Source organism: Exobacillus caeni (genome assembly GCF_005747095.1).
Classification (GTDB): domain Bacteria; phylum Bacillota; class Bacilli; order Bacillales; family Guptibacillaceae; genus Exobacillus; species Exobacillus caeni.
Window position 1 is genome coordinate 173,014 of sequence record NZ_SWLG01000006.1, and the last position, 57,671, is coordinate 230,684.

Genomic DNA, 57,671 nt, shown 5'->3' on the forward strand with positions numbered 1-57,671 from the left:
ACGATGACCAGGGGGGCGCAATGGCAGCGAGGTTGTGGTGGATGCTCCGCTTTCTTGGACATAAGAGGACTGCAATTCTTGATGGCGGCTTTTCTGGATGGCAGAAGCAGGGTTTTCCGGTCACAAATGAGATTCCCTCTCCTGAAAAATTATTGTTTGAACCAGTTATCAACAGGGAAGCGATAATTCCAATGGAAGAAATAAAAAAAATGGCTGGAGGAAGCGGATTGCTGATTGATTCACGGGCACCCGAAAGGTATAAAGGTGAAGAAGAGCCAATCGATCCGAAAGCAGGCCATATCCCTGGTGCCATAAATTATTTTTGGAAAGATAACATAAAAGGGTCACAATCATGGAAAACCAGAGATGAATTGCAAAAACAGCTTTCTTTTTTGGAGGATGACCAAAATGCAGTTGTTTATTGTGGTTCAGGAGTTACTGCCTGTGCAAACTTATTCGCTTTTCATTTAGCAGGGTTCGATCATGTAAAACTATATCCGGGAAGTTGGAGCGATTGGATTTCTTATCCTGAAAATGAAGTAGAGACAAATTAAAAAAAGAGGCTGAGACAAAAGTCTTTAGCCGAAAAAAATCCGAACTATAATCAGTTCGGATTTTTCTTTTGGATCGTTTCATTATATATCGGCTACATCCGCTGCAAAGTATTCTGCAGAAGCGGTTTGCATCACTCGACTAGATAACAGTGTTACCGACTAGTGATCCTTACTATCCTCAAACCGAGTTTTAAGTTCTGCCATTTCCTGTTTCAATTTGTATGTGTTTCCTTCTAGCACTTCCATAGTGGCAAAGCGGTCTTGCAATTTCTCTTCATATTCGCTTGTTTGGGAGGCCAATTGTTTAATTTTTTCCTGTAATTGAATCAGCAATGGAGTTTCACTTTCTGAATCAATCGTTTTAAGGGAGCCGATATCTGTTATTAACCCTTTGTAAGTTTGTTTTAGTTCCTGGTTTTCTTTCTTCAAAGAGTGAACTTGTTTTTGAAGTTTCTCTACGGAAAGCAATTTTTCCTTATAACCATCTATTTCTTCATTTAATGCTATTATATCTTGTTCTTGCTTTTTGAATTGTTCATTGAAATGGTTATTTTCTTCTGATATTCTCCTGAATTTTTGATTCAGTTGTTTTTGAACAGTTTTTTCGTTTTCTAATTCCTTCATATATGATTGGTTGGCCTTTTGTATTTCGGTTACCAAGCTTTTTAATTTACCAAGTTCTTTTTCCTGGCGGGAAGTTAACGTTTGGAGTTCACTTGCTTTTTGTTTATAGTTATTATTCGTTTCTTTTTCCTCGGCAAGTTTTTCTTCCAGTTCCTCTTGTTTTTCGATGAGCGATATATTTTCACTTTTTAAATTTTCCAGTTGATTATAATGAAAGTTCTCTTGATAATCCTTCACTTTCTCTTTGTATTTGGCAAGTTCGGCTTTAAAATAGATGATTTTCTGCTGTAGTTGAATCGGATCTGTTTTGCTTGTTATACCTCTTCTTTTGTTCATTTCTTAAACCTCCTTAAACAGTTGCATAGTGTCTGGGCACGAAACTACTTTATCTATATGTAAAGACAAAGTTTTGAGTTCCTGTTACCGAAGTGAACAGTGTAAAAACAAATAGGTGTGAAATTAGGCTGTTTTGAAATTAGGAAATAAAGGGGTAGTCTATTACCTTTCTTTAAAAACTTCATATAGTAACAGTAAGAAATATGTTATAGAAAGGAATTTTGTGATGGGCAATTATTCAAAGGGAAAGTTAGTTAAGATTCCGGTTGTTCTTCTGGAAGATTCATTTTCATTTGATGTATCAGCAAACATTACCCTTCCGGAGCCGGCTCTTGAAATCAAAGCCGTAACAAATAAAGTCAAGGTCACCCAATGCCTTTTATTATTACCGAGCAATAAACTGTGGATTAAAGGGTTTGTTCGAAAGAATATCCAATTTGCGACACCGATTAAAGGTAGCGATGAGGCAATTTTATCCAGCATAAAGTCTTTTACGTTAGATGTACCTTTTGATGATACTTTTACAATAACAAATTTTAAGAACAAACCTGTTTTTCATCATGGTAAACAAAATAATGTCTTTACGTATCAAAGAGAAACAGAAATAGACCATCTTCCTGGATTTTCATCAAAAGATAAGTTGTTATCAGGAGATTTAACCCAGTTTGATCAGGAATCCTTTGAGTTTTTTAACGAATTGCCATTCTGTGAGCTAGTTTGCTCCAGAGTTGTGGAGTATGATGAAGCTTTAAACAGAAAAATGGGCATCATCGAATCCCACAAAGACTGTAAAATGGAAGGGCCATTTGAAGAGGGGACCTTTACAAAGTTCATAGAAAAGATGGATGTTGACCTTGTGATAAAGGTTTTGCAAAATCAACAGGTAGACCTTGGGAAGATGTGTCCGCAACCGCATCCTCATCCTCATCCGCATCCTCATCCAAAACCAAGGCCGCCTAAGAAGGTAAAAACTAATCATCCTTTATGGTCTCACTTTAAAGATTGCTAAAGGAATTATAGTATAAGAGGTAAAGAAGATGGCTCAGGAGCAAAGTGTCAGATCCCTCCAACACCTTTTCTAGAAGAACTTGTTCTAACGTTTTTCTAGATTATGTGCTAAAAGGAGGGAGATTGACCTTTTCGAGTCATCTTTTATTTATGTAGAACCTTATAGAGGGCCTTTATATATAATGTTATAAAGATGGGGTAAGAAAGGAGTTCAGAGAAATGGAAAGGAAGGAGTATTTGAACAAACGGAAACCAAAAGTGATTTTTAGTAAATTACACATAGATTCAGGACATAAAAAGGACATATTCAATAGTAGAAACAGTTTATCGAAAAAGTTAAACACCGTTAACAGGGAATATGTAATTCAGAATCATAAAAAAACCACAACTATTGAGCTTTTGGTGGATGCAGACTTTTTTTCGAATTTGTATCAGAAAAGATTGAGAGAGATCTCTCAGACAGAAAAGGCTAAATCAGATGTACTGGTGGGGAAAATAGAAACAAATGTGTCCTTTACACAGCGAATTGAAATTGCGGAGGCTATTGAAGATATTACCCACATATGCTGGGAAGTCAAGGATTTTAGAGGTTTTATTAATACAGTTAAAAACACCGCAATTTGCAAAGGTACGTTAGAAGCAAAAATTTCATACCTTACCAACGCTGGTATTAATCATCCGGCGCAGACGAAAGTAATTTCTTATCCAGTAGAATGGGAGAGAGCCTGTACAATAATTGATTGGGATAACAGGGTAAGAAAAACAAAAGATACCCTGGAAGCATACTCTTTTTCAGAGAAAAAGAAGCATTGGAAACAGGATATACACTTCGATGAGCCAGTTGAAATCGAACTTGTATCCGTTTCGATTGTTTCATCTGGTGATATCAAAATCTAACTTCTAGATCTTATAAATCGATAAAAACCTGTGAATATAAAATTCACAGGCCTATCCGAACTAATTACAATTTAAAAGGATATTCTTACAAACCATTGATAGGGCAATACGATATTAATAATTATAAATAAGAGCTCTTAAAAGATATCATTACTGATCAGAAAAAATGTCTATATCCATTAAATCAGCTTGTCAGCCGGCAGTTCTAAGCTGATATTTCTTATTTTTGAAAATTACAATTTAAAATTAAATATTTATTCTTTTTACCATTTAGCTATTTAGTTTGGGGAACGTAACTTTAAAATCACCTCCCACTGTGTTTTCAATATTAGTATATGTCAAAGAACTGCTAATACTTCCTACACTTACCCATAAAAAGCGCCCTTTTTGGATAAAGGGGCGCTTATCGTTGTGTGCCAATCATTTTGGTTTATGATTTTTAAAAGGATTCAATGGAATAGTGTTAACATTATTTAAATAGCTATAGTATTGCTTTACTTTATTGTAGTCGACTGGTGGTCGTGGGTTGACTTTTTCTCCTGGTGAAGGTTTTGTGGAATCAGTGTTAATATTTACTATTTTCATAATTTCCGATTTTGTTTTCTGGTCTAGTTGGCCAGCCCTTGTATTCTTGCTTTTAAAATCTCTCACTATTTGATTTAACTTTTCAATTTTTTCAAGATATACATTTTCTTTTTTTTGTTCAGTAATAGGTTTATCTATTGGGGAATGGGGAGCAGTTAATATATCAGGACCCGGTTCGTTATCAGCCTTTTGTGTATCGGGACTTTTTTCTTGAGAAAGAGATTTCGTTTGTTTCAACTCATCGATCATCACTTTATTTTCCTTGTCTTTCATTTCAAGGGAACTAACAGCATCCTTTAATTGTTGTATCATTTCTACCCATTCTTTTTCATTTGCCCCGTCTTCATTTATCGTCCTCACTAATTCGTTGTGAGAAGTTTGCAGCCTTTTTAGCTCTTGTTCCTGTTGTTTATAAAAAGTATAGTTTTCATTCATTGTATTTAATGATCCTTTTACTTCACCAAGAAATTCTGTATATTGTTGATCTTTATGTTGAAGGGACTTTATTGCTTCATTTAATGCATCTTGCATAGCTTTAAATTCTGACAAGTCATTCTGGATTAATTCAATGGTTTCTTTTAATTGGTCTATTTCGTTAGAAAACACTTCTTTGTCATCGTTGGACCATGGCCAGAACATGTTTAACCACTTCCTTAAGGGATGTTTTGGGGACCAATTGGAATTAGCACCGTATTCCTTTTCCTTCTTTTTAAGCAATGTTAAATGATTATGCAAACGTAATAATTTAGCAGTTGTTATCTTTCTCACTTCTTTAAAAAAATGAAGCTGTACTTTATTATCCTGGACTATTTTGTTAACGTATTCCTGTTTTTTTTGTAAGCTTGCCAGTTCCGTATCATGCATTGTATACATCTGTTCTATTAAACCGTTTGTCTTCTTCTTTATTTCTTCATTAACCGATACGAGACCAAGATATTGTACTTCTTTTTTCTTCTGTTGTTTTCTTTGTTGATCTTCCTTTAGTGTAAAGTCAGCCGTCAACTTTTTTAATTTCAAATAATATTCTTCCAGTTGATTTTTCTCTTGTAAAGCTGCCTGATAGGCCTTCTCTTTTTGTTGATGGCTTTCAAGTATTTCTTTAAAAGCACTTAATTTCTCCTGGCTTTTTTCTTCCTCTTTAGAAAAGGATTGGATGATCTGATTTCTTTGCTGCAACGTTTTTTGAAGCATGTTTTCCCGTTGCTTCAGTTCATTGATAATTTTATCTTTCCGTTTTAATTCGTTGTTGAGATTTACCTCATTTCTTTGATAATGACGTATAAACTTTTTGTTTTCCTTTACAGTTTTTTGATAATTTCGGATGAGGGAATTTTTTTGCCCAATAATTTTCTGCATGTAAATGGATGAGTTAGGTCGGTCGTGACTTTCATTTTGAACCATTGAGTTATTAGCTGTTTCATTTTTTTGCTTTTTGTAACTTGCTTCCATTGTTGGTGAAAGAGAAGTATTTCGCCCTTGATTTCCGTTTTTCATTGAATGTTTGGTGGTGACCTTAAAGGAAGGCTCGGGCTTTTGCAAATTTCCCAGTAGCTTTTCATTTATTTTCTTTCTGATAGTCGAGTCATTTTGCCGGTATTCGGAATATTTTTCCTTTAGCTTTGTTATTATTTCTTGATATTCATCCAATTTTCGTTCATAAAGCTGTAGATCAGACCGATCAGGCGGTCTTAGCTTGTTGAAGGAATCCTTTTTTACTTCCGCCACATCTATCACCTTCTATGATAGTCATATTTAGGTATATGTTTAAAAAGAAGTTAAGGTGATACGTTTTTTATTAATTTTTTCTTTATGATGTTCAAGTTAAAGTAGCAAAACAGTCGAATTTACATATAAATAATATACCAACTTTTTTCTTAGGCATTTATACCATTAAGGGGGCGTTAATGATGGAGAAATTAAAAAAGGAGGTCAAGAAAGATACTGAAAAATTCACCAAACTACAACTTCAACAAATGATCATACATCTCAAGGCCGAACTTCATAAATATAAGATTAAAGTGAAAGAATTTTACCGGAACGATCATTATAAAAAGTTTGATGAGCTCAAAACAGATAATAATCTTTTACTGGAGGAATTAGAAACCGTAAATAAAGAAAATGAAAAATATAAACAAAAAAAACAAGAACTGAACCTATATTGTGAAGAGTTAGAAAGTAAATTAGCAAAGTCTGAAGTGACGATTATGCAAACAACATTGGCAAGATTTAATTTGATAACTGAATGCAAAGAACTAAAACGAAGAAGTCAAAAAAAAGAAGAAGAACTTCAACTGAAAAATAATGAAATTGAAAGTTATCACCTTTTATATAACAAAGAAAAAGCGAAAACAGTTTCCCTTGAAGAGTCATTAACAGCAATCAAAATAAACAAGTCAGAGTTAGAAAAAAAAGTGTCAAAATTAATTGATGAACAAAAATCGCTTATTGCAAAAGTAAACGATACAGAGAGCAAATTGGACGGAGCAAAAAATAAAATCGCTTCCTTAAACGAACAAAACGAATTATTGCTTTTAGAAAAAAAATCATTGGAAAATGGTCTGAATACTGTAAGAGAGGAGAAAAAAGAGTTAGAAGGAGAAAAGGCGAAATTAAAGTCTGATTTAAGTAAGATAGAAAATAAACTTCAACAGCAAGTGAAAGAAGGAGAAATGCTCGCTGAAAATAATGAATCCTATAAACAAAAGATACAAGAACTTGAACATACCATAACCGGAATGGAATCCAATAACAAGAGAATGCTAACCGAAAATAATAAGATAAAAGAAGATCTAAAAGCACTCAACGATCAAATTCGATCATATAATATCAAGCTGTTAGAAGCACAAAGTAAAATAGATGATTTGAACGAACAAAATAAATCGTTGCTTTCTGCAAATAAATCATTTGAAAAAGACATAACGATTGTAGGCTCTGAGAAAAAGAAGTTAGAAGAAAAGAAAGTCGAAATACAGTCTGAGTTAATAAAAATAAAAGGTATGCTTCAACAAGATGCCGAAGCAAGAGAAGTACTTACGAAAAGCAACGAGTCCTATAAAAAAGAGATACACGATTTAGAAGCGTTTATATTTGATTTGAAAAACCAGATAAACGAATCTCAAGGCAAGAGAGATCAGTTGGATAATGAACTTCATAAGATTAAGATCTCAGAAAAAGTATTACAGGAAGAAATCGTCGAGTTGACGGAAGAAAACAATGAACTGGAAACACTTCTCAATCAGTATAAATCAGAGCTCAAGGAATCAAGAAAAAAAGAAGAGAAGTCATCAGCTGACTTAAACAGAAAGTTAGAACAGTCTGAAAAGAAAATGAAGCTTTTAGAGGAGGAACTAACCGAAAAAATCAATGAGACCAGGTTATTAAAAAATGATCTGCTCGACATGGAAGAATTGCGTGAAAAAATAAAAAGACTAAGCATAGAGAATGAAACATTAAAGCAACAACATGAACAGATGGCTCTCTTGAAGTTAGTAGCAGAGAACCTGGCAAACACTTTGAAAGAGATGGGGTCTGAAAAAAGGGGATTACAAAAGCGGATTCAGATACTGACCGAACAACAGAAAAACTTTGAAACAGAACGCCAAAAAGCTATATCAGAAATTGAAGTTATGGCGAATAAAAGTAATGATCTAGAAAAACAAAACGTAAAACTTAAAGAAGAAAAAGGACAGCTGGAGGAATTAATATCTAAATATAAAATTAAATTTTTGGAAATGGAGAATCGTTATGAGCTGTTGGAAAAGGACTATCATAAATCAACAGCAACCTATACTGAACAACAAAAAAAATTGACAGAGCTAGACGCTGATAAAAAAGCTTTAGAAATAAAATCCAACAAATTAAGCGAACAAATCCTGGCTCTAGATTCAAAATTAAAAGAATCCAAAACAAAGGAAGAACAGTTGGCTTCCGAGCATGCATATCTACAGGCCGAAATAAAGAAGCACCAGGATAGAGCTAGACGATCTGAAGAAATTCACACAGAACTGAATACCAACCTGAATGACCTTTTAGATGAATATCAAAAGCTTGAAAAAGAATATGAAAAAGGAAGCTCTATCCAGCAAGACCTGCAAAACAAACTAGAAGAACTAGCACGGGAAAACGCAAATCTGAAAGAGCTTTTCGATGTGCAGATGAACAATAACCAGCATGATTCTAATCCGGAAGTTCAACAAATAATCGAAGAGCTTGTTAATGAAATCAATGAACATGGATCAAACCTTACGCAAAGCTATTCTGTTATTGAACAATTGGAAGAAAAAATAGAAATGTTGAGACAAGAAATTTATCACTTAGGAAAATTAGAAGGATAATAAATAAAAGCTCTTTTCGCATATTTTGTGCCTTACAAGCTTCACAATAGAAATGAACTGCGACTTAGAAAGCGACTGGTCGCTACGGAAAGCGAACTGCCCGGAGCGGAAATCAATGCTGCAATTGCGTCGCAGTTTTCCGCTTTTGTGCAAAAACAACTAGATAATACTACATTTTTTGTATAGATGCAGACTGTTCTTTTTAATAGTCTGCTTTTCTTTTTATTGAACTACATTTAGAAGGAGGAATACGATGCTACCCTGGGATACCGAGTATGAAAATCGGTTCTTGGAAACCCCGGAAGTTCTAAAATTGATTGATAAAGCGATAGAACAAAAAAAGGGTATATCCCTGGCAAGGTTTGGGATCGGCGAAATCACGTATTTGAGCTATGAAACTTCTCCTATTCTTGTTGAAAACTTCCAGAGATATGAACAGTATGCAGGTGTTACCCTTTCAAAAGAAGAAGTGCGCGCAAGACTGAACGGAGCGTTAAAAGCAACAAGCCTGGCTGGATTAATCTCTCAGAAAAAATTACCTTTTTGGGCTGAAAGGACAAAGCAAGTGTTGATGGGGTTATCATTTTCACCTGAGAAAGTATGTTCTGCATGGGTCATGCATGACTTAGTACGCCGTGAAAATTTGTGGTCCTGGCTCGAAGGGAAAAAGGTTGTATTAGTCGGGCGCCGTTCTTTAGAAGCAGTCCCTGTTTTTCAGGAAAATGGAATCGAGATTATCAAGGCAATGAATTTAGAAGGGTTTCACGAAATCGATAACGTAAAAAGTAAAATGCATCATATGGAGGAAGAATGGGATGTAGTTTTGATTTCAGCAGGAATCCCAGCAACGGTTCTCGCACCAGAAGTAGCAAAATTAACAGGGAAGGTAGCGATAGATTTTGGCCATGCATTGGATATGCTTTTAGATGGGAATGATTATAAACATAGCAAACTAGTTGAACGCTGGATGGACGAGAGAAATGAAAAATAGCTCGCAAATCGTTAAGAATTGCGAGCTATTTTTCAACTTATAATCTTAATCCTTCTTTTTGTAACCTTGTGCCGTTTCATTCTAAAGCTTTTCACGACTGGTTTTGGTTTTGCTAAGGAAACGATCAAATAATCGATTTCGGGATAATTGTTATTTTGAATATCATCCTTAGAAGGATAAGGGCGTCCTGTTGGATGCGAGTGATAGATCCCTAAGAGCTCCTCGCCTTTCTTTTCTATTAACTCGAATACTCTGCGGATCTCATCAATATCCATTTCAAACGAAACTCGGCTTCGGTGAATGTTTTCCATCCTCCAAATCGTGCATACAGTTCCGTCTTTTCCAGACAACAATCCGCAGGCTTCATATGGGTGCTCTTTCTTACAATGTTCAAGCATGTCTTGCCAGATCGAATGAAGTATTTTAAACCGCCCGGAATTTCTTTTATGATCTTTTTCCGCAACATCCTCCTTTTCTTTTAGGTTTGGAAGCGGAAGGCTTGCTGGGACGGACAAGGTTGGTTTTTGGTGCCGGTTTGTTACTCGCATTCGATTTAGATTCTTTTGCTTTTTTTAGTACTTGTTTGCGAAAGTTTTCAAAGGTCATTTTATTCATCTCTCCTTAAAGTTGACATATATATTTATATGAATATAAAAACGACTCGGCAACCTTACGCAAAAGAAATGGGTATCCATTAAAGACTATATTTTATACTTACCTAGAGAAGGAGGAAACAATGGATATTAATGTATTGTTCAAAGGTTTAGAACAAGGGAAAATACGATATGAATCTCTTCCGTCCTTGCAATATGTCATGCAAGAAGCAGGATTTAAAGTAGATTATAAGATGAGAGACAAAACTTTGGATATTCAACCTGGACTGTCGGCCAAACGTGTGTCGGTCATTCCACTCGCTCAGAATGAAATGGAGCAGAATGTGGTAAAGCTAGTGAAACGGTTCCTAAAGACTAATGGAGTGGAGCTTATCAGTGATGCTCAATCAGACAAAAGAGGTTTTGTAGACCTTCGTTTACAACTTGATATCGGTGTGACCGAACATATATATGAACCAGAAATGCAATTGATCCACTCTGAAAAGGGCCCACAAATGACTCGTTTTTTACAAAATGAATGTACTAAAGAGAAATTGACAGTGAAAGTTATAGAAAATAATGACCACCAATATTCGGATTTTGCAATGATTTTAAAACTTCCTGAGGGCAAATCAGATATGGAACCGCTTTTGGAGAAGTTTTCTGTTATGTTAACGATGGGAATTCTGGATCAATTAAGAGAAACTACTAAATTACCGTTGTTATCTTTTATGCCTCTTATAAATTTTCTTCAAATAGATGCAAAAAAAACTGTGCCCATAAAAGAAAACAGTCATGCTTATAGAAAACAACTATCATCTCCCGAAAAAGCGACAGTTCAGGCAGAGGTATTCTTCGATTATCAATTGATTCTAAATAGAAAAATACCTGGAAAGATAAAACTCCTATGTGATTTGCATATACAAAATACTGGTAACCGAATGCTAACTTCCCCTGTGATTTGTTTACGTTCTTCACCAGCAGATAGTATTAATGTAACAGGGCAAATTTTGCCTCCTAAACGTGCGAGTACATTAGGAGTACAAACAAACGCTGGAACAATAGGGTGGAAATTTATATATGATAACTGGCTTGATCAATTAAAAGAAAAGGGGGAAGCCTGGATTACTTCCATCCATAAGGTCCAAATTGAACCAGGACAAACAGAAACCCTCTCTAATATCCAGATGAGTTTACTGGAGGCTGAACAGGTTGATAATTTTATAGTGGAAGGGTTTGTGTTTTTTAAAGAGCAGGGAGTTGAATTCGAAGCAAATAACAGTATTTCGGTTTCTTTGCAGGGTTAATGAAAAGATACTTCGGCAAATGAAAGGATGAACAAGAATGTTTGATATTAATTGGCTAGACCTAATCATTATCATTCTTGCTTCCTACAGATTAACCCATCTTATTGTTTTTGATGAAATAACTTCATTTATCCGTAGTCCCTTTGTTAGTATTTCGTATAATGAAGATGCTTCCGGACAAATGATCCAAAATATTGAAATCAAAGGGTCTGGTTTACGTTATTGGATAGGTTTACTGTTAAGTTGCTACTGGTGTGTTGGGATATGGAGTTCAACAGCATTGGTTTTGCTTTATCTTTTTTGCCCACTGACTTTTCCGATTTTACTTATCCTTGCTGTGGCAGGTGCGGCAGCATTTATAGAATCAAAAACGACTTTCTAAAACATTAATAAAAAAAACAACCCGGCCAGATTGCCGGGTTGTTTATTATTTACCCTTCAAAACGCTCGCATTCTTCAACATTTGTATTAGGGACGCTTATTCCATCCAGGATTGCAAGTATTCCTCCTGCGAATCCGCTGCCTAGTTCTCTTATTGTAAGTGTTACTGTGTTGGTTGTATCATCGAGTGTAAGATCGAAGGTAGCATTCTGTTCCAACTGGCCGGCAAGTTTAAATCTTCCGAACCCTGTTATAGTTAGAGTATCGTCTTCGCATGTTGGCTGGTTAAACTCAGTGGCTACAAATGTAAAGCTTTGATCTACAGCAGCTTCACCAGTTGGTTCTTCTTGAGGGAAATCAAAGAATTGAACACTTAATTCGCTCTGTGACAATGTACACTGGTCACAGATTGTCGTGTTAAGCGTCAATCTTCCTGTTACAGCACTCAATCCTGTGTTATCTCTTACTAGAATTGTTCTAGTTCCGTCATCACCAGCAGTTGGCAGGCTTGCGCTTCCCTGGCATAAACAGTTATCAGGCGGGAAGAACTCAGGACACTGCTCTGGGAACAGTGGGAATCTAGGGCAAGTAGGAGTAACTTCTTCAACCGGAATCGCTTGGCGTGGACCGCAGAATTTAGCTTCCACTTCAAGTTTTACAGGTGCAGTAACCTGTACATCCTTACATACTGATACATCGATAATTACCATGTCACCAAGCATTGGGCTTGTTATAACGGAACAAACAACATCAAAGATGTTACAGTCGATAGTAGTTCCTTCAGGGTGGCAAAGGATCACATCATCCATGAAGTGTACTGGTACTTCAAAGTCACAAATCTGCATACCGTCACAGAAGAATTGGACACGGATGTGTACATGGAAGGAAAGTGTAACAAGCTTCGCACTTTCTACACCGATATTGGCTGGAACTTCTCTAATAATATCGCAACGTGTTGTAGCTGCTCCAGAATCTACCCATTCACACGTAGCTGTTACTTCTTCTCCCATATGGCGGCAATCTTCTATAGCCGTAAAACATTCCTCAGGGATTTGAATTTTATTTTTGTCCCGGTTTGTTAGGACAACCCAGTCATATACTTTAGTAGCTTCAATACATTCAGGGCCGATTAGGTTTGGTGTTTGTTTACCGCGAATGGACTTTACTTTCTTCTTCATAAAAAACATCTATCCTTTCAAATTGTAATTTTCATTTATATACTATGGAAGTGGTTTTTTATTGGTACCCTGAATAAGCAAAAAGAGGCTCGTCCAAACAACCCATTATTTACATAAAGAAGCTCTGTTACGGGAATCGAGAGAAAAGAATGTATAAAAAACACTCCTCTAAAAATAGAGGAGCATGTAAAAAAAATTAATCTCTTTCGTTTATTATTTCTATCATTCTCTCCTTACTATTGGCTGCATGTAAATAACGCATTGCTAATTGCTTATTAAGATCAAAATTATCAGTATGTTGGTAATTTTCTCGAGGATGCCACATATGATAAACGACATTGTTCAATCGTTGGTATTTTCCGCAGACAGCTTTTATAGAAAAAGCAAACGCATCATCTTCTCCGCCCCACCCGATAAAACGCTCATCAAAGCCTTTTACCGCTTCAAAGCAGTCTCTTTTCACAATGTTTATTCCACCAAGTGTGTAAGCTTTACCTTTGAATCTCACCTTGAATCTGGGCTTGCTTATGCCAGGCCATTCTGCAGACCCGTTTATCGTTTGATATGTGGATTCTTTTGTAAGGTCTAATATATTAGAGTATGGAATCACCATTGGAGAGTGGTGAAGTTGTTTTACAGCTTCCATTATTGTCTCTGGACGGCAAACGATGTCCCCGTCTGTAATAACAAATACATTCCCACTTGCAGCTTGTGCGGCATGATTAATAGACTGAGCTCTTGAAAAGATTTTTGTGCTGCTCTCTCCAATATAAATATCTGCTTGGGAAAGATTTCTTTCATAAAACTTGCATACCCATTTAAAAACTTTCTCTCTTGGACCTTTATCTGATTTGTACGGAATGAGTATGGAAAGCCGCTCCAACTGTATACCCCCTTTAAAAAGTGCAATATAAACAGATAGTTATTCTTGCATATCCGCCCTTACAAACAAAAGATGTTTTCATACATTAATAGAGGATGGACAGCGATTCTTGTTTTAATGGAGGTATTTATCTTGAAGATTCTTGTTACAGGCGGCGCTGGTTTTATTGGATCCCACGTCGTGGATACACTAAAAGGAAAGGGTTATCGTGTGGTTGTATTAGATAATTTAAGCACCGGAAGAAAACAGAATATATCAACAGAAGTTCCTTTTTATAATACGGATATCAAACAGCCATCCCTTGAGAGCATCTTTAAAGCTGAAAAGCCAGATATTGTGATTCACCAGGCTGCACAAGTATCCGTAAAAAAATCAGTAGAGAACCCTATGCTCGACTGTGAAGAAAACGTGTTGGCTACGATCAATATATTAAAGTGCTGCCGGCGTTATCACGTAAGAAAAGTAATTTTTGCATCATCGGCTGCTGTATATGGAATACCCCAGTCTTTACCAATAGAAGAAAATCATGCTTTACGTCCTATTTCTTTTTATGGTTTGTCGAAACGTACGTCTGAAGAATATATTCAGTTATTTCACAGGCACTATGGACTCAACTATTCCATCCTGCGCTATTCAAATGTATATGGAGAAAGACAAAATTTACATGGAGAAGCAGGGGTAGTAACATTGTTTCTCAACAACATTGCTTCCCAAAAAGGGCTAACCATCTATGGTGACGGAACACAAACAAGAGATTTTATAAATGTTAAAGATGTTGCTCAAGCAAACGTGTTGGCGGTCGATAACGGAGACAATCAAATCTTTAACATCAGTTCAAACATTTCCACGACCATAAACGATCTGAAGAACGAGTTAATGAAACATAGAGGAGAAGAAACGCCTATCTTATACAAAGAGCCAAGGCCTGGAGATATTGAGCATAGTTGTTTATCAAATAAAAAAGCCATCGCCCAATTATCCTGGTTTCCCCAATATACGCTTTCAAGAGGGTTGGAGGAATTAGTGAAGATGATGTAATGGAGTGAACATTTTATGACTGAAAAACGAAAAACAATCGCTATACTAGGGTCTGGAAGGTGCGGCACTTCGATGATTGCCAACTCGATAAGATTGTTAGGAGTGAATCTTGGAAAAGAATTCATTGTTCCAGATGAAACAAATCCAAAAGGCTTCTGGGAGAACCAAAACATCGTCGACATTCACAAAAAAATCATCATGGCACTGGGTAATCAAAACACCCCATATCCGCGAGGTTGGTGGAATAAAGCAGAAATCGCCGCTGTCAAACAGGATCTAAAATGCTACCTGGAAAAAGAGTTCGGAGATTCTCCATTATGGGGATGGAAAGATCCACGAACATGTCAGTGTATCGGACTATGGAAGGAAGTTCTAAAAGAGCTGGACGTGGAACCTTACTATTTAATTGTCGTTCGCAACCCGAAAGATGTAGTGAACTCCTTTCAAAAAGCATACAAACATACAAGCGGTAAGTGGGCTCTTGAGAGGTGGATCTTTTTGACATTAATGGCATTAAAAGAAACAAAGGACGAACGAAGATATATTGTGGATTATGACCAGTTTCTTGCAAATGGTTTTCGAACAATCAAACAGCTCTCATCTGATTTTGACATTCCAATATCTCAAAAAGAAAGTACATTAAAAAAGCAAATCCAAGGAATTATTGAACCGAACCTTCAACATCAAAATTCGAGCATGGAGAGTCTGTTAACCGATAAAGAAATAAACGATACTGCCAGGAGGCTCTATTTGACCTGTTATAAAGCATGTTACTCAACTGAATACTTCCATTCAGATGAATTTAAATCTCAAATTGAGAATTACTTTTGTTCTTGGTTTAACGAAAGGAGATAAGACAGGGTGAAAACAGAACTGGGTATTATCATTGCTACAACAGAAAGCAGAAAAGAATCTTTACTCCATACTGTTACACATCTTATTAAACATATTCACGATTCATTCACGCTATATATCTATAATGATGCTGGCCCCCCTTTGCTTCCGAGCTTATCAAAATTGTTAACCTCGCAAAAAAGATCAAAAATCCATCTTGTCTTGTTGAACGACCAGAAAGAAATTAGCACCACTAAAGTTGGATGTGGAGGGTCAAGGTACCACCTTTTTGAGAAAGCAAAAATGAATAATACGTATGTTCTTTCTCTAGATGATGATATGCAAATTACTCCAAATTGGTTTGAAACGATGAAGGAAGCGTTTCAACAATTCCCCGATCATTCCGTTTTTACAGGAGTATTAAAACATCCCGATAATTCCATTCAGGCAGCGGGAGCCAATTTTACTGCCCAGGAGGGTAAGCTCCGCCGTATACCGAACAAAACATGGGAAGATAAGCACCACCTCGCTGATTGGGGACCTTTAGGTTATTTGGTCTTATGCAGACAGGCACTGCAGCCGCCCATTAAAATACCACCTTTATATGTACACGAAGATGCTGCCTTTTTATTAGAACTAAGACAAAAAGGCATCGTAGGGAAAGAACAAACTGTAGTGGTGACAGATGCAGTTGCCATCCACCGGGCGCTTCCGGTGAGAAGTTCGAATTTAAGGCAGCCACAAAAAATGGCAGAAGCTAAACAATATATAAAAAGAACATATGGTCTTAGCATTTTATAGCGGAGGTGACAATATGGATCTAATTTTATCTGCTTCGATGCAGCGATCTGGTTCCACTTTGCTGCAGCGGATATTTAACGCAAGAAAAGAGACATTAATCTGGGGAGAACATAACGGGATAATGGCCGATTTTTATGCTATTTATAAAAAAACAATCTTATTCTCAGAAAATCATAAAAAAACAAGGGAAATTTATTTCGAAGGGGAAGAAAATCCTGATGTCTGGATAGCCTGTTTGATGCCTGAAAAAGCCTTTCTGCAAAGATCAATCGAGGAATCAATAAGACTTTACTTTGAAACATTATATCAAGAGAAAAAAGAAAAATTTGATATGATTGGATTTAAGGAAGTTCGATATGGCGAAAATGAGATCAAGTTATTCAGAAGATGTTATCCTGAAACTGTCATTGTATTCTTAGTAAGGAATCCAATCGATGTTTGGAGCAGCCTGAACGGGACAAGATGGGGCAGAAAGGCGCATTCGTTTGACCAATTTATTGAAAAGTGGAATCGGAATTCAAGGTTTTATTATGATTTTAACCAATCAGACCCTCATTCGTATTTACTAAAATATGAGGACATTGTTAACCGGGATCCGCTAACGATAAATCTGATTTCGAAATTGGCAAAACTATCACCCCAGGAAATCGAAAAAGTACTTTCTAAGAAAATATATAGTACACCTTCCCGAGTTAGGGAACAACAACTCCATGCTATTAAGAAACGATGTAAAGAAGTAATGGATTTGTATGGCTATAAGTAATCCGGATGAGCCTTTTTCTTTTTTAAAGGGAATAAAAAGGCTCTCTAGCTAAAATTAAGACAAGCTTTTATTCTCAAAAATCAATTTGAAACTTTGTAAAATACCAGTTATCATCATGTTTTCTTTTCAAAAAGTAAACGTTTCTTTGCTCAAGTACTCCTTCACTTAACACTAAACGTTCGACCGTATCTGGATTTTTAATCAGCATTTTACACTTTGCGATCCTTTTTTCATTAAAATGGGAATAGGCGGTTCGAAGAAGGTTATAGTAGTAGTCTGCAGAAGGGACATGATACGGCTGCGTGGCTCGGAATAGATGGACAACTGTAACAGCGGGTTGTACACAGCATCTATAACCGAAAAGCCATAATTTTATTGATAATTCTACATCTTCAAAACCCCACGTCCTAAAACCGCTTTCAAATCCTCCGATGTTTTCAAAGACGGCTTTTGAAATGATAAAACATCCCCCGGGAAGTACAGCAGTTTCAAAGACATGTTCTTTTTTTTTATTCCATTTTGTTTTTAAATTAGAAAGCAATGTTTGTCCATATCCGACAAAGGTAGACCTTCTGGAAGATGCTATCGCGGGAGTAACAGCGTCTGCTTCAGAAGTAAGGATGGGAGCTAGCAACCTTTCAATCCAGAAATCTTCAAATGTTAGATGTGCATCACTAAAAACAAGATAGTCATGAGAGGCTTGTTCGGCACCTAGATTTCGGGCTTTTGCAGCACCTATTCCAGTGGTTTCGATTAACCTCACCTTTTGGGAATGGGTATATGTTTGGAGAAACTTACAACAGCCATCGTCCGAGCCATCGTTCACGACAATTACTTCTAGATTTACAGTTGTTTTCACAGAGAATAAAGAGTTTAACGTATTTTTTATATTTATCCCTTCATTTTTTACTGGAAAAATTATAGAAACGGATTTATCATCAGCCAAAACAGATTCCTCCTTTAAGATCTACCATTATACGTAAAATGGCATTCTCGGGTTACTAAGCTCAAAGAGTAATTGGAATATAATGCTTCGAAGGGGTAAATGGTTGTTCTCTTTTTACTAATTCGTTAATATCATATGCGGGTTTAAGCCCCCATTTACTGCAAAACCTTTTCTTGTTTTCTATGAAAACATATTTGTAATGCTCTTTGTTGACTTTAAAGGTTGTATTTCCATAGTGATGAATATATACGTCATTCGCAACCCAGAGTTTTTGGCCAGCAATAAGTGTTCTGATGCAATAGTCGGTATCCTCGAAGTTCCCTGGAAAAAACCTCTCATCTAGCCCTCCGATTTTCATAACTAGTTCTCTTTTGAATGCCATGCAAAGACCGCTCAGATTGTTAACCTGGAATCCTTTTTTAAAATTTGCTGAGGTCCATTTTTTAGCGAACATCGGCATCTCGTCGACAGAGTGATACGGAACTGGAGAAACAAGCTGTTTATACCGGGTGCTGTTTGAACGGGGGCCTACAATACCAATCTCTTTGTCGTTGTCTAACCACCAAACGAGGCGGGTCAGCCAGTCCTCTGTCACAATCGTATCATTGTTTAAGAGGACAAAATAGTCTCCACTGGCGATAGACAATCCCTGATTACAGCCACCTGAAAATCCTTTGTTTTGATCATTGAAAACAGTACGAACAGGAAATGCTAGTTCACTAAGATACTCCTTTGTTCCATCCGAAGAACCATTGTCGATTATTATGAGTTCATAATTAATGTTTGTGTTTGCCATAATGCTTGTGACGCATTCTTTTGTAAAGCCAAGGCCATTCCTTGTCAGAATAATAATGGAAATAATAGGGAAGTTGTTCTCCTTAAGATCTTTAAACATCGGTTCCCTCCTTTTAAAAGTTACGAACCCTTCTTCACATAATTAAAGCGGGAACATATTTTTATAATAGTTTGAGTAAAGTTCCTAAGAAGGCGGTGCTTTTAACATGATGGGAGTTATTTTAGCGGGTGGAACAGGATCACGTCTAAAACCATTAACCGAATATATAAATAAACACCTATTGCCAGTTGGGCCGAATCCAATGATCGTCTGGTCCATTTTAAAGCTAAGAGAGGCCGGGATTAAAGAGTTACTGATTATCACAAATAAGAACGACCTCCCTCCATTCATTAATCTACTTGGACTTGGTGAAGGGCTTAATGTAAAGATCCATTACGCTGTTCAGAAAAAAGAAGGAGCGGGGATAGCTGACGCTTTAATGGGGGCTAGAAGCTTTATAAAAAAGAATAAATTCATTGTGTTACTCGGTGATAATATTTTTGAAGATTCTCTAGTTCCTTATATTTCAAATTTCAAGAAGCAAATATCCGGAGCAAGAGTATTATTAAAAGAAGTTAAAAATCCAACTCGTTATGGTGTACCTTGTCTTGATAAGGATAACAAAACGATAACGTCTATTACAGAAAAGCCGAACAATCCCTTATCATCTTATTGTGTTACCGGTATTTATATGTATGACGATGAGGTATTTGAGAATATTGAAAAAATCCAGCCTTCTAAAAGAAATGAATTAGAAATCACGGATGTAAATAATTTATATATTAAGAACTCACAGCTGCAATATGATATTTTAAAGGGATGGTGGATAGATGCTGGAACACACGAGTCACTCTATCAAGCAACTAAATTTATTTATGGCAACCGAGTAGAGGGGGAGAAAGATGACTAAGCACCTTCTTATAACAGGCGGAGCAGGATTTATTGGCTCTAATTTCATTTCATATTTGTTGAATAATACAGATTATTATATTACGAACGTAGATTCTTTAACATATGCAGGGAACAAAAGTAACGTTGCAGATTTTGATAAATCGAGCCGGTACCGAATGTTAACTTTTGATATAAGCAAACAATCAGATATAGAAAAGGTATGTGACCAACACTATGATGCTATCATAAATTTTGCCGCAGAAACCCATGTGGACAGAAGTATTAGAAATGCATCCCCCTTTATTGATACAAATATAACCGGAACCTTTCATCTGCTACAAATGATTTTGTCTGGTAAGGCGTCAAAGATGATCCAGATTTCAACAGACGAAGTATATGGATCACTAAGGCCTGAAGAAACGCCTTTCACTGAAAATACTTCGATCGCTCCTAATAATCCTTATTCTGCAAGCAAAGCAAGCGCTGACCTGCTCGTCAGATCCTACTATAAAACACACCAATTACCCCTTATCATTACTCGATGCAGCAATAACTATGGCCCCCGGCAGCATATTGAAAAATTCATTCCAAAGATCATAACTAATGCCTTTGCGAATAAAAGCATCCCCTTATACGGTGACGGTCTGAACATTAGGGACTGGTTATATGTTAAAGACCATTGCAGGGCGATACACCTTGTGCTTGAGAAAGGCAACAGGGGAGAAATCTATAATATTGGCGGAAATGAAGAGAAAACGAACCGTGAAATTGTAGACTTGTTATTAAAAAAATTAGGTAGAAGCGAAAAGCTGATTAATTATATTGAAGACCGGAAAGGGCATGATCGCAGATATGCGATAGATTCCTCAAAAATTTCGAGGGAACTTGGCTGGAAACCTTCCTTTTCCTTTGAGCAAGGAATTGAAAAAACGATCGCCTGGTATTCCAAGGAGGAAACAAAAAGGTGAAAATTTTAGTGACGGGGGTGAACGGCCAACTTGGAAAAGAGTTATTCAGAAAGTTAAGTCTTCAATATTCTGTTGTTGGCAAAGCGAAAAAGGAATTGGATATAACGAATTACCAGGAAGTAAAGAATATAATGGAGGAAATAACCCCGGATATCGTATTTAATGCTGCCGCTTATACTAATGTCGACCAGTGTGAGATCAATCGAAAAAAAGCATTAGAGGTCAATTCACTTGGTTCATTTTATGTTGCGAAAGCGGCAAACAGCATAGGGGCAAAAGTGTTTCACTATAGCACTGATTATGTTTTTGATGGAACGGCAAAAGTACCTTATGAAGAAAAAGATATGACTAATCCCCAGTCTATGTACGGGCTAAGTAAGTGGCTCGGGGAAGAGCTAGTATTAAATTCTGGAGAAAACACGATAATCAGAACCTCCTGGCTTTACGGGCATGGAGGGAAAAACTTTGTAAACACTATGATAAATCTTGCGGAAAAAAATGAAAAAATTAAAGTGGTTAACGACCAAATAGGTTCTCCCACCTATATAAATGATCTTGCAGAAGTTACTGAAAGTTTAATGCATAAAAAATCCGGACTATATCATATAACAAATTCGGGAGCATGTTCCTGGTACATTTTTGCAAAAGCGATTCTCGAGGAAGCAGGTTTGGATTCCGGAATAATAATTCCTACCACTACCAGGGAATACGGGGCAATTGCTCCAAGACCGTCCTTTTCCATTCTCGACAATTTAGCAATGAGACAGGAAAATATCAATTCACTACGGCCATGGCAGGAAGCTTTGAGAGATTATATCCGGAAGGAGCTCACTCGATGATCAATGGGGTGAAAGTGAAGAAATTAGTGAAACACTGTGATGATCGTGGATTTTTTGCAGAACTTTTAAGAGATGATGAGGATATTCTTGAAAGATTCGGGCAAGCATCGATGTCGATGAGTTATCCTGAGGTGATTAAAGCGTTCCACTACCATGAAGAACAGGATGATGTATGGTTCTTTCCATCAGGGAATGCTCAAGTTGTTCTGCATGATATAAGAGAAGAGTCAGAAACGGCAGGAGCGACAGATGTTTATTACATGGGAGAAGACAACCCTATTTTGTTACTTATACCAAAAGGAGTAGCACACGGATACAGGGTGTTAGGCACTAGACCTGCTACGATCATTTATTTTACTACAAAGTCTTATAATCCCGCTGATCCTGATGAAAAACGGATTCCCTGGGATGACCCCGGCATAGGATTCGATTGGAACACGCAGAATAGATAAGAATGAAACGAAATGGATATCCATTTCGTTTCATTCTTATCTAAAAGAACAATTTTACATTAAGAATTTATAGGTTCAACTTAACTTGTTCTAGAAAAATCTAAAAGTAGAACAATCCTCAATCAGTACTTGGATGGCTTACCTTTTATAACAAGGAAGTTTTTCCGTGCAAAAAAAGGAACATTTACCTATAAAGCTTTCTTAAATCATCTATTTCTTTTTGTAATCCTATTTTAAGAGGGATGATTGGTTGATAGTTAAGGAGTTTTTCAGCTTTGGTGATATCAGCCCACGTATGTTTTGGTTCCCCGCGTGTAGTTCCTGTTATTTGTATGTCAGCTTTTTTTCGGAAAAGCTCTTCAAGTAACGAAATTGTTTCCAAAACCGAAGCTCGTTCTTTCCCGCCAATGTTGATTGTTTCTCCAATAATGAAATTTTTCGTATATAGAGCTGCAGCAGTTCCTTGTACACAATCGGAGATAAATGTAAAGTCTCGAGTTTGTTTCCCATCCCCGTATACTTCAATAGGTTTGTTTAACAGTATACTTTTAATAAAACGATGGATGGCCATATCAGGTCTTTGCCGTGTGCCGTAAACGGTAAAATATCTAAGTATGACGATCGGGATTCCATCATTTTCTTGGTAGACTTTACACAAGTACTCTCCTGTTAATTTTGATACACCATAGGGGGATAGAGGCGAACAGCTTGAATTTTCTGATAGCTTACCTGTTTTATCCCCGTAGACAGAGGAAGTAGAAGCATAAATGAATTTTTTGATAGGTAGTGTACGACATGCTTCTAACAACCGTTGAGTCGCATTGATATTATAATCAACATAGAGCTTAAAGTTTTCACCCCAGCTCGATCTTACTCCAGGAATGCCAGCTAAATGAAAAATAACATCAACGTCGTTTAAATAATGACTCCAATTGATAAAGAGTAAATCTTCTTTTACCAATTGAAAACGCGGGTGGCTAATGAGATTGGTTAGATTACGTTGTTTTATAGAATGGTTTGTAAATCCTAAAAAACCATCAACTCCAATCACTTTATGATTTTTATCTAATAATAAATGTTCACATAGATGAGAACCGATAAAACCAGCTGCACCTGTAACTAAAATTTTCAATGCTGACCCACCCCTAAATAATGAAATCCCGCCTGTTGTACTGTTTTAGGGTCAATAATGTTACGGCCATCGAGAAGGATATTTCCTTCCATTTCATTCTTGACCTTTTTCCAATTAACCTGATTAAATTCAGCCCATTCTGTAGCAATGATAAGAATATATGATTGTTTTACCGATTCATAGATATTTTGATAACATTTAATTTCTGGTTTTTTTAGTTGAACGACAGGGTCATAAGTGTTAATGCTTACTCCTTCCTCAAGTAACCTTTCTATCAATCGAATGGAGGCCGAGTGTCGTATATCATCGGTACCCGGCTTGAATGAAAGTCCCCAAACCGTAATTTTTTTGCCTTCCAGGGATGGAACTGCTGTTTTGAGTTTGTTAACGTATACATCAATTTGCGTTTCATTCACTTTTTGTACAGAGGATATGAGTTCCGGATTCAGGTTCTTTTTTTTAGCCGCATACGTCAGACCTTGTAAATCTTTAGGAAAACAAGATCCACCGTATCCCATTCCTGCCTGTAGAAACAATGGACCAATCCGAGGATCCAAGCCAATCCCAAAAGCTACGTCTTTTACATTAACGTTATAGGCATCACAAACTCTTGCTATTTCATTAATAAAAGAAATTTTAGTAGCCAAAAAGGCATTGGCCGCATATTTAATCATTTCTGCCCCTGTCAGGTTTGTCACGATATAAGGTGCGTTTATCTCTTTATATATTTTTTGTATTAATTGAATAAGCTCAGGTTTTTTTACACCAATAACGATTTTGTCTGGTTCAAGCATATCTTTAACGGCTGAACCCTCTCGAAGAAATTCGGGGTTAGAGACGATATCAAATAATGTTGGATCAACCCCTTTTTCGATGAGCATGTTAACAATTTCTTCATTGGTACCAGGTGGCACTGTACTTTTTACAATGATTATTTTATAGGAAGTTATGGAAGTGGCTATATCATCAATAACGGAATGTACAAAGGAAAGATTAGGAATTCCATCTCCTGATGAGGGGGTGCCAACCGTAATAAATATAAAGGGATTTTCAGCAATGCTTACTTTTACATCAGTTGAAAAAGTTAAGTGGTTGTTACTCGTATTTTTAATAATCATTTCTTTTAAACCAGGTTCAAAGATAGGCACGACACCGTTTTTTAACATATCAATTCTATTATGATTTATATCTACACAGGTTACATGATGACCAAGGTCTGATAAAACGGCTGCTGTCGTTAATCCGACATAACCTGCTCCTATTACACAAATATTCATCTGAAATCTCCTTCCAACAGCAAAAACGATGTGAAAAGTAAAAGCTTATATATCGTATTAATGGGCAGGGGAACTTCGTCACAATATAACAGAAAAATCTATGAAAAATAGGTGAAGTCCTAATTTTATAATTTTCTTCAATTATGTAACCTTTTTAACTCTATTTCGTTGGATAACTTAATGGTCCGATGCCTTTACAGCAGGAATTTGATCTATGTTGGACAAGCGCCTTTTTTCCTTTGGACAAGTTCCTTTCTCTTTCATGGGTGAATAAAGTACTAGCAAGGAAATAGAGAAAAAAAGAGGAGGGTGAAGGTGAGTACAATAAAAAAAGCAATAATTCCAGCGGCAGGATACGGAACACGCAACCTCCCGATTACGAAAGTTATTCCGAAAGAAATGTTTCCGATTATGGGAAAACCCGCCATACATTATATTGTAGAGGAAGCAGTAGAATCAGGTATAGAGGAGATTTTAATTATTGTATCCCGCAATAAAAATATGATAATTGATTATTTTGACCGTTCTCTTGAATTAGAAGCATTTTTAACTCAAGTGAACAAAGGGCATCTCATAGAAAAAACAGCCAGCCCAGATGTTCACATTCAATTTATTCGTCAACCCTATGCCAAAGGGCTTGGTGATGCAATTAAATTAGGAAAAAGATTTATCGGTGATGAGCCTTTTGCTATTCTTTTACCTGATGATCTTTTTTTTGATTCAAAAAAACCTGCTTTATCCCAACTAATAGATGTATATAATAGACATCATTCAAACGTACTGGCATTACAAAAAGTGAAGAATGAGCACTTGAAAAACTATGGTGTTATAAAAGAAGAGTTTATCTCTGATAGTCTTTATAAGGTCTCAGACATTGTAGAAAAACCGAAAACGAATCCACCATCTAATTTAGCGGTCAACGGGCGCTATATTTTAAAACCAGAAATCTTTACTTGTTTAGAAAAACTAAGACCTGGCAGTGGTGGTGAACTTCAACTAACAGACGCTATTAAACAATTATTACTAGACCAAACATTCTATGGCAGTATATTAACAGGAGCACACTTTGACATTGGAAAAGAGGAAGAATATATAGAACTTATTCTTAAGATGAACAATCTTAAGTAAAAAGGGGTGCGACAAACTAATCGATCCATTTAAAGCAAATACATTAGTATATAAGAGGTGAATGTGAATTCTGTACTATTCACAATAAAGTGAAAACGTTTTCCATCGACAGTCACAAGGAAAGGAGCAAGTATTTTGGAAGTGGGGGAGATCCCAACCATTGGATACCAAGAATGACACCAGATGAGGGTATAGTAGAAAAATCTAAAATTTAGGAAAAATTAATGAGAACGATGTAAACCTGGTATTGGGGAACAAAATAGGTGGCTCTAATAAAGGAAATTTATTACAAAAAAGATATAACGATGATTCAAAATAAGTGTAGTCAAAACATGAAGAAGCTAGGCTATCTTTAATAAATAGGCAATGATTTCTGTTTTTTTATTAGTTCGTTCTTTTATTGCTTACTTTGAACAAAATGAAAGGAGACCACAGAACTTGGATCCTATCCAACTGGTAACAGCAACTGATGATAAATATGCTAAACCTTTAGGGGTTATGCTGAAGTCTTTATTGGAGAATAAGAAATCAGATTTAAAGATAAATATCTATATTATAACTAGTAATCTATCTACTCACAATGAGTTTAACATTAGGGGGATTTTGAAAGATTATGATATCGATCCCACTTTTATAAAGATTGATAAAGGCAAATATAGTAACTATAAAGAAAGAGATTATATCAGTAAAGAGACGTATTACCGGTTATCGATTCCTGAACTATTAGATACAAACATAGTTAAGGTGCTCTATCTTGATTGTGACATTATTGTAAAAGAAGATATCACGTTATTATGGAAAGAAGATTTGGAGGGCTTTTTTGTAGCTGGTGTTAAAGAATTACCTAGAATTAGCAGATATAAAAAAAAGAAATTATCCATTCCTAAACGTTTTGGTTATTTTAATAGTGGTGTGTTATTAATAAATTTAAAAAAGTGGAGAGAACAAAATATAACTAATCAAATCATCGATTATATGAAAAATAATTCAGATAAAATTAGTTTCCCGAGCCAGGATCCGATGAATGCAATATTGTATGATAAATGGAAAAAACTGAATCCAAAATGGAATTATCGGCATAATCTAAGGCTTTCTATAGAACCAGCTATCATTCATTATACAGGGAAAAATAAACCCTGGAATGCTAGTCACCCCTTCAAGGATGAATACGAGAAGTATAATAGAATGGTGACATGGAAAACAACATAGGGGATAAAGTAGACAAGTTGCGATTGAATTAAAAAAGAATCGATGTCTAATTAAGCTATTGACTAAGAGGACACCCTTTTCCTGGTCGGAGGGTGGCTCTATGCTTATTTAAAATTAAAAAATATTGTGATGTTATTTGGGAGGAATAAACATGTTAAAAGGGGTATCTGTTTTAATCCCCTATAAGCCTGACTACGGTATTAGAGATAAATCGTTTCAATGGGTAAAATCCTTTTATGAAATCGAAATGCCGGAAGTAGAATTAATAATAGGCTATTCTGATAGTCAACCTTTTAACCGTTCGGAAGCTATAAACAATGCCGCAAAAAAAGCGACAAGAGATATATTTGTTATTGCAGATGCTGATGTTATCTACAACCCTCGAATATTAATACAATCTCTAGAATTATTAAAAACTCATCCCTGGGTCATACCATTTAGTCAATGGTTAGACATTTCAAAGCTAAGTACTGAGAAACTTCTAACAGAATCTCCACAGTGGCCATTACCTATGAATATAGAATATAGAAAACGCCATAATAGTATGAACTATAAACCTGTAAGTGGAGTCATAGTTCTACCACGTGAAAAATTCTACACTGTGGAAGGGTTTGACGAAAGATTTAAAGGGTGGGGAAGAGAAGATAACGCATTTAGTGATGCAATGAATACTTTATGTGGACCGTATAAGAGAATTGAGGAAAATTATATTTTTCACTTATGGCACCCTAAAGTAGGACCTAAAAGGAATCCAAATATGAAGAATAATAACAAATTGTATAAGCGTTATGCACAAAGAAAAGGAAAGGTAGAAGCAATGAAAGAATTGATCAAGGAATGTAAAGAAAAAGAGAATGATGAAAATTAAAATGAGTCCTATCTAATATAGGACCCCATTTTTTAAACCATTTTATAAATTAATTCTTCTATCCTGTTCATCCCATCTTCCAGTACATCCATCCGGTAAGCATAAGATATCCTCACATAACCTTCCCCCAGCCCAGAAAACGCACTTCCAGGAACGACTGCGACGCCAGCCTCTTCAACTAGCTTCATTGCAAAATCAAATGAGGACATATTGAACTGTTTTATAGACGGAAAGATGTAGAATGCTCCTTCTGGCTTTTCCACTTCGAACCCCATCCTAACTAACCTTCCAAAAACATACTCCATTCGTTTTTCATATTCTTTGCGCATTTCAAGAGCATCGTTTTTTCCATTTGTCAGTGCTTCTAGTGCAGCGTACTGAGAGATTGATGAAGCGCAGGAAACATTATATTGATGGACCTTCAACATATGTTTAGCGATGTATTCGGGCGCGAAGGCAAAACCGATCCGCCATCCAGTCATCGAATGGGATTTTGATAATCCGTTGATGACGATTGTTTTTTCCTTCATCCCTGGAAAAGCGGCTATCGACTTATGGTTGCCATCAAATGCTAATTCAGAATAGATTTCATCGGATACTACGAATATATTTTTATCTAGAAGGAACTCAGCGATTTCCGCCAACTCTTCTTCACTCAATCTGCAGCCTGTCGGATTAGAAGGGTAGGGGATGATAATGCATTTTGTGTTCGCCGTTATATGCGGCTCGATCAAGTCTTTTGTCATGCGAAAACCATTTCGCGTTGTATCAACATGGACTGCTTTTGCTCCACACATTTTGATAATCGGTTCATATCCAGGGTAGACTGGCCCGGGAAGAATCACTTCATCGCCTTCAGAAAGAATCGTTCTCATCGTGATGTCGATCGCCTGGCTAGCACCGACGGTAGTGATCACTTCTGATTCGGGATTGAACGACAGCCCGTATTTCGTTGATACAAAACTGCTGACAGCTTTTCTTAGTTCCAAAAGGCCGGCATTATGAGTATACATAGTATGATTATGGTTAACTGCGTCAATAGCAGCTTCTTTTACATGCTCTGGAGTTTGAAAATCCGGTTGGCCAATCGTTAAGGAAATTACATCCTTGTAGTTGGCAACCATGTTAAAGAACTGGCGTATGCCAGAGATCTCGATTGATTTTACCTGATTATTAAGTAGTGATTCCATGTGCAACGTCCTTTCCTGCATCTTAAGTAGGTGGATGAAAAATAGTTTACTGTCATTTTATCACAAAAAGTGGGTGGAGTAGGGGAGGGGAGTGCAGTGTTTTTTTGGAATGTTATTGCCGGAAAGTAAAGGGATAAACCGTTATCCATTTTTAGCTGATAGTGAACAAACATATTTTCGGTAATCATTGAATTTGAAGAGGGAAGTTATGTGCAAGAACTAAAGTTGTAGAATACCTTCTGAAAAAAAATTAAAAAATAGTGTAAGAAAAAATTTCGATCTTATTTCTTCATGTAGTGCTGAAATGACGCCATTAGGTTTGGAACGAATCCTATCTAATTGCAAGCATAAAAAAAATCTACTTAAATCGGGAAGTGCAAGCTTTATTAGATGTAGCCGTTCCCTCAGCAAATGCTCAGTCTGTATTAAGGGAACGAAGCAGGTTGACGGGAAAGGCGTAACTGTCGCCATAATCGATACAGAAATATGTTTCATGAAGTTCTGGAAGGAAGAATAGTAGACTTCAAGGATTTTATTGACCAGAGGACATTGCCTTATAACGATATTTCCCTTGGCACACTTTGTTCTGGTGATGCAGTTGGAAACGGAGCAGCTTCAGCAGGGAAATACCAGGGGCCAGCATCTGAAGCAAATGTTATTAGGGGAAAGGTTCTCTGTGTGGCAGCGGGGAATGAGGTGCAGGAACCTGGGTTGGATATATGAATGCTGATAATTCAATACCAGAATAGAATGGAAAAGCACTGGCAAAAAAGCCGGTGCTTGTTTGTTTTTAAAAGAGGGGAGGGTAGTGGAGTTCTCGGTATAGAGAGCATATGGTGAATTGATCCTGTATCGCCTGTTCCTTAATATCCACTAACTAAGCGATGAGAATAAGAATACTTAAGACAGCCCATTGAATAAGAAGGACTGTCTTATTTTTATATAAAATAGCCACTATAACAGAGAAGGGAATTTTAATACAACAGTTTTGTTTGGTTAGTATAACAGATTTGAACAACCGGTGGCGGGTTTTGCGCATTGTACAACTGTTGTACAAGTTCGTGTGTTGAAGGTTGTTGAAAACTTATTATTCTAATACTGAGGACAGTTGCTAAAACCTTGTCATTAATGCGTTTATCAAACTTATCCACAGGCGTTTTCGTATACCCCATAATGGTATGTCTATTTAATGTAGGGGGTATCGTGGTGGGGATAAGTAACCCACAATTATCTGTGGATAATAAATATTAGGAACATTGTGATAAAATGGGATCTGGCAGTAATACAGAGCTGGAGGGACGTAAATGTTAAAAAAAACAGAGAAGATAGTTATGCACAGTTATCCTGGAATGGTTGCTATCGTTACAGCAAAGTTAGGAAGTGAGAGAAATGTAATGGCTGCAGGGTGGCATTCTTATATTTCTTATGAGCCGGCCATTTATGGTGTTGCCATTGCAGAAGAGAGGTTTACACATCGATTGGTGAAGGGATCAGGAGAGTTTGTCATTAATTTTTTGCCGGCAGAGATGGCAGAGGTGATCCAGTTTTCAGGAACGGAGAGTGGAAGTGCTGTGGATAAGTTCCAGGAGTTGAACCTGAAGACGTTGGAAGCAGAAACCGTCGGGGCGCCTGTTTTAAAAGATGCTTATGTCGCTTACGAGTGTAAGGTGATGGATTTTAACCGTTATGGCGATCACGATTGGATTGTAGGGAAGATCAGCATGTTTCATAAGGATATGGATCGTTTCCAGGGTAACGGTCTACCTGACTGGGATAAGTTGCATATTCCGTTATACCTGGGTAGAAGCCAGTATCTTATAGCCGATAATAACTCCAGGATTGTTACTCATAGAATCGAAAACCAGTAAATCTTATATATATAAAAATCAAATAAGAGGCTGACTCAAAAGTAAAGTCTGAGACACCCAACACGTGATCTAGAAAAACTTGTATCTAGAATTTGCTAAATGGTGGGAGTCAGATACTAACGAGTCAGCCGTTGTTTTAAGAAGGAATTATTTAAGTGCTAAGTATTTGGTCGGTCTGATATGCCATCAATGCGAATTGCAAATGAATCCGTTCCTCGTGGTGGTGAATGTTCACTCCTGTCTTATTGATGATTTGCTTTAAGCGATAATTAAGGGTATGGCGGTGGATGAACAGCTTTTCAGCAGTACGGTTTACGATAAGGTTGTTTTCAACGAATGCTTCAAATGTCTTTAGCAGCTGTGATTTATGTGTCCGGTCATACTCAATAAGCGGTTCTAACAGCGGTAAGTAATAGGACTCCAGGTTTTCGCCTTTCTCTTTCAACTGGATAAATAACTTATATGCCCCAAGATCCTTATATAAGAGAGAGCGTATCCCTCTGTATATTGCAAAGAGCAGCGAATGATGGGCTTCCTGAAGGCTGTTTGTCAAAGATGAAATTCCTTTCACCTCATCCCCGCATCCGATGTGTAGCCCTTTAACCTTTTCATTTTCAGAAAGCGTTTTGATTATTTCTTCTATCTTTTTATCTTTCTCGTTTTCATTAACTGTAAGCATTATAATATGGTCTAGCTTTCGTTTGATGATTGATGTTACGTTGTTACCCAATAGTTCTCTTAATATCTTCTCCAGATAGTCGAGGTCATCTGCTAAGAGGACTGTGACCCGATTATAAGAGGAAAGGTTATAGCCGAGTTCTTTTCCCCTGTTTAATATCACTTCTTCGCTTTCATAATTGTTGCTGAGCAAATCATCCAGGAAGTCTGCATGGACATATGTCCTTGTTTCTTCAACGATCCTTAGTTTTAAAAATTCTAGCGAATAAACCGTCGCTGCCTGTTTAATCGCCAGGTAATCCAGTGGTGTAAAATCTGAATCTTTTCGTACGATAATGGTCCCATACTTTTGTTCCCCAGCAATGATCGGATTGAGGAATTCATGTTCGGTCTTGGATTTTGTTTGGTAGGAATCAATCAATTCATCCTTTACATCCCGAACTTCCACATTTCCTCCAAGGAGCTTTGCGAGGGTAACCGTTATGGATGGCATCCCTTCATTCTTCAAGACTAATTCTGTTAACGCTTCCTGGATCTGCTGGGAATAAGAAAGAAGCTTCATTTGTCTGTTGACGATTTGTTCCAGAATGCCTCTTGTGATGGTAGAGAAGTTTAGCATCCTGGGAATCTCAATGAGCGGAAGATGTTTTTCGTTAGCTGCTTCGATAATCCGCTGCGGTACTACATCCAGGTAAAAGCCTGTATGTATCGCTACGCCGGAAAGTTTTTGATTTGCCAGTTTTTCTATAAAATGGTCGATATGATTTTGGTCATCTTTTAAGCCGAATGCTGTGGTGATCAAGAATTCTCCTTCATGCAGCCTGGTGGCATCCTCCATTATTTCTACGATTGTGATCCAGCGAATTTCATTATGTATTCCTTCTTTTCCCGCGATTAATCGAGTGTCCTTTAATTCTGGAAGCTGCATCGCTTCTTTTACGGTTATACCCACGTAACCTCTCCCTCCGGAAATCTCTTTTATCCAAATAGTACAATATTTCTAAAAATTTTTGTAGATTTTGTTGAATGGTTCCTTACATACTATTCCCATAAGATGAAGGTAAAACATCTTATGAGAAAGAGGTGAGTAAATTGGACAAGAGAAAAACTCATCTGATTAAACCATTACTCGGAATGGAATATCCCGAAATAAGCTGGGGAAAAGGAGTCTATCTCTACGATAAAGAAGGTAACCGTTATATTGATGGAGCATCTGGAGCGATAACTGCAAACATTGGACACGGTGTCGATGAGATCGCTGAGGCTATGTATGAACAGGCAAAAAAAGTCTCCTTTGTGTACCGCTCCCAGTTTACTAGTGAACCTGCAGAAAAGCTGGCTGAAAGACTTGCTGAGCATGCCCCTGGAGACCTTGATTGGATATTCTTTGTAAATAGCGGTTCTGAGGCCACAGAGACAGCATTGAAAGTAGCAATCCAATACTGGCAGGAAAAGGGAAGGCCATCCAAAAAAAGGGTCATCTCAAGGTGGATGAGTTATCATGGAATCACAATGGGTGCACTTTCTATGTCGGGTCATTCGATCAGGCGAAGCAGATTTTCTTCCCTTTTGGAGCAGTATCCGGAACTGTCACCTCCATATTGTTATCGGTGTGCATTTACGCAAAATTGTCCGAATTGTGCGGACGACTATGCAAGGGAATTTGAAACAGCTATCCAGCGTTTAGGGCCGGAAACCATTGCTGCCTTCGTGTTCGAACCAGTCATCGGTGCTGCCGGGGGAGCGGTCGTACCGCCGGATGGTTACTTTGAAAAGATGAAAAAGGTCTGTGATAAGTACGATATATTGATGATTGCAGATGAGGTAATGACCGGCATAGGAAGAACCGGAAAAATGTTTGCGATGGAGCACTGGAATGTCCAACCCGATATTGTAGCGCTTGGGAAAGGAATGAGTGCTGGATATGCTCCTATGGCTGCAACCATTGTTTCTGATCGGATTATCCAAACGATTGAAAGCGGTTCCAGAGTCATCTTAAGCGGCCATACCTTTAGTGCAAATCCCCAGTCTGCAGCAACATGTCTTGCCGTAATGGACTATATCGAGAATAACCATGTGGTCCAGAACGCTAAACTTCAGGGATCTATTTTGATGAAAGGCTTAAAATACCTTGAGCAGACCTATCCATTAGTGGGAGAAGCAAGAGGATTGGGAATGTTATGCGGATTAGAACTTGTCGCAGACCAGCATACAAAGGAGCCTTTTCCGTTAAATCTTGAAGTGACCAACCGATTGATCCAAAAATGCTATGAAAAAGGATTAATCGTTTATACTGCTGCAGGAGGTATAAACGGCCACAGCGGCGATGCAATTATTGTAGCCCCTCCGTTAACAGTGAAAACAGAAGAACTCCAGGAGCTGTTAACCATCCTGGAAGAAGCCATCGCCGAATTATCACATGAACTATCAAACGAAGGATTTCTTCAAACTCGATCGATTAGTTAGAGGTGGTGGAACAATGACAGTAGATAAAAAAGTTTCAAAGGTTACTAGTTTAAAAGATGTAAAAAAATATTTTTCTGATGGAATGACCTTAATGTGCGGGGGGTTCGGTGGGGTAGGTTCTCCTCCTTCTATTATTAACAGCATCCTTGAACAAGGGGCAGCTAACATAACGTTGATTTGCAATGATGCGGGCTTTCCATGGATCGGCCCCGGGAAGCTTGTGACCGAAAAAAGGATCAAGAAGCTGCTCGCTTCCCATATCGGTTCAAACCCGGAAGCCGGAAAACAAATGCATGAAAAAGAACTGGAAGTTGTTTTCTACCCGCAGGGCACGCTTGCTGAGAAAATCAGGGCCGGCGGCATGGGACTTGGCGGTATCCTGGTCGATGTGGGGTTAGGAACAATAGTAGAAGAAGGGAAAGAGAAAACAACTGTTAACGGAAGCGAGTTTATGATCGAACCGGCTTTGACGGCAGACGTGTCTATTGTGTATGCCAAAAAGGCAGATCCATATGGAAACCTTGTTTATGACCAGACAGCAAGGAATACGAATCCGCTCGTTGCGATGGCCGGTGATATCACAATTGTTGAAGCAGAAGAGATCGTTGGAATAGGGGAACTGGATCCAGAAGAAATCGTAACACCGGGTGTCTATGTAGACCATATCGTCCAGAGCGAGGGGGTGGATTGGAAATGGGTATGGGAAAAGAGGAAAGACAACTAATTGCAAAAAGAGCGGCAAAAGAAATCTCCTCCGGGATGATGGTGAACCTGGGCATCGGGATACCTACCCTGGTGGCTGATTTTATTCATGACTCTTCAGGCGTCATGTTCCATACGGAGAACGGCATTCTCGGAATGGGACCATCACCAGAACAGGGAAAAGAAGATGGCAATTTATCAAATGCCGGTGGATATCCTTGCTCCATCGTTCCGGGAGCTTCCTTTTTCGATAGTGCGACAGCATTTGGAATGATTCGAAGAGGGTATCTGGATATTACAATTCTAGGAGCGCTAGAGGTAAGTGAGAAAGGTGACATCGCCAATTGGATCGTACCCGGAAAAAGAGTGCCTGGCATGGGTGGGGCGATTGATCTTGCCCAAAAGGCAAAAAAAGTGATCGTTCTGATGAGCCATACCACAAAAGGCGGCTCGCCAAAGATTGTAAAAGAGTGTTCCCTTCCTTTGACCGTAAAGGAAGGTGCTCACCTTATCATTACGGAAATGGCAGTAATAGAAGTAAAACAAGATGGTCTGGAACTGATAGAAGTCATGCATCCATATAAAGTAGAAGATGTAATCAAGAACACGGGGGCCACTTTAAAAGTATCAGACCGCGTTCTTGTCAATAAGTAAGATGCAAGGAGTGATGATGGTGAAACAATCGATACAAAAATGGATGGAGGAGAACAAAGAGGAAGGGGTTGCTTTCCTTCAAAAACTCGTCCAGTACGGAAGTGTCCAGGGGAAAGAAAAAGGAGCGCAGGAATTTGTCGCTGAAAAACTTAAGAAAATCGGAATGGAAGTAGACAAATGGATTCCCGGAGAAGACCTGGTAAATCATCCTTACTTTTGTTCGCCCAGAACAGATTTTAGCGAAAGTCCAAATGTAGTAGGAATCTGGAAAGGAAAAGGAGGCGGCAGATCAATCGTTTTAAATGGGCATATCGATGTAGTTCCACCGGGTAATCCGAACGATTGGAAGGAAGACCCTTTCAGCGGCCTTGTTCAGGACGGGAAAGTATATGGAAGAGGGGTCACGGACATGAAGGGGGGAAACACTTCCCTGTTGCTCGCGATCCAGTGCTTAAAAGACCTGGGCATTGAATTAAAAGGCGATGTCCTTTTTCATAGCGTCATTGAGGAAGAGAGCGGGGGAGCTGGTACGCTGGCTGCAGTGCTTCGTGGATATACTGCTGATGCGGCGATCATCCCCGAGCCGACAAACATGAAGATATTCCCTAAGCAGCAAGGTTCAATGTGGTTCCGGGTAACTGTTAACGGCCAGTCTGCCCATGGTGGAACGAGATATGAAGGCGTAAGCGCAATCGAAAAAAGCATGATTGTTTTGCAGGCTATTCAAGAGCTTGAAAAAGATCGAAATGAAAAAATTGATGATCCCCTATATTCCTCTATCCCGATCCCCGTGCCGATCAATGTGGGGAAGATTTCTGGCGGAGATTGGCCTTCTTCTGTATGTGATACTGTGACAATCGAAGGAAGAATGGGAGTTTCACCAGAAGAAAAAATGGAAGAGGCACAGATGGAACTTCAACAAAAGCTTGAAAACCTGCAAGATGAATGGCTCCAAAAACATCCTGTCAGCCTTGAATGGTTCGGCGCAAGATGGCATCCTGGAAACATTGACCCTGACCACGAATTGATGCACATGCTTCAACAAAATTTTGAATCTGTTACAGGCGAAAAGCCTGTTGTTGAAGCATCTCCATGGGGAACAGACGGTGGCTTACTGACACAGGCTGGCGATACCCCGTCGATTGTGTTCGGTCCTGGGGTAACCGGAATGGCACACTACTCGAATGAATACATTGAAATCGATAAAGTTTTTGAGGCAGCACAAATCCTTGCGTTAACGATATTAGACTGGTGTGAAGGAGGAGAACTATGAAAAACTTGCAATCAAAAGCTGAGGAATTGTTAGAGCACAAGGGAAAGAACGTTCCCAGAGGTCCATTTAATACGGTCCTGTCATTTGTGGACGAAGCAAAAGGCGCCATCATGAAAGATCTCGATGGTGTTGAATACATTGATTTTGTAGGCGCGATCGGAACGCAAAATGTGGGCCACTGCCCCCGAAAGTGGTCGAAGCTCTTAAAAATCAGCTTGACAAGTACATCCATCCCTGTTTCAAGAAGGGTTGAACCGAATGGAACGCGCTTTTGAGCAGGTACTAAAGTAAATATAACTGCGGTCTCTATAATAGGGGCCGCTTTTTCATGCAGGATCGATTGTTTCAAAAGGAAATTTTGGCAGTTAGAAGAATAGTAAGTTATAGAGGGCTGAAAATATAACCGTTTCAGGAGGGTGTAGACATGGATACGAGGAAAAACCAGGCAGTTACAACAGAGAAAGACGGCAAAGATCATTGGACGAACATAGCGATCGATCCATTTAATGAAAGAGTAAGGCTAGATGATTATAGAGGAAACATTGGTTCAGTAATTGATAGGCTGGAAGAAATATCAAATGACCCTTCCTTTTCAAAGATTATTATCAAAGCCAGAGCGGAAGATTGTGATTTTTTCATTTCAAAAGGCTATCAAAACGAAGGGAAACTGGCAAATTACTTTTCTGGCAGCGATGCTTATATGATGACAAAATATAAAAAAGACTGGAGAAGAGCAAGCGATTACTGGGTGAAAGAGGATGATATCTTTCATGACATCATCGGAAAAGAAAGAAACGAAGGAGATAGTTTACTGCCTGAAGGATATCAAATCAGAAAAGGATTAGAATCGGATGCTGAAGCGCTCGCCTCGATGTACCGATCTGTTTTTAAAATATATCCGACTCCTTTAAATGATCCTGAATACATTAGAAGAGCGATGAAAGATGATACGCTCTTTTATGTATGTATCTTCGATGATAAGTTAGTGAGTGCTGCATCTGCAGAAATAAACCCTGTTTATTACAACGCCGAAATTACAGATTGCGCCACTTTAAAGGAGCATCGAAAGGCTGGGTTGATGAGAGTCATAATTAAAAGGTTAGAAGAAGAGCTAAAAGGGATACAAATTTATACTGCTTATTCAATTGCAAGGGCTTTATCGTACGGAATGAATAACGTCCTGTACAACCTTGGGTATCGTTATGGCGGCAGGATGGCTAATAATGTGAAAATTTATGACAAGTGGGAAGACATGAATCTTTGGAATAAAAAGCTTTAAACTGCTGCTGGTTTTTCGGCGGTTTGTGACGAAATATTGGCATAAGAAGGAAGGGATCACAATTGGCCATGCCGTTTCCTGATACAAAGCAAATGCTTGAGGCCATATTAAGCAGCATCGATGAAGCGATCCATGCTGTAGATGCAAAAGGAATGACGATCTATTACAATCACATCGCCGCGCAGCACGATGGATTGAAGGTAGAGGAAGTATTGGGAAGGCATTTTCTTGATGTTTTTCCGTCTTTATCAAAGGAAACAAGCACGCTCTCAAATGTGCTGCGAACAAAACAGCCTATTTATAACAAGCACCAGACTTATATGAATATCAAGGGGAAATATATAGAAACGGTAAACACAACACTTCCTATTCTTGTCCAGGGCAAGGTAGCGGGAGCTGTTGAAATTGCAAAAGATTTGACCAAAGTGAAACAATTGTCTGAAAAGCTGATCGACTTACAGGCTAGAGTGAATAAGAAGATGAAAAAGGAAAACGGAAATACAAGCGGGGCCTTCTTCACATTGAACGATATCATTACAAAAAACAGGGAGATCCAACAGGTGAAGGATACGATCTCAAAAGTTGCTAACACAAGCTCTCCTGTCCTTGTTTACGGTGAAACAGGAACCGGGAAAGAATTGGTCGTCCAGGCAATTCATAATGCTTCCATCAGAGCAAATCAGCCGTTTGTTGCCCAAAACTGTGCGGCACTGCCCCCTTCCATTTTGGAGAGTATCTTATTTGGCACTGTGAAAGGGAGTTTTACTGGTTCTGTAGACCGTGAAGGGTTATTCGAACTTGCCGACGGTGGAACTTTGTTCCTGGATGAGATCAACTCAATGCCGCTGGAAATCCAGGCCAAATTACTTCGCGTGCTGCAAGATGGAATTATCCGACGGATCGGTGCCTTACAAACAAAGAAGGTCAACGTTCGGGTGATCGGAGCATTGAATGAGCCGCCTGATCGCAGTATCGCAGAAAATAAACTGAGAGCAGACTTATACTATCGATTGAAAGTTGTTTATTTTCATATACCACCGTTACGGGGGAGAACAGAAGATATCGAACCGCTTGTGAAGCATTTTATCAATAAATTTAACAATCGGTTTGGCAAAGATGTTATAGGTGTAGATGAGAATGTGTTTAAACAGTTTATGGCATACAGTTGGCCGGGAAACGTAAGAGAGTTGGAGCATGTTATTGAATCAGCGATGAACCTATCGGATGCTGGCCTGTTGACTACTGCAAATATACATCTTCCTGTATCTGACCTCGAAAGCATTTCAAATAAGAAAATCATCAGGCCATTAAGGGAAACGATGGAAAGTACGGAAAAAAACCTGATCGAAGCTGCATTAGAAGAAACGAACGGGAATATTCAACAGGCGGCAAAGCTTCTCGGAATTCCTCGTCAAACACTTCAGTATAAGTTGGTAAAAAAAAGTAATAACTCTCGATAAACTGCCGATTTTTCGGCGGTTTTTTTCGTTTGAAACCTTCTTATTCTTTCCTGGAAATGGTTAAACGCTCTAATATCAACGTATTTAAGAATTGTAAGAGAATTGGCACGATTTTTGCATATATATAAGTAACACGACCACCAAGGAGGATTTATAATGCTGAATAATTTATACAAACCTTCTCGCCATTGGAAGGATATTGAATTATGGAAAGATGTTACGGATGAACAATGGAACGATTGGCTCTGGCAGCTGACAAACACCATCAGAACTCTGGATGATTTAAAAAAAGTAGTGAACCTAACTCCAGAAGAAGAAGAAGGAGTGAAAATTTCAACAAAGACAATCCCATTAAATATTACGCCTTATTACGCTTCACTAATGAATCCAGACGACCCAAGGTGTCCGATCCGGATGCAGTCTGTTCCTATCTCAAAAGAAATTAATAAAACAAAATACGACCTTGAAGATCCTTTGCATGAAGATGAAGACTCCCCGGTAGCAGGATTAACACACCGATATCCTGACAGGGTTTTATTCCTGGTAACAAACCAGTGCTCGATGTATTGCCGCTATTGTACGAGAAGAAGGTTTTCCGGGCAAATCGGCATGGGGGTTCCGAAAAAACAGCTCGATGACGCGATCGAATATATTCAGAATACACCTGAAGTCCGGGATGTTCTGTTATCTGGCGGAGACGGATTATTAATTAATGACCGGATTCTCGAATACGTCTTGAAAAACTTAAGAGCGATTCCGCATGTAGAGATCATTCGTATCGGCACAAGGGCTCCTGTTGTGTTCCCGCAAAGAATCACTGAAAATTTGTGTAGTATATTAAAGAAATATCACCCGGTCTGGCTAAACACTCACTTTAATACGTCGATAGAAATTACAGAAGAAGCTAAAAAGGCTTGTGAAATGCTGGCGAATGCCGGAGTACCTCTTGGTAACCAATCTGTAATCCTTGCAGGGATAAATGATAGCGCTCACATTATGAAGAAGCTCATGCATGATCTTGTTAAAATCCGTGTGCGTCCATATTACATTTACCAGTGCGACCTTTCAGAAGGAATCGGCCATTTCCGAGCACCTGTAGCTAAAGGGCTGGAAATAATGGAAAGTTTGCGAGGACACACTTCAGGATATGCGGTTCCAACCTTTGTTGTCGATGCTCCGGGAGGCGGAGGGAAGATTTCACTTCAGCCAAACTATATGATTTCCCAGAGTGCTGACAAAGTGATCTTAAGAAACTATGAAGGTGTCATCACTTCATACCCTGAACCACAAAGCTATGTTCCCGGGACAGCGGATGAATACTTTAATAACATATACCAGCTCGAAGAAAAACCTGCTATCGGCGTGGCGGCGATCATGAAGGACGAAAAATTCAACCTTGTGCCTAAAGACTTGAAAAGATTGGATAGAAGAAAATCGTACTCAGAAAACCCGGAACACTCCTCATTAAAAGATAAAAGGGATAAACGGGATACGTTAAAAGAAAAGAAATTCCAGGCAGAACAAAAGAAATATAACAATAACAATGAAATATCAGAAGCAAAGCAGGAAAAACCTGTAGCTGAATCATAAAATGGGGGTTGAAATATGATTTGCAAATGGTGTGAAGAAGAAGGAGCGATCGAAGCGCCAAAAACAGGCTATTGGGAGCTCCCAGATGGAAACCGAGCGATCGAAATAAAAGAAATACCATCAATTGAGTGCCAGAATTGCGGAATGGAATATCAGACAGATGAAACGGTAGAAGATATAGAAGAACAACTCCTGCTGATCGACACCAGGAAGCTGGATGATAGTATCACCTATAAACAGTTGATGGACCAACCGCGCTTTTTAAAGAAAAATTATTTTAACTTTGATAAATATCCACTCTAATAAAGATCCGGCCAACACGGCCGGTTTTTTTATGGGATAATCCTGGTTTACGTTCCTTATACCTTGTACAGGGTAGTTATACTTGTTTGTAAAATGGATGGGACTTGTTTTATGCTGTATTCTCAGCATTGTGTTCCAGGATAACTGTTTAATATTTCAGGATAAAAATCGCTTGGTCCTCTTGAAAAAGATTCTTTTCACATAAAAATGATAAACATAACAGGAGTTTTCCCGAGAGGATTAATATATGATTGAAAAAAAGTGATAAGTCCTTTAAACTTTATTCGTTATTATGAATGAAGTTTTAATATGGAAAGGAAGACTGCGATTGACCTGGGATGTTTTAAATATTGTCGGTACGATTGCTTTTGCCGCCAGTGGTGCGCTTGTTGCGATGGAAGAGGAGTTCGATTTCCTTGGTGTGCTAGTACTGGGGCTTGCAACTGCATTTGGAGGAGGAATAATCCGTAACCTATTAATAGGAATCCCTGTTTCGACAGTGTGGGAGCAGGATATTCTATTAACAATTGCGGTAGTGACGATGTGCTTTGTTTTTATCTTGCCTGCTAAGTGGATTAATCTTTATTGGATGCGTTTTGGCAACCTGTTTGATGCAATCGGTTTATCCGCTTTTGCAATACAGGGTGCGATGTTTGCCCAACAAATGGGGCATCCAGTAATTGCAGCTATGGTTGCTGCTGCCATGACAGGTACAGGCGGAGGAATTATTCGTGATATTCTTGCGAGAAGAAAACCATTGGTGTTAAGAAAAGATATATACGCTGTATGGGCGATGGGAGCAGGCTTCGCTATCGGGATAGGCTATCCGCAGAAACCATTTCCTTTATATGCATTATTTGCATCAGTAGTCATAATCAGGATGGTTTCCACCCGATATAAATGGAGACTTCCTTATCGTTCTCTGTAAAGGCGCGTCTATGAGTTTTAGTTATCAAAGAAGAATATTAAAAAACAATTAAAAAAATATCTAATCGGAATATTCTGAAAAGTTATTGTAATATTGTTGCATCCTCAGTATAATAGGAAAAAGAGCTTTAAAGGGGGGAGAGCAACATGAAAAACAATAACAATTCTTACAAAGATAATATGAAGGAACGCGCAATGTTGAAAAAGAAGAAAAGAGAAGCGTTTACCCTTGAGTTGACCGCCCAATTAGTTCTTGATGAAGCATTATTCTTATTCCAAAAGAAACGTTACGAGCAAATGGTCGATGAGGCGTTGTTGGAGAGAAATAAAAATAAATTTATGGAAGTTACAAAAGAGTACAATAAGTTCATGAAGCAATATAAGCAGCATTTATAAGTTGCCGTATAAAAAGTCCGCTGTCAGGCATACTCTAGATGAAACTTGATCAAAATCTAAAGGAGTGTGTCGGGAATGGATCATAAAAAAGCTAAAGAAGAAAAAAGAAAAACGAGCAAAAAAAACGCTGCCTACGATACTGAGTTTGCATCTTATGCGGAATACGAGGCGGAAAAGTTAAAAAGCAATAAAAAGCGATAATGAGAAGTCCCTTTCTGAATGAAGGGGACTTTTACTGTTTTATCATATCGGTAAGCATAACTTTTTAGCAAAGGATAAACCATCATCTCGTAGAATAGTTTAAGAATAATCAGCCAACAACGCCTCCGTCTTTTCTAAACGGCTTATCCAGCTATTAATTTCTCGCCGAAAGCATTTTGTGTTAGGATTATTTAAGAAGGACTTGAAAAGAGGTATACTATTATGTTACAGAAATACGATGATGAAAGCCTTGTACTCATAGACGGCTTTAATTTATTAAGCAGATGTTACTTTGCTACCGCGTATGGTAAAACAGAGGATAAAATAAGTAGAACAGCCGAAGGCATTTATAATAACGCACTGAGGGTCAAGGTCCAAAAGCTTTTGAATTTGATGAAAGCATTCAGGGCGACCCATTTTGCTGTTGTTTGGGATGTTAAACGCAATGAAACGAAACGAAAAGAAATATATGATGATTATAAAGGGACAAGAGGCGAACTGCCTCTACCGCTTATCCAACAATACCAGACGGCGACAGAGATTTTCCAATTAACAGGGATTCCCCAAATGACAGTGGAAGGTTATGAAGCAGATGATGTGATCGGGGCTCTGTCAAAAAGGTGGAGTGAGGAAAAAAACAAGCCATGCATTATATATAGCAATGATAGAGACCTATTTCAATTACTGGATGAGAATGTTTCACAGGTAATCGCAAAAAAGAAACAGGGAGACATCCTATATACGGTGGACCATTTTCGTGAAGAATTTCAAATCGAGCCTTTTCAATGGATTGATGTGAAGGCGCTATTAGGAGATAAAAGCGATAACATTCCTGGAGTTCCCGGTGTTGGGGAAAAAGCGGCACTTCCGTTAATACAGGACTATCACTCTATCAACAACCTTTATGACGGCCTAGATGAATTAGACCAAAAGTTTAAAAGATATAAAAATAAGTTAGCAGAGGGTAAGGAATTCGCCTATTTGAGCAAAAAACTGGTTGAGATAGAGAGGGATATCCAAGAAGTAAACGAGCTGGATTTTAAACAGATTTCCCTGGCTTTAAATAGGCAGGTGTTCATCAAAGAAATGGACAGGCTAGAGATCACCATCAAAGTCGGTTGATGGCGAAAAAGAAACCTGATCAGGCTCTGACATAAGTAAGACGCTCAGGTCTAAAAAAAATGATTCAGGATAAACACGTATATAATGTTACTTTTCCAGCGATTCTTCTTCCTTTGTAGCTGGCATAAAACCCCATACCCGGGGATGTGGAAGGCGGAGGCGAACGCCCGGGGACGTATGGATTGGACTGAGCCGTATGAAAAAAGAAAACAAGGGTCGATGTTGCCTTATCGCAAGGGGGTAAAGGAAATCTACTAGTCTCTGTGTGGCGGAACCAGACAGGCGTTCTTTGCGAGTGGAGGAGGTTCAGCGCGAGTCCTGTGAAAGCGTAGTGTATTTTCGTAGCTGGTTTAGGTACCCATTGTTGTTTTAAAGGTTATGAGAAGTCGATATATAATGAACAATAAGGATTTGGAAACAGTCTAAAAGAAAAATCCGAACCGATTCAAATTCTGGTAAAAGAATGTTGAATCATCGTTCGGATTTTCCTTTGGCTAATGGACCTTTTGTCTCAGCCTCATGAATTATGTTATCTTTTTTATCTTCAATTGTTAGAAGACTGATGCATTGCCTTGGCCCAATACATAAACGGTGTATCCATCAATGCGACGATCCACTTTATTAAGTAAGTAGTGAGAAAAATCTCAATCCAGACTTCCCATGGATAGACTCCTAAAAACGCGATCGAAGTAAAAATCATGGTATCTACAAATTGGCTGATCATGGTACTTCCGTTATTACGTAGCCACAGCTGGGAATCACTCGGGAATATCCGCTTTAAAAAGCTGTAAATAAAAACATCGATATACTGGCTTACAATATATGCCAGCAAACTTCCGAGTGCTAGTCTTGGGAGGAACCCGAAGATAAGGGAAAGCGCATCCTGGGAAATATCTTCGTCGTGCGGAGTGAATTGTAAAGCGGCCTGCATTATGATGGTCATTGCAAGCAAGGAAAAAAATCCCATCCACACCGCTTTTTTCGCTTCCTCTTTTCCATATTTTTCATTTATGATGTCTGTTGCTAAAAAGGCTGTTCCATAGATAATGTTGCCAAGGGTAACGATAAAGCCAAATAGCTCTATTGTTTTTATGACTTGTAAGTTTGCGATTATCGTGGCAAAAGCGATCCACATAAATAGGCCTTGTTTTCCAAACAGCCTGTAAGCCAAAATTAACAACAAGAAATTAATTAATGCAAAGGCGATCCATAAGATTTCATTGAACATTCCCTTTCTCCTTTCTAGCAATCAAAGGAACTAAGAAGGCGGATTCCTTTTAATCGCCTTTCTGGCTAGTTCATCTGCAGTTTTGTTCGCTTTTCCTGGTATCCACTTAATAAAAAACAGTGGAAGCTGATCGCTTAATTCAAGCGCTTTTTCGTGCAGCTCTCGATAGGCGTTTTTCTTAACATAGCGCTTTTCAATCCCATCACAAACTAGCTGTGAATCAGTCCGAACAGAAACAATCTCAAAATGGTTATCGAGGCATATTTCAAGTGCTTTTATCAATGTTGCATATTCAGCTTCATGATTCGACATTACACCGAGCGGTACTGAATAGCGTTGTACTTCACCGTTTCCCATCTTGATAAAGATTCCGCCGCCGGAAGGCCCGGGATCCCCTGCGCTGGCGCCATCAATATATACTTCAACCAAAAGTAACCCTCCTTACTGTCGAAATACCATTATGTATTTTACCATAGATGTTTTCTGCATCATATTATTAATAGACACAGAGCTTTTTGAGTATGCTGATTGTATAGGACCGTTTAGCAGGAGTAAATAAGGGAATGAAGAACATGTTATGTATAGCAAGTAGGAGTGATGAGTGATGAACAAAAAAGAAACCATTGCAGAAGTAGGGTTTATTTTAGATACATACTGTGAAGGATGTTTGGTCAAAAAGTTTTTGCGCCAGGATTATGGAAAATGTGCTGCGCAAAAATTTTGCATTAGGGAATGTACAGTTGGCGAACAGTTAAAAAAACTGGGGAAAAATCTTACGTAGAATAAAAGGCGGGAAGAAAAATGGAAGTTTTTATTGAATGGAACTACCATATGCCAAAGGGGCCCTCTGTTACTTTTACATCAGATTATATGCTGATAAAACAAGCCATATTGCTTGCGAAAGATATAGAAAAAACAGGCCGGGTAAAAGAACTATGGTTTATAGACAGGGATGGCTACCGATGGACAAAAAAGAACCTCGAAAAAATGAACAAGAAGAAAGCTGAAGAGCCGGATGAATTTTTTGTTTATTTTGACGGCGGTTTTGAGAAACATACATTGCAAGCGGGTCTTGGGGTCGTGATCTATTATAAAATGGGTGAAACCGAAAAGAGAATTAGAATGAACGAAAAGATAGGACAAATCGACAACAACAATGAAGCAGAATATGCCGCACTCTGGCTGGCTATTCGCGAGCTTGAAACACTAAACGTTAAAAACAAACGAATTTCTTTCGCAGGGGATTCCCAGGTTGTCATAAACCAGTTAAATGGAGAGTGGGCGGTTTATGAAGAAGCATTTAACAGATGGATTGACAGAATCGAGGACAAGCTCTCCTATCATAATATAAAAGCAGAATATCATTTAATCGGCAGGGAAGAAAATAAAGAAGCACACCGACTCGCTGAGCAGGCGTTACATGATGTTACAATTAAAAGCGAACTGGCGTTGAATGAGGAGGAAGCATATCCGGGAGATGAATAAACAGCCGCTGATTGAGAACGGCTGTTTATTCATGGTTAAAAGAAGAAAGGAATTTTTCGTCTATTCCAGACTGAAAGTAAAGAGCCTTATTGAAATCCTGGCGGGCTTTTGTTATTGCCTCAACAGCCAGGACTGCTTCATTTGTTCCATGTAGCGCCATTTCGGCCGCTAAAATAGAATTCTCTATTCGAGAAAGATAATCAAAAGAACGATCCACTAAAATCACCCCAAACCAATGAAAATAGACCCCTAATAGTTTGCCCTTTCTTAAGCTTCTTATCCATTTATTTTGCAAATGAAAGATATAAAAAGGCCTGATGCTTAGCATCAGGCCTTTTAGAGCTGTTATTTATATTACCTTATAGTTTAGTTACGTTTGCAGCTTGAGGTCCACGGTTTCCTTCAACGATTTCAAAAGAAACTTCCTGGCCTTCTTCTAGAGTTTTGAAGCCTTCGCCTTCAATTGCAGAGTAGTGTACAAATACATCTTCTCCGCCTTCAACTTCGATAAATCCAAAACCTTTTTCTGCGTTAAACCATTTTACTTTACCGTTTTGCATGTTTGTTCCTCCTAAAACTTTGCACTTTATGTGCATCTTGATTGATTAAACCTTAAATCCAAAACAATCCGGAAAATAAAAAAAGTCGAGCTTCACAAAATGTGTAGGATCAAAAAACATTTCTACACTTCTTTCAGAAGGCGCGACCAGATTTTTAATCCTGAATATGTAATGAAGTAAAAAGGTTAGTGTTAATATACATGAAACAAAACTAGAAGTCAAGAAACAGGATTCCAAAAAATAAAAAAGTAATTTTACACTTAACTGTTTTTCTATTATTAGGTAATATTAATATGGGAGACGATAAAAATAAGTACAGGGGGCTATTTATGAATAAATCAGATATCGAAATTGCTCAAGAAGCAAAGATGAAACCGATTTCAGAGATTGCTGAACAACTGGATTTACATGTTGATGAATGGGAGCCGCATGGCCACTATAAAGCTAAACTTTCACTTGATGTGTTAAAGCGCCTTGATTCAAAGCCATCTGGAAAAGTTGTACTTGTTACTGCGATCAGTCCAACTCCTGCTGGAGAAGGAAAGTCAACCGTATCAGTTGGACTTGGACAGGCATTAAACAGAATAGGAAAGAAAACGATTATTGCTTTAAGAGAACCGTCACTTGGCCCGAGCATGGGGATTAAAGGAGGAGCGGCCGGAGGCGGATATAGCCAGGTTATTCCGATGGAAGACATAAATCTCCATTTTACTGGCGACCTTCATGCCATTACTTCTGCCCATAATGCGCTATCTGCCTTGCTGGATAATCATATCCACCAGGGAAATGAGCTGCAAATCGACACGCGCCGAGTAGTGTGGAAACGGGTTCTAGACTTGAATGACCGTGCTTTAAGAAACGTTGTTGTCGGTCTTGGGGGACCTGTTCAGGGAGTACCCCGTGAAGACGGGTTCGATATAACGGTAGCATCTGAAATCATGGCGATTCTTTGTTTATCGAAAGACATAAACGATTTGAAACACCGCCTGTCAAAAATGGTGGTTGCATATAATTATAGTAAAGAACCTGTAACGGTAGCTGATCTCGGAGTCCAGGGTGCGCTTGCTTTATTACTAAAAGACGCGATTAAGCCTAACCTTGTGCAAACACTGGAAAATACTCCAGCATTAATACATGGGGGACCTTTTGCGAACATTGCCCATGGCTGTAACAGTGTGATGGCTACCAGGATGGCCAGCAAACTCGGAGATTATGTAGTAACAGAAGCTGGATTTGGGGCCGATCTTGGTGCAGAGAAGTTTTTTGATATTAAAACCCGTGCAGGTGATATCGAACCTGCTGCGACAGTTATCGTTGCGACGGCAAGAGCTTTAAAAATGCACGGAGGTGTAGCGAAAAATCAATTGACAGAGGAAAATGTGGGAGCGCTTGAAAGAGGAATGGCGAACCTTGAAAAGCATGTAGAGACGATTCGTACTTTTGGCGTTCCTTTTGTTGTCGGTATCAACCGGTTTAATTCAGATTCGGAACAAGAAATTCAATTCATTCTCGATTGGTGTGCAGAAAGAAATATTGAAGTGGCGCTTTCGGAAGTCTGGGCTAAAGGAGGCGCTGGCGGTGAGGAACTTGCTAATAAAGTCGTTGAGTTAGTTGAAAATGGTACCAACACATTTGAGCCAATTTATGATGTTTCCCTCCCAATAATTGAAAAAATTGAAACGATCGCGCGAAAAGTTTATGGAGCAAGCGGAATTGAGCTATCTCCAAAAGCAAAACGGCAGATATCAGAGTTTGATAAAGCAGGATGGAACAACCTGCCGATATGTATGGCTAAAACACAATACTCTTTATCGGACGATCCTTCCAAGCTAGGTCGACCTGAAGGGTTTATCATATCGATCCGGGAGTTTCGGCCATCGATCGGAGCCGGGTTTATCGTTGCGCTGACTGGTACTGTTATGACGATGCCTGGCCTTCCTAAAAAACCGGCAGCATTAAACATGGATGTTACAGAAGACGGAAAGGCAATCGGTTTATTTTAATATCTGTTTATTTTAGAGGAGCCAATTTAAAAAATTGACTCTTCTTTTTTTTTATATGACAATAGAACCTAACAAAAACGCTTAGAAAGTTGAAGGGATAGTATGGAAGAAAAGAAAAAGTTACCTGCAAAATTAATGAGAGATTCACGCGCTGTAAAATCAAGTTTTGTGCTTCCATCCGACACAAATACGCACCGTACCTTGTTTGGAGGAAAACTTATGTCCTATATAGATGACATTGCGGCTATATCCGCAACAAAGCATGCAAGAACCTATACCGTAACAGCCTCAACAGATTCTGTTGACTTTCTCCATCCAATAAAAGAAGGGTATACGGTTAACCTTGAGTCTATAGTGACATGGACGCACAAAACATCAATGGAAGTATTTGTTAAAATTTTTGCCGAAAATCTGCTCGAAGGGACAAAAGTAATTTGTGCAACGTCTTTTCTTACATTTGTTGCATTGGATAAAGAGGGGAAACCAACGATTGTACCTGAAGTTATACCAGAAACAAGAGAAGAGCTCTTCCTGCATAACACCGCTCCAACAAGAGCTGAAACAAGACAAAATAGAAGGAAAGAAAGCGAGCGCTTTGCAAAGGAATTTGGAGTGGTAAAACCTTCATAAAATAACTTTTCGATAAAACAGGATGAAAGTAACCGTTCTTGTGATGAAAAAAGAGGCTGATTAAACAGCCTCTTTACATTCTAACTCCCAATACAAATTCATTTTGTGAATCCTGGATCATTTGTTGCGCTTTATGGAGATTGTAACGTTGTTCGTGATTTGCAAATTTAATCATTTTTTCCAGTTCAAGGTTCATTTCTTCAAGAAGTTGTTGGGTGTTAGTATAATCCACTTCGGACAGCTGTGCTTCTTGCCGGTTTGCTTTGGCCAGTTGTTCATTTGCGAACTCTGCCAGCTCATGAGCATGTTTTAAAACTTCTTCCATTTTACGATATGTGGACATGCCGATAATCTCCTTTCTTCACAGAGATGGTATTAGTATAGGTTACATGCGGACATTTATGTTGAATTTGAATTGCTTGAATAAGGAAGTTTGTGGTAACACTTTTATTGGCTGCAGATTGTATAGATATAGAAAAGACTTGTCATGATATAATGTAATGAGTTATAAAGTAAGGGAGTTATGATAGTGGAACAACAATATACTGCTGGCAATGTATATGAACTTAATGTTGAAAGAGAAACGTCTTTTGGATATTTTTTAAAAGCAGGAACAGAAGATATTCTTTTACATAAACGGGAAGCAGAAGGAGAAGTAAATGAAGGAGACGATGTGACTGTTTTCTTGTATCACGACCATCAAGGAAGATTAGCGGCTACCATGTCCATGCCTTTTCTTACGCTTGATACGTTTGCACGCGTCAATGTAGTTGAGGTTAAACCTCGTCTGGGAGTCTTTGTCAATATCGGGATCCAAAAGGATGTTTTGCTTTCTAAGGATGATCTGCCTGCTATAAAAAAACGCTGGCCAGAAGAAGGCGACCAATTATTTTGTGGTTTAAAATTGGACAAGAAATATCGGTTGTTTGCTGATTTAGTATCTGAAGAAGAAATGGCTTCACTTGCTGAACCCGCCGCAAATGATTCGATCAATCAAGAAGTGAAGGGGACGGTATATCGAATTATTGATCAGGGCGCTTTCGTGCTTACTGATGATCAATTGCTCGGATTTATACATAACGATGAAATGAAAACGGCTGTTCGGCTTGGAGAGCGGGTGACAGGCCGCGTTACTTTTGTCCGGGAAGACGGACGAGTTAACCTGTCACTCAAGCCTATTTTGAAAGAAGCCTATAACCAGGATTCCGAAATGCTGCTTCATTACCTGACTGAAAGAGGAGGGGCCATTCCTTTCTCAGACAAATCGGAACCCGATAAGATAAAGAACGAGTTTCATATCAGCAAGGCAGCGTTTAAACGGGCGATGGGCAAGCTCCTAAAAGAAAATAAAGTATACCAGGAAGGCGGCTGGACGTATTTAACTGTAAAGCCTGGACCGAAATAAAATAAGATGCTTTTACTGCTTTATTGTTAAGCTTTTACATGGGTATTTCGGTCTGTTTGTCAAATACTATAATCAACCTCCTTTGAAAGAGGGTTGGTTAAGTGAATATAACGGATTATGATAAAGCACTTTACTATACGCATCATTGCTCATGTATGGAATTAAGCGTACTGATGGCGCAAACAGATGACGATATTTTATCCAAACGGATTGAAAAGTTCATTTCAGCTTTTATAGGTGAGAATAATTACAGGATCGTTGCCTGTGAGAGGGATTCGCTTTTAAAATATATTGATCATGTCTATGAAGCGAATCCAGTTGATCTTGAAGACATTGAGAAGTATAATATTGTCTTTTTAAACTGATCCTCCAATGGGTCAGTTTTTTTGTGTAAACTTATGTAAAAGCGGGTATAACTGGTAGTAAAAAAAGGTGATGAGGATGCTGGATAAGAAACTGTTAAACGTGCTGGAGGAAATGAGGCTTTCCAACGGAACTTATACTGCTAGTACATCAGAAGACTACAGCTATGTATGGATTAGAGATGTCTGTTATACTGTTTTACCTTTCTTAACATCTACATGCTCCCGGTATGAAAAGGCTTATCATGCGCTTTTTGATCTGATGAAAAAATACGAGTGGAAGATCGATATACACACGAAAAAGAAACCGTTGTATACCTTCGAACATATCCATGCCCGCTATTCGACTGAACTGACTGAAATACCGGTTGAATGGGGACATGCCCAGCATGATGCGATTGGCCTCTTTTTGTGGGGGATCGGAGAAGGAATAAGGGTTGGCAAGCGGATGATAAGGAATGAGAAGGACCGCGAAATTGTTCAGAAGCTGGTTTATTATTTGCAATGCGTCCAATATTGGCAGGATAAAGATAACGGCATGTGGGAAGAAAATAGAGAGATGCATGCATCTAGCATCGGCGCCTGTGTTGCTGGATTAAAGTCAATAAAAATGCTGGTGAATGTTCCTGAAAACCTTATTCAAAAAGGGGAAGAGGCACTCAGGTTTATGCTGCCTGCAGAGAGTGCTACAAAAAGTACTGATCTAGCGCTTCTTTCTTTGATTTTTCCATACCAGGTTGTATCCAGAAACATGGCATTCGCCATATTATCTGATGTAACAACCAAACTTGAGCGGGAGTATGGGGTGATCCGTTATGAAAATGATCAGTATTACAACGAAGGCAGCGAAGCAGAATGGTGTTTTGGTTTTCCGTGGTTAGGTCTTTGTTACGGACAGCTTGGGAATAAAGAGAAAATGTTAGAGTACTGGGAAAAGACAAAAAGGATAATCCCGGAAGACGGAAAAATCCCAGAGCTTTATATAGGTGGAACGGATACACCGAATGGTAATACACCCCTCGCATGGGCCGTGTCGATGACTTACTTGTTACACGAAAGAGTTTCCGAATTAAAGCAAAGCGTTTCATAAAAGAATAAACAATCGGAAAATGACCCTGTCTTACAGGGTCATTTTTTTAGTTCTCTTTCGAATCCTAAAATTTTTCATTCTTCTTAATGTGTCAAAATATCGCAGAAATACAAGAATCATGTAGAAAAATCAAGCAATCGTTCGACAATTTCCTCAATGAGAGGAATAACAGAAAGGGTCGTCGAAACCTTATGCAACAAGGAGTGAATTTGTAATACAGGAGTGTGAGAGGCTGTTATGCATGTAACCGTTCCAACAGACCATGATATTTATTTGTTTCATGAAGGAAGCCTGTTTCAAAGCTACCGAATGCTTGGTGCCCATCTGGAATCGGTCGGGAAAGAGACAGGGGTCCGTTTTTCAGTTTGGGCTCCGCAAGCCAAACAAGTTGCAGTAGCTGGTAATTTCAACAATTGGGACGCGTCTGGCCATCTGATGAACAAAATAGATAACTCAGATATCTGGACGTTGTTCATCCCAAATGTAAAAGAAGGAGAGTTATATAAATATGAAATAACTACCCTTCATGGACAAACGATCCTAAAGTCTGATCCCTACGCTTTTTACTCTGAGGTAAGGCCAAAGACAGCTTCGATCGTTTATAATTTGTGGAACTACGAATGGGCGGATCAAAAATGGAGGAATAAGAAGAAGCGAAGCAACGTGTATGCAGAACCGATGCTGATTTACGAAGTACATCTGGGAACCTGGAAAACCAGAGAAGACGGGAAGCTTTATACATACCGCGAACTCGCAGATGAGTTGATCGACTATGTGATAGAGATGGGATATACCCATATAGAACTTATGCCGTTGATGGAACATCCATTCGATCGCTCGTGGGGTTACCAGATAACCGGATACTTTTCCGTGACCAGCAGATTCGGCACACCCGGGGATCTTATGCATTTTATTGACCGATGCCACCAGAAAGGGATAGGTGTCATCATGGACTGGGTTCCTGCCCATTTCTGCAAGGATGCCCATGGCCTTGGTAAATTTGACGGTACTCCTGTATTTGAACCTACCGACCCTTTTAAAGCAGAAAGGATAAACTGGGGAACTTATAATTTTGATTACAGCAAGCCGGAAGTAGTGAGCTTTTTAATCTCTAACGCCATGTTCTGGTTTGATGTCTTTCACATCGACGGCTTAAGGGTCGATGCCGTTTCGCAGATGATTTTCCATCATCATGATAACCATTCGCATACCGGCCATTCCGAATATGAAAATAAGGATGCTGTTTTGTTTATCAAAAAAATGAACAAAGCTATTTTTGAAACGTTTCCAGATGCTTTGATGATCGCTGAAGAATCGACCGATTATCCGCTTGTTAGTGCTCCTGTTCATGACGGCGGGCTCGGTTTCAATTTTAAATGGAATATGGGCTGGATGAATGACATGCTCCGCTATATGGAACTGCCGACAGAAAATCGCAAACATCATCACAACCTTTTAACTTTTTCGTTTTTTTACGCTTTTTCAGAAAACTATATTCTTCCTTTTTCCCATGATGAAGTCGTGCATGGTAAAAAGTCACTATTGAATAAAATGCCGGGAGATTACTGGCAGAAGTTTGCGAACCTCAGATTGCTCTACGGATATTTTATGAGCCATCCCGGTAAGAAGTTGTTATTTATGGGAGGGGAGTTCGGCCAGTTTGATGAATGGAAAGATCTAACAGAACTAGACTGGCTCTTGCTTGATTTTGAAATGCATAAAACCATGCATAAGTACGTTCAAGCATTAAACACTTTTTATAAAGATACCAGAAGTCTCTGGAGACTGGACCATGACCCTGCAGGATTTGAATGGATAGATCCTCATAATCACAACCAGAGTGTGATCACCTTTATGAGAAAAGGGAAGCGAAAAGGCGATTATGAAATCATCGTTTGCAATTTTTCTACTGAGGTTTATTATGATTACCGAATCGGGGTACCTTCTTATGGGAAGTATATCGAACTTTTCAACAGCGACAGAAAAGATTTCGGAGGCTCGGGTCAACTAAATGAAGGAGATCTCCATGCCATGCCGAGGGAGTATCATAACATGCCTTACAGTTTGATGATCAAAATTCCACCGCTTGCAGTATCCGTAATTAGCAAAAAAACAAAAAGCACAGTCGAAAGGAGAGCAAAGTATGCATAAGAAAAAGTGTGTTGCAATGCTTTTAGCAGGAGGACAGGGGACAAGGCTCGGCTTGTTAACGAAAAAGCTCGCAAAACCCGCTGTTCCATTTGGGGGAAAATACAGGATCATAGATTTCACATTAAGCAATTGCAGCAATTCGGGGATCGATACTGTTGGTGTGCTGACACAATACCAGCCATACATCCTGAATTCTTATATCGGCATTGGAAGCTCCTGGGAACTGGATCGTAAAAATGGAGGAGTATCGGTTTTGCCGCCATACCTGGGGCAAGAAGGCGGTGAATGGTATAAAGGAACGGCGAATGCGATTTACCAGAATATGTATTATATCGAACAATATGACCCTGAATATGTTCTTGTCATTTCCGGTGACCACATTTATAAGATGGATTACTCAAATTTGATCCGTTTTCACGAGGATAACGATGCTGAAGCTACAATCGGAGTATTGCAAGTGCCCTGGGAAGAAGCAAGCAGGTTTGGGATTATGAATACGGAACAGGATAATCGGATAATCGAGTTTGATGAGAAGCCAGCCCACCCAAAAACGAACCTGGCATCCATGGGAATTTATATTTTTAATTGGAAAGTTTTAAAAGAGTACCTGATCGACGATGATCGAAACCCGATCTCTTCCAATGATTTTGGAAAGGATATTATTCCTGCTATGCTGCATGATAACCGTAGTTTATATGCTTACTCCTTTGAAGGCTACTGGAAGGATGTCGGAACAATCCAGAGTCTGTGGGAAGCAAATATGGATTTGCTGGAAGATAAGCCGGAGCTTGATTTGTATGACCCATCCTGGAAAATCTATTCTGTTAATCCGAACAAACCTGCTCAGTTTATTGCTCCGCAGGCAACAGTAAAGCGTTCGCTTGTTAACGAGGGCTGTGTGGTGCACGGTGATATATTCCACTCAGTATTATTTTATGGAGTCCATGTCGGCATCGGTTCCCTTATAAAGGATTCCATTATTATGCCGGATGTGAAGATTGGTGCAAATGTAACGATCAACCGTTCTATTATAGCAAGCGGTTCAGTAATAAAAGACGGCGCGGTAATAGGAAGCGAAGACCCGTCAGAGGAAATAACGCTGGTCGGAGAAAACGAAATCGTTACAGCGAAATCATAGAACCCATTTGTTAACATGTGTTTCCATCCGTAAAGTTTTGCTGAGGAATCTTATAAATGGTAGAGGGTCACCGGTCAGGAAATAACGCTTCAAGCATATATGTAAGGCACTTATTAAAGTGTTTGTGTTTTGAAAAATATACAGAGTAATTTTCGGAGGGGATACAATGGCAAAAGTAATCGGTGTAATTAATCTGGGGAATGAACGGGAACAGTTACAGGAGCTAACAAATCATCGCAGCATGGCGTCAGTTCCATTTGCTGGCAGATACCGATTGATTGATTTCACCCTTTCCAATATGATCAATGCTGGAGTACATAACGTTGCGGTTTTCACAAGAAAGAAATACAGGTCATTGCTTGACCATCTTGGTTCAGGGAAAGAATGGGATCTTGATCGCCAGCAGGGGGGCTTATTTATTCTTCCTCCCCCAGACTATGCCATGGATTTAGAAGGCGATATCCAGCATTTTAAACAAAATATGGCCTTTTTTAACCGAAGCCGGGCAGATTATGTCCTTGTATCGAATGGAAACCTGGTGTGGAATATAGATTTCACTCATGTTTTCAATTTTCATGAAGAGATGGAAGCGGATATAACGGTTATTTTCAAAGAGTTTAACGATGAGAAGGTAGACACCGAAAAATTTGATACACTAGAAGAAAACGAACAGGGGTGGATATCCTCTATCAACCGGGATGTTTCCCCTAAACCCGGTGACCGTGTATACCTTGATACGTTCTTTATAAAAAAAGAACTGCTTTTAGACATGATCCAGAAGTGTGATGAACAGGGAGATAATTTAACACTTGTCGATGCTGTTAAAGATAAAATCGACCGCTTTAAAATTGCCGGTTATCATTTTAAAGGGTATTTTCCGTTTATCCAGTCACTTGAGAGTTTTTACCGCCACAGTATGGCTCTGCTGGACCCGAACGTTTCGCAAGAGCTGTTCTTCAACCGAGGATTAATCTATACAAAGGTCAAACATGAACCGCCTGCAAAATACATGGAATTATCAGATGTGCAAAATTCTCTCATTGCAAACGGCTGTGTGATCGAAGGGACAGTGGAAAATAGCATCTTGTTCCGTGGGGTTAAAGTTCATAAAGATGCAGTAGTGAAAAACAGTATTGTGATGCAAAAAAGTGAAATCGGAGAAGGAGCATATCTAGAAAACGTCATCCTTGATAAAGATGTGAAGGTTTCTCCAGGCAAAGAGATCGCCGGAGATAACGTTCCAACAGTTATTGCCAAATCAACGGTATTATAGTCAGGAGGAGATCATGAACATACTGCATGTTGCTTCAGAAGGATATCCATTTATTAAAACAGGCGGGCTTGGCGATGTGATCGGTGCACTTCCAAAAGCACTGCAGGAACAGGGGGTGAATGTACAGGTTATCTTACCCAAATACCAGGATATAGCCGAGCATTTTAAAGAGGAAATGGAGTTGATAGAAGCCATTACTGTCCCTGTAGGTTGGCGAAATCAATATGCTGGCATCGAGAGATTGGTCTGGAACGGAATCGTTTATTATTTTATAGATAACGAATATTATTTTAAGAGAAGTGGAAGCTACGGTTATTTTGATGACGGAGAAAGGTTTTCCTATTTTTGCCGGGCTGTATTAGAGGCTCTTCCGTATTTAGATGAAAGGCCAGACATTCTCCATTGCCATGATTGGCAAACGGGGATGGTAAGTTTATTAAAAAAAGCACACTTCTATAACCATCCTTTTTATAAAGATATGAAAACTGTTTTTACTATTCATAACTTACGCTACCAGGGCGTATATCCGAAGGTAGTCCTTCATGACTTGCTCGATTTAAGCGAACTGTATTTTACAGTCGACGG

60 protein-coding genes (2 of these 60 only partly in view) are annotated in these 57,671 nt (G+C 38.7%); 44 read left to right on the forward strand and 16 right to left on the reverse strand.

Features of this window, described 5'->3' with window-relative positions:
• Positions 1 to 554, forward strand: partial view of a sulfurtransferase gene (locus tag FCL54_RS09960; RefSeq protein ID WP_138125908.1) — the 3' portion only. It extends 277 nt beyond the left edge of the window; only the last 554 of its 831 coding nucleotides appear in the window; its start codon lies off the left edge, out of view; it ends in the stop codon at positions 552 to 554.
• Between the two features lie 159 nt (positions 555 to 713).
• Here FCL54_RS09960 and FCL54_RS09965 read toward each other — a convergent pair whose 3' ends face one another.
• Complete coding sequence (locus FCL54_RS09965) at positions 714 to 1,514, reverse strand: hypothetical protein (RefSeq protein ID WP_138125910.1); 801 nt, start codon at positions 1,512 to 1,514, stop codon at positions 714 to 716.
• A gap of 226 nt (positions 1,515 to 1,740) precedes the next feature.
• Between FCL54_RS09965 and FCL54_RS09970 the strand changes: the two genes are divergently transcribed.
• A complete protein-coding gene (locus tag FCL54_RS09970; protein WP_138125912.1) occupies positions 1,741 to 2,523 on the forward strand; it encodes a CsxC family protein in 783 nt (260 codons plus the stop codon).
• Between the two features lie 218 nt (positions 2,524 to 2,741).
• Positions 2,742 to 3,419, forward strand: a complete 678-nt coding sequence (locus FCL54_RS09975) for a hypothetical protein (protein WP_138125914.1) — start codon at positions 2,742 to 2,744, stop codon at positions 3,417 to 3,419.
• Between the two features lie 420 nt (positions 3,420 to 3,839).
• Here FCL54_RS09975 and FCL54_RS09980 read toward each other — a convergent pair whose 3' ends face one another.
• Complete coding sequence (locus tag FCL54_RS09980; RefSeq protein ID WP_138125916.1) at positions 3,840 to 5,729, reverse strand: hypothetical protein; 1,890 nt, start codon at positions 5,727 to 5,729, stop codon at positions 3,840 to 3,842.
• Between the two features lie 182 nt (positions 5,730 to 5,911).
• Here FCL54_RS09980 and FCL54_RS09985 point away from each other — a divergent pair, with 182 nt between their 5' ends.
• Together FCL54_RS09985 and FCL54_RS09990 are read left to right on the forward strand one after the other, a co-directional pair.
• On the forward strand, positions 5,912 to 8,338 hold the full coding sequence (locus FCL54_RS09985) for a coiled-coil domain-containing protein (protein ID WP_138125918.1): 2,427 nt from the start codon (positions 5,912 to 5,914) through the stop codon (positions 8,336 to 8,338).
• A gap of 253 nt (positions 8,339 to 8,591) precedes the next feature.
• Positions 8,592 to 9,329, forward strand: a complete 738-nt coding sequence (locus FCL54_RS09990) for a GT-D fold domain-containing protein (protein WP_138125920.1) — start codon at positions 8,592 to 8,594, stop codon at positions 9,327 to 9,329.
• A 32-nt stretch (positions 9,330 to 9,361) separates the two neighbouring features.
• On the opposite strand, the gene FCL54_RS09995 is transcribed toward FCL54_RS09990, so the two are convergent.
• The gene (locus FCL54_RS09995) at positions 9,362 to 9,877 is read right to left on the reverse strand and encodes a M67 family metallopeptidase (RefSeq protein ID WP_138125922.1); all 516 of its coding nucleotides are present in this window, start codon (positions 9,875 to 9,877) and stop codon (positions 9,362 to 9,364) included.
• Positions 9,878 to 10,065: 188 nt separating this feature from the next.
• Between FCL54_RS09995 and FCL54_RS10000 the strand changes: the two genes are divergently transcribed.
• The gene (locus tag FCL54_RS10000) at positions 10,066 to 11,229 is read left to right on the forward strand and encodes a hypothetical protein (RefSeq protein ID WP_138125924.1); all 1,164 of its coding nucleotides are present in this window, start codon (positions 10,066 to 10,068) and stop codon (positions 11,227 to 11,229) included.
• A 37-nt stretch (positions 11,230 to 11,266) separates the two neighbouring features.
• Positions 11,267 to 11,611, forward strand: coding sequence for a DUF1360 domain-containing protein (locus FCL54_RS10005; RefSeq protein WP_138125926.1), 345 nt, complete (start codon positions 11,267 to 11,269; stop codon positions 11,609 to 11,611).
• A 49-nt stretch (positions 11,612 to 11,660) separates the two neighbouring features.
• On the opposite strand, the gene FCL54_RS10010 is transcribed toward FCL54_RS10005, so the two are convergent.
• Together FCL54_RS10010 and FCL54_RS10015 are read right to left on the reverse strand one after the other, a co-directional pair.
• Positions 11,661 to 12,788, reverse strand: coding sequence for a BMQ_0737 family morphogenetic spore coat protein (locus FCL54_RS10010; protein ID WP_138125928.1), 1,128 nt, complete (start codon positions 12,786 to 12,788; stop codon positions 11,661 to 11,663).
• A 196-nt stretch (positions 12,789 to 12,984) separates the two neighbouring features.
• Positions 12,985 to 13,671, reverse strand: coding sequence for a glycosyltransferase family 2 protein (locus FCL54_RS10015; protein ID WP_138125930.1), 687 nt, complete (start codon positions 13,669 to 13,671; stop codon positions 12,985 to 12,987).
• Between the two features lie 132 nt (positions 13,672 to 13,803).
• Here FCL54_RS10015 and FCL54_RS10020 point away from each other — a divergent pair, with 132 nt between their 5' ends.
• The 4 genes from FCL54_RS10020 to FCL54_RS10035 are packed head-to-tail and all read left to right on the forward strand — an operon-like array spanning position 13,804 to position 17,107.
• Positions 13,804 to 14,709: an NAD-dependent epimerase/dehydratase family protein gene (locus tag FCL54_RS10020; RefSeq protein WP_138126243.1), complete on the forward strand. Its 906-nt coding sequence runs from the start codon at positions 13,804 to 13,806 to the stop codon at positions 14,707 to 14,709.
• A gap of 15 nt (positions 14,710 to 14,724) precedes the next feature.
• Positions 14,725 to 15,564 carry a sulfotransferase family protein gene (locus tag FCL54_RS10025; protein ID WP_138125932.1) on the forward strand — a complete coding sequence of 280 codons (840 nt, stop codon included), beginning with the start codon at positions 14,725 to 14,727 and terminating at the stop codon, positions 15,562 to 15,564.
• A gap of 6 nt (positions 15,565 to 15,570) precedes the next feature.
• Complete coding sequence (locus FCL54_RS10030; protein WP_138125934.1) at positions 15,571 to 16,344, forward strand: glycosyltransferase; 774 nt, start codon at positions 15,571 to 15,573, stop codon at positions 16,342 to 16,344.
• 13 nt (positions 16,345 to 16,357) lie between these two features.
• Positions 16,358 to 17,107: a sulfotransferase gene (locus FCL54_RS10035; protein WP_171016770.1), complete on the forward strand. Its 750-nt coding sequence runs from the start codon at positions 16,358 to 16,360 to the stop codon at positions 17,105 to 17,107.
• Positions 17,108 to 17,180: 73 nt separating this feature from the next.
• Here FCL54_RS10035 and FCL54_RS10040 read toward each other — a convergent pair whose 3' ends face one another.
• Together FCL54_RS10040 and FCL54_RS10045 are read right to left on the reverse strand one after the other, a co-directional pair.
• Complete coding sequence (locus FCL54_RS10040; protein WP_138125938.1) at positions 17,181 to 18,053, reverse strand: glycosyltransferase family 2 protein; 873 nt, start codon at positions 18,051 to 18,053, stop codon at positions 17,181 to 17,183.
• 61 nt (positions 18,054 to 18,114) lie between these two features.
• Positions 18,115 to 18,948, reverse strand: a complete 834-nt coding sequence (locus tag FCL54_RS10045) for a glycosyltransferase family 2 protein (RefSeq protein ID WP_138125940.1) — start codon at positions 18,946 to 18,948, stop codon at positions 18,115 to 18,117.
• A gap of 106 nt (positions 18,949 to 19,054) precedes the next feature.
• Here FCL54_RS10045 and FCL54_RS10050 point away from each other — a divergent pair, with 106 nt between their 5' ends.
• Genes FCL54_RS10050 through FCL54_RS10065 form a run of 4 tightly spaced genes read left to right on the forward strand, consistent with a single transcriptional unit; the run spans position 19,055 to position 22,038 of the window.
• On the forward strand, positions 19,055 to 19,798 hold the full coding sequence (locus tag FCL54_RS10050; RefSeq protein WP_138125942.1) for a sugar phosphate nucleotidyltransferase: 744 nt from the start codon (positions 19,055 to 19,057) through the stop codon (positions 19,796 to 19,798).
• Positions 19,791 to 20,747 (forward strand): dTDP-glucose 4,6-dehydratase, encoded by a 957-nt coding sequence (rfbB, locus tag FCL54_RS10055; protein WP_138125944.1) that lies wholly within the window; start codon positions 19,791 to 19,793, stop codon positions 20,745 to 20,747. Before FCL54_RS10050 ends, rfbB begins: the two co-directional genes overlap by 8 nt.
• A complete protein-coding gene (gene rfbD, locus FCL54_RS10060; protein WP_138125946.1) occupies positions 20,744 to 21,586 on the forward strand; it encodes a dTDP-4-dehydrorhamnose reductase in 843 nt (280 codons plus the stop codon). Before rfbB ends, rfbD begins: the two co-directional genes overlap by 4 nt.
• Complete coding sequence (locus FCL54_RS10065; protein ID WP_138125948.1) at positions 21,583 to 22,038, forward strand: dTDP-4-dehydrorhamnose 3,5-epimerase family protein; 456 nt, start codon at positions 21,583 to 21,585, stop codon at positions 22,036 to 22,038. Before rfbD ends, FCL54_RS10065 begins: the two co-directional genes overlap by 4 nt.
• Positions 22,039 to 22,222: 184 nt before the next feature.
• Here FCL54_RS10065 and FCL54_RS10070 read toward each other — a convergent pair whose 3' ends face one another.
• Positions 22,223 to 23,170: an NAD-dependent epimerase/dehydratase family protein gene (locus FCL54_RS10070; RefSeq protein WP_138125950.1), complete on the reverse strand. Its 948-nt coding sequence runs from the start codon at positions 23,168 to 23,170 to the stop codon at positions 22,223 to 22,225.
• Positions 23,167 to 24,447: a UDP-glucose dehydrogenase family protein gene (locus FCL54_RS10075; protein ID WP_138125952.1), complete on the reverse strand. Its 1,281-nt coding sequence runs from the start codon at positions 24,445 to 24,447 to the stop codon at positions 23,167 to 23,169. The genes FCL54_RS10070 and FCL54_RS10075 overlap by 4 nt, the downstream gene beginning before the upstream one ends.
• Positions 24,448 to 24,762: 315 nt before the next feature.
• Here FCL54_RS10075 and FCL54_RS10080 point away from each other — a divergent pair, with 315 nt between their 5' ends.
• The 3 genes from FCL54_RS10080 (at position 24,763) to FCL54_RS10090 (ending at position 27,652) form a co-directional block, all read left to right on the forward strand.
• Positions 24,763 to 25,575, forward strand: a complete 813-nt coding sequence (locus tag FCL54_RS10080; RefSeq protein ID WP_246055198.1) for a UTP--glucose-1-phosphate uridylyltransferase — start codon at positions 24,763 to 24,765, stop codon at positions 25,573 to 25,575.
• Between the two features lie 438 nt (positions 25,576 to 26,013).
• Entirely contained in the window at positions 26,014 to 26,784 is a 771-nt protein-coding gene (locus FCL54_RS10085) for a glycosyltransferase family 8 protein (protein ID WP_171016771.1), read from the forward strand.
• A gap of 151 nt (positions 26,785 to 26,935) precedes the next feature.
• The gene (locus FCL54_RS10090; RefSeq protein WP_138125956.1) at positions 26,936 to 27,652 is read left to right on the forward strand and encodes a galactosyltransferase-related protein; all 717 of its coding nucleotides are present in this window, start codon (positions 26,936 to 26,938) and stop codon (positions 27,650 to 27,652) included.
• Between the two features lie 32 nt (positions 27,653 to 27,684).
• On the opposite strand, the gene FCL54_RS10095 is transcribed toward FCL54_RS10090, so the two are convergent.
• The gene (locus tag FCL54_RS10095) at positions 27,685 to 28,842 is read right to left on the reverse strand and encodes an aminotransferase A (protein ID WP_138125958.1); all 1,158 of its coding nucleotides are present in this window, start codon (positions 28,840 to 28,842) and stop codon (positions 27,685 to 27,687) included.
• A 486-nt stretch (positions 28,843 to 29,328) separates the two neighbouring features.
• Here FCL54_RS10095 and FCL54_RS10100 point away from each other — a divergent pair, with 486 nt between their 5' ends.
• Entirely contained in the window at positions 29,329 to 29,565 is a 237-nt protein-coding gene (locus FCL54_RS10100; RefSeq protein WP_138125960.1) for a S8/S53 family peptidase, read from the forward strand.
• A gap of 581 nt (positions 29,566 to 30,146) precedes the next feature.
• The gene (locus tag FCL54_RS10105) at positions 30,147 to 30,710 is read left to right on the forward strand and encodes a flavin reductase family protein (RefSeq protein ID WP_138125962.1); all 564 of its coding nucleotides are present in this window, start codon (positions 30,147 to 30,149) and stop codon (positions 30,708 to 30,710) included.
• Positions 30,711 to 30,861: 151 nt separating this feature from the next.
• Here the strand turns inward: FCL54_RS10105 and FCL54_RS10110 are convergent, their stop codons facing one another.
• Positions 30,862 to 32,340: a PucR family transcriptional regulator gene (locus FCL54_RS10110; RefSeq protein WP_138125964.1), complete on the reverse strand. Its 1,479-nt coding sequence runs from the start codon at positions 32,338 to 32,340 to the stop codon at positions 30,862 to 30,864.
• Between the two features lie 140 nt (positions 32,341 to 32,480).
• Between FCL54_RS10110 and FCL54_RS10115 the strand changes: the two genes are divergently transcribed.
• The 13 genes from FCL54_RS10115 to FCL54_RS10170 all read left to right on the forward strand — a co-directional run bounded on the left by FCL54_RS10115 (position 32,481) and on the right by FCL54_RS10170 (position 43,761).
• Positions 32,481 to 33,854: an aspartate aminotransferase family protein gene (locus tag FCL54_RS10115; protein ID WP_281281363.1), complete on the forward strand. Its 1,374-nt coding sequence runs from the start codon at positions 32,481 to 32,483 to the stop codon at positions 33,852 to 33,854.
• Positions 33,855 to 33,867: 13 nt separating this feature from the next.
• Positions 33,868 to 34,578 (forward strand): CoA transferase subunit A, encoded by a 711-nt coding sequence (locus FCL54_RS10120; protein WP_138125966.1) that lies wholly within the window; start codon positions 33,868 to 33,870, stop codon positions 34,576 to 34,578.
• Entirely contained in the window at positions 34,548 to 35,210 is a 663-nt protein-coding gene (locus FCL54_RS10125; protein WP_138125968.1) for a 3-oxoacid CoA-transferase subunit B, read from the forward strand. Before FCL54_RS10120 ends, FCL54_RS10125 begins: the two co-directional genes overlap by 31 nt.
• A gap of 13 nt (positions 35,211 to 35,223) precedes the next feature.
• Positions 35,224 to 36,483: a peptidase gene (locus tag FCL54_RS10130; protein WP_138126249.1), complete on the forward strand. Its 1,260-nt coding sequence runs from the start codon at positions 35,224 to 35,226 to the stop codon at positions 36,481 to 36,483.
• Positions 36,480 to 36,758, forward strand: coding sequence for an aminotransferase class III-fold pyridoxal phosphate-dependent enzyme (locus FCL54_RS10135; RefSeq protein WP_246055200.1), 279 nt, complete (start codon positions 36,480 to 36,482; stop codon positions 36,756 to 36,758). The genes FCL54_RS10130 and FCL54_RS10135 overlap by 4 nt, the downstream gene beginning before the upstream one ends.
• Before the next feature lie 149 nt (positions 36,759 to 36,907).
• Positions 36,908 to 37,762, forward strand: a complete 855-nt coding sequence (ablB, locus tag FCL54_RS10140; protein ID WP_138125970.1) for a putative beta-lysine N-acetyltransferase — start codon at positions 36,908 to 36,910, stop codon at positions 37,760 to 37,762.
• A gap of 68 nt (positions 37,763 to 37,830) precedes the next feature.
• On the forward strand, positions 37,831 to 39,222 hold the full coding sequence (locus tag FCL54_RS10145) for a sigma-54 interaction domain-containing protein (RefSeq protein ID WP_138126251.1): 1,392 nt from the start codon (positions 37,831 to 37,833) through the stop codon (positions 39,220 to 39,222).
• Between the two features lie 156 nt (positions 39,223 to 39,378).
• The gene (gene kamA / locus FCL54_RS10150; RefSeq protein WP_138125972.1) at positions 39,379 to 40,812 is read left to right on the forward strand and encodes a lysine 2,3-aminomutase; all 1,434 of its coding nucleotides are present in this window, start codon (positions 39,379 to 39,381) and stop codon (positions 40,810 to 40,812) included.
• A gap of 15 nt (positions 40,813 to 40,827) precedes the next feature.
• On the forward strand, positions 40,828 to 41,115 hold the full coding sequence (locus FCL54_RS10155) for a YokU family protein (RefSeq protein WP_138125974.1): 288 nt from the start codon (positions 40,828 to 40,830) through the stop codon (positions 41,113 to 41,115).
• A gap of 328 nt (positions 41,116 to 41,443) precedes the next feature.
• A complete protein-coding gene (locus FCL54_RS10160; protein WP_138126253.1) occupies positions 41,444 to 42,043 on the forward strand; it encodes a trimeric intracellular cation channel family protein in 600 nt (199 codons plus the stop codon).
• 146 nt (positions 42,044 to 42,189) lie between these two features.
• Positions 42,190 to 42,438 carry an IDEAL domain-containing protein gene (locus FCL54_RS10165; protein ID WP_138125976.1) on the forward strand — a complete coding sequence of 83 codons (249 nt, stop codon included), beginning with the start codon at positions 42,190 to 42,192 and terminating at the stop codon, positions 42,436 to 42,438.
• A 75-nt stretch (positions 42,439 to 42,513) separates the two neighbouring features.
• Complete coding sequence (locus FCL54_RS24605; protein WP_281281364.1) at positions 42,514 to 42,639, forward strand: hypothetical protein; 126 nt, start codon at positions 42,514 to 42,516, stop codon at positions 42,637 to 42,639.
• Positions 42,640 to 42,861: 222 nt separating this feature from the next.
• Positions 42,862 to 43,761, forward strand: a complete 900-nt coding sequence (locus tag FCL54_RS10170) for a 5'-3' exonuclease (protein WP_138125978.1) — start codon at positions 42,862 to 42,864, stop codon at positions 43,759 to 43,761.
• Positions 43,762 to 44,305: 544 nt separating this feature from the next.
• On the opposite strand, the gene FCL54_RS10175 is transcribed toward FCL54_RS10170, so the two are convergent.
• On the reverse strand, positions 44,306 to 44,989 hold the full coding sequence (locus FCL54_RS10175) for a queuosine precursor transporter (RefSeq protein ID WP_138125980.1): 684 nt from the start codon (positions 44,987 to 44,989) through the stop codon (positions 44,306 to 44,308).
• Positions 44,990 to 45,019: 30 nt separating this feature from the next.
• Positions 45,020 to 45,418, reverse strand: a complete 399-nt coding sequence (locus FCL54_RS10180; protein ID WP_138125982.1) for a reverse transcriptase-like protein — start codon at positions 45,416 to 45,418, stop codon at positions 45,020 to 45,022.
• A gap of 175 nt (positions 45,419 to 45,593) precedes the next feature.
• Here FCL54_RS10180 and FCL54_RS10185 point away from each other — a divergent pair, with 175 nt between their 5' ends.
• A complete protein-coding gene (locus FCL54_RS10185; protein WP_138125984.1) occupies positions 45,594 to 45,770 on the forward strand; it encodes a zinc-finger domain-containing protein in 177 nt (58 codons plus the stop codon).
• A 20-nt stretch (positions 45,771 to 45,790) separates the two neighbouring features.
• The gene (locus FCL54_RS10190) at positions 45,791 to 46,474 is read left to right on the forward strand and encodes a reverse transcriptase-like protein (protein WP_138125985.1); all 684 of its coding nucleotides are present in this window, start codon (positions 45,791 to 45,793) and stop codon (positions 46,472 to 46,474) included.
• A gap of 25 nt (positions 46,475 to 46,499) precedes the next feature.
• On the opposite strand, the gene FCL54_RS10195 is transcribed toward FCL54_RS10190, so the two are convergent.
• Both FCL54_RS10195 and cspD read right to left on the reverse strand, forming a co-directional pair.
• Complete coding sequence (locus tag FCL54_RS10195) at positions 46,500 to 46,691, reverse strand: hypothetical protein (RefSeq protein WP_138125987.1); 192 nt, start codon at positions 46,689 to 46,691, stop codon at positions 46,500 to 46,502.
• A gap of 142 nt (positions 46,692 to 46,833) precedes the next feature.
• Positions 46,834 to 47,034: a cold-shock protein CspD gene (cspD, locus tag FCL54_RS10200; RefSeq protein WP_138125989.1), complete on the reverse strand. Its 201-nt coding sequence runs from the start codon at positions 47,032 to 47,034 to the stop codon at positions 46,834 to 46,836.
• A gap of 329 nt (positions 47,035 to 47,363) precedes the next feature.
• Here cspD and FCL54_RS10205 point away from each other — a divergent pair, with 329 nt between their 5' ends.
• Both FCL54_RS10205 and FCL54_RS10210 read left to right on the forward strand, forming a co-directional pair.
• Entirely contained in the window at positions 47,364 to 49,037 is a 1,674-nt protein-coding gene (locus FCL54_RS10205) for a formate--tetrahydrofolate ligase (RefSeq protein ID WP_138125991.1), read from the forward strand.
• Between the two features lie 102 nt (positions 49,038 to 49,139).
• Positions 49,140 to 49,667: an acyl-CoA thioesterase gene (locus tag FCL54_RS10210; RefSeq protein ID WP_138125992.1), complete on the forward strand. Its 528-nt coding sequence runs from the start codon at positions 49,140 to 49,142 to the stop codon at positions 49,665 to 49,667.
• A 73-nt stretch (positions 49,668 to 49,740) separates the two neighbouring features.
• On the opposite strand, the gene FCL54_RS10215 is transcribed toward FCL54_RS10210, so the two are convergent.
• Positions 49,741 to 50,010 carry a DUF2524 family protein gene (locus FCL54_RS10215; protein ID WP_138125994.1) on the reverse strand — a complete coding sequence of 90 codons (270 nt, stop codon included), beginning with the start codon at positions 50,008 to 50,010 and terminating at the stop codon, positions 49,741 to 49,743.
• Between the two features lie 186 nt (positions 50,011 to 50,196).
• Between FCL54_RS10215 and FCL54_RS10220 the strand changes: the two genes are divergently transcribed.
• From FCL54_RS10220 to glgA, 7 genes are all read left to right on the forward strand, one after another.
• Positions 50,197 to 51,072, forward strand: coding sequence for a CvfB family protein (locus tag FCL54_RS10220; protein WP_246055201.1), 876 nt, complete (start codon positions 50,197 to 50,199; stop codon positions 51,070 to 51,072).
• 101 nt (positions 51,073 to 51,173) lie between these two features.
• Positions 51,174 to 51,437, forward strand: a complete 264-nt coding sequence (locus FCL54_RS10225) for a YhdB family protein (protein WP_138125998.1) — start codon at positions 51,174 to 51,176, stop codon at positions 51,435 to 51,437.
• A 76-nt stretch (positions 51,438 to 51,513) separates the two neighbouring features.
• Positions 51,514 to 52,524, forward strand: a complete 1,011-nt coding sequence (locus FCL54_RS10230) for a glycoside hydrolase family 15 protein (RefSeq protein ID WP_138126000.1) — start codon at positions 51,514 to 51,516, stop codon at positions 52,522 to 52,524.
• A gap of 237 nt (positions 52,525 to 52,761) precedes the next feature.
• The gene (gene glgB / locus FCL54_RS10235) at positions 52,762 to 54,675 is read left to right on the forward strand and encodes a 1,4-alpha-glucan branching protein GlgB (RefSeq protein ID WP_138126002.1); all 1,914 of its coding nucleotides are present in this window, start codon (positions 52,762 to 52,764) and stop codon (positions 54,673 to 54,675) included.
• Entirely contained in the window at positions 54,668 to 55,813 is a 1,146-nt protein-coding gene (locus FCL54_RS10240; RefSeq protein ID WP_138126004.1) for a glucose-1-phosphate adenylyltransferase, read from the forward strand. Before glgB ends, FCL54_RS10240 begins: the two co-directional genes overlap by 8 nt.
• A 166-nt stretch (positions 55,814 to 55,979) precedes the next feature.
• Positions 55,980 to 57,086 carry a glucose-1-phosphate adenylyltransferase subunit GlgD gene (gene glgD / locus FCL54_RS10245; RefSeq protein ID WP_138126006.1) on the forward strand — a complete coding sequence of 369 codons (1,107 nt, stop codon included), beginning with the start codon at positions 55,980 to 55,982 and terminating at the stop codon, positions 57,084 to 57,086.
• Positions 57,087 to 57,099: 13 nt separating this feature from the next.
• A protein-coding gene (gene glgA / locus FCL54_RS10250) for a glycogen synthase GlgA (protein WP_138126008.1) crosses the window boundary here: on the forward strand, positions 57,100 to 57,671 show its start. It continues 895 nt past the right edge of the window; only the first 572 of its 1,467 coding nucleotides appear in the window; it begins with the start codon at positions 57,100 to 57,102; its stop codon lies beyond the right edge, outside the window.

Excerpts from the sequence above, each read along its gene's own strand:
- FCL54_RS09965 (WP_138125910.1), bottom strand. The coding sequence starts at position 1,514 with ATGAACAAAAGAAGAGGTATAACAAGCAAAACAGATCCGATTCAACTA.
- FCL54_RS09970 (WP_138125912.1), top strand. The coding sequence starts at position 1,741 with ATGGGCAATTATTCAAAGGGAAAGTTAGTTAAGATTCCGGTTGTTCTT.
- FCL54_RS09975 (WP_138125914.1), top strand. The coding sequence starts at position 2,742 with ATGGAAAGGAAGGAGTATTTGAACAAACGGAAACCAAAAGTGATTTTT.
- FCL54_RS09985 (WP_138125918.1), top strand. The coding sequence starts at position 5,912 with ATGGAGAAATTAAAAAAGGAGGTCAAGAAAGATACTGAAAAATTCACC.
- FCL54_RS09990 (WP_138125920.1), top strand. The coding sequence starts at position 8,592 with ATGCTACCCTGGGATACCGAGTATGAAAATCGGTTCTTGGAAACCCCG.
- FCL54_RS09995 (WP_138125922.1), bottom strand. The coding sequence starts at position 9,877 with ATGCGAGTAACAAACCGGCACCAAAAACCAACCTTGTCCGTCCCAGCA.
- FCL54_RS10000 (WP_138125924.1), top strand. The coding sequence starts at position 10,066 with ATGGATATTAATGTATTGTTCAAAGGTTTAGAACAAGGGAAAATACGA.
- FCL54_RS10005 (WP_138125926.1), top strand. The coding sequence starts at position 11,267 with ATGTTTGATATTAATTGGCTAGACCTAATCATTATCATTCTTGCTTCC.
- FCL54_RS10010 (WP_138125928.1), bottom strand. The coding sequence starts at position 12,788 with ATGAAGAAGAAAGTAAAGTCCATTCGCGGTAAACAAACACCAAACCTA.
- FCL54_RS10025 (WP_138125932.1), top strand. The coding sequence starts at position 14,725 with ATGACTGAAAAACGAAAAACAATCGCTATACTAGGGTCTGGAAGGTGC.
- FCL54_RS10035 (WP_171016770.1), top strand. The coding sequence starts at position 16,358 with ATGGATCTAATTTTATCTGCTTCGATGCAGCGATCTGGTTCCACTTTG.
- FCL54_RS10045 (WP_138125940.1), bottom strand. The coding sequence starts at position 18,948 with ATGTTTAAAGATCTTAAGGAGAACAACTTCCCTATTATTTCCATTATT.
- FCL54_RS10050 (WP_138125942.1), top strand. The coding sequence starts at position 19,055 with ATGATGGGAGTTATTTTAGCGGGTGGAACAGGATCACGTCTAAAACCA.
- rfbB (WP_138125944.1), top strand. The coding sequence starts at position 19,791 with ATGACTAAGCACCTTCTTATAACAGGCGGAGCAGGATTTATTGGCTCT.
- FCL54_RS10065 (WP_138125948.1), top strand. The coding sequence starts at position 21,583 with ATGATCAATGGGGTGAAAGTGAAGAAATTAGTGAAACACTGTGATGAT.
- FCL54_RS10075 (WP_138125952.1), bottom strand. The coding sequence starts at position 24,447 with ATGAATATTTGTGTAATAGGAGCAGGTTATGTCGGATTAACGACAGCA.
- FCL54_RS10090 (WP_138125956.1), top strand. The coding sequence starts at position 26,936 with ATGTTAAAAGGGGTATCTGTTTTAATCCCCTATAAGCCTGACTACGGT.
- FCL54_RS10095 (WP_138125958.1), bottom strand. The coding sequence starts at position 28,842 with ATGGAATCACTACTTAATAATCAGGTAAAATCAATCGAGATCTCTGGC.
- FCL54_RS10100 (WP_138125960.1), top strand. The coding sequence starts at position 29,329 with ATGTTTCATGAAGTTCTGGAAGGAAGAATAGTAGACTTCAAGGATTTT.
- FCL54_RS10105 (WP_138125962.1), top strand. The coding sequence starts at position 30,147 with ATGTTAAAAAAAACAGAGAAGATAGTTATGCACAGTTATCCTGGAATG.
- FCL54_RS10120 (WP_138125966.1), top strand. The coding sequence starts at position 33,868 with ATGACAGTAGATAAAAAAGTTTCAAAGGTTACTAGTTTAAAAGATGTA.
- FCL54_RS10125 (WP_138125968.1), top strand. The coding sequence starts at position 34,548 with ATGGGTATGGGAAAAGAGGAAAGACAACTAATTGCAAAAAGAGCGGCA.
- FCL54_RS10130 (WP_138126249.1), top strand. The coding sequence starts at position 35,224 with ATGATGGTGAAACAATCGATACAAAAATGGATGGAGGAGAACAAAGAG.
- FCL54_RS10135 (WP_246055200.1), top strand. The coding sequence starts at position 36,480 with ATGAAAAACTTGCAATCAAAAGCTGAGGAATTGTTAGAGCACAAGGGA.
- ablB (WP_138125970.1), top strand. The coding sequence starts at position 36,908 with ATGGATACGAGGAAAAACCAGGCAGTTACAACAGAGAAAGACGGCAAA.
- FCL54_RS10145 (WP_138126251.1), top strand. The coding sequence starts at position 37,831 with ATGCCGTTTCCTGATACAAAGCAAATGCTTGAGGCCATATTAAGCAGC.
- kamA (WP_138125972.1), top strand. The coding sequence starts at position 39,379 with ATGCTGAATAATTTATACAAACCTTCTCGCCATTGGAAGGATATTGAA.
- FCL54_RS10155 (WP_138125974.1), top strand. The coding sequence starts at position 40,828 with ATGATTTGCAAATGGTGTGAAGAAGAAGGAGCGATCGAAGCGCCAAAA.
- FCL54_RS10165 (WP_138125976.1), top strand. The coding sequence starts at position 42,190 with ATGAAAAACAATAACAATTCTTACAAAGATAATATGAAGGAACGCGCA.
- FCL54_RS24605 (WP_281281364.1), top strand. The coding sequence starts at position 42,514 with ATGGATCATAAAAAAGCTAAAGAAGAAAAAAGAAAAACGAGCAAAAAA.
- FCL54_RS10170 (WP_138125978.1), top strand. The coding sequence starts at position 42,862 with ATGTTACAGAAATACGATGATGAAAGCCTTGTACTCATAGACGGCTTT.
- FCL54_RS10175 (WP_138125980.1), bottom strand. The coding sequence starts at position 44,989 with ATGTTCAATGAAATCTTATGGATCGCCTTTGCATTAATTAATTTCTTG.
- FCL54_RS10185 (WP_138125984.1), top strand. The coding sequence starts at position 45,594 with ATGAACAAAAAAGAAACCATTGCAGAAGTAGGGTTTATTTTAGATACA.
- FCL54_RS10190 (WP_138125985.1), top strand. The coding sequence starts at position 45,791 with ATGGAAGTTTTTATTGAATGGAACTACCATATGCCAAAGGGGCCCTCT.
- cspD (WP_138125989.1), bottom strand. The coding sequence starts at position 47,034 with ATGCAAAACGGTAAAGTAAAATGGTTTAACGCAGAAAAAGGTTTTGGA.
- FCL54_RS10205 (WP_138125991.1), top strand. The coding sequence starts at position 47,364 with ATGAATAAATCAGATATCGAAATTGCTCAAGAAGCAAAGATGAAACCG.
- FCL54_RS10210 (WP_138125992.1), top strand. The coding sequence starts at position 49,140 with ATGGAAGAAAAGAAAAAGTTACCTGCAAAATTAATGAGAGATTCACGC.
- FCL54_RS10215 (WP_138125994.1), bottom strand. The coding sequence starts at position 50,010 with ATGTCCACATATCGTAAAATGGAAGAAGTTTTAAAACATGCTCATGAG.
- FCL54_RS10230 (WP_138126000.1), top strand. The coding sequence starts at position 51,514 with ATGCTGGATAAGAAACTGTTAAACGTGCTGGAGGAAATGAGGCTTTCC.
- glgB (WP_138126002.1), top strand. The coding sequence starts at position 52,762 with ATGCATGTAACCGTTCCAACAGACCATGATATTTATTTGTTTCATGAA.
- FCL54_RS10240 (WP_138126004.1), top strand. The coding sequence starts at position 54,668 with ATGCATAAGAAAAAGTGTGTTGCAATGCTTTTAGCAGGAGGACAGGGG.
- glgD (WP_138126006.1), top strand. The coding sequence starts at position 55,980 with ATGGCAAAAGTAATCGGTGTAATTAATCTGGGGAATGAACGGGAACAG.